Source organism: Mycolicibacterium celeriflavum (assembly GCF_010731795.1).
Taxonomy (GTDB): Bacteria; Actinomycetota; Actinomycetes; order Mycobacteriales; family Mycobacteriaceae; genus Mycobacterium; species Mycobacterium celeriflavum.
On record NZ_AP022591.1, the window covers coordinates 4,964,086 to 5,020,676 of the forward strand.

Annotated in this window: 55 protein-coding genes and 6 pseudogenes (2 of these 61 only partly in view); 31 read left to right on the top strand and 30 right to left on the bottom strand. The window is 65.8% G+C overall.

The annotated features are described in order from the left end of the window. The 4 genes from G6N18_RS23895 to G6N18_RS23910 all read left to right on the top strand — a co-directional run. Nucleotides 1–730 carry the 3' portion of a thiolase family protein gene (locus tag G6N18_RS23895; RefSeq protein WP_083006551.1) on the top strand. 416 nt of this gene lie to the left of the window's left edge, so 730 of the gene's 1,146 nt are visible here — the last part of the coding sequence; its start codon lies beyond the left edge, outside the window; its stop codon occupies nt 728–730. Nucleotides 731–739: 9 nt separating this feature from the next. Beyond that, entirely contained in the window at nt 740–1,888 is a 1,149-nt protein-coding gene (locus tag G6N18_RS23900) for an acyl-CoA dehydrogenase family protein (protein ID WP_067225232.1), read from the top strand. A gap of 166 nt (nt 1,889–2,054) precedes the next feature. Beyond that, nucleotides 2,055–2,672, top strand: coding sequence for a TetR/AcrR family transcriptional regulator (locus G6N18_RS23905; RefSeq protein ID WP_083006553.1), 618 nt, complete (start codon nt 2,055–2,057; stop codon nt 2,670–2,672). Further along, nucleotides 2,669–3,172: a hypothetical protein gene (locus G6N18_RS23910; protein WP_067218958.1), complete on the top strand. Its 504-nt coding sequence runs from the start codon at nt 2,669–2,671 to the stop codon at nt 3,170–3,172. Before G6N18_RS23905 ends, G6N18_RS23910 begins: the two co-directional genes overlap by 4 nt. 5 nt (nt 3,173–3,177) lie before the next feature. Here G6N18_RS23910 and G6N18_RS23915 read toward each other — a convergent pair whose 3' ends face one another. From G6N18_RS23915 to G6N18_RS23930, 4 genes are read right to left on the bottom strand one after another with little or no spacing between them, the layout of a single operon-like run. Beyond that, the gene (locus G6N18_RS23915) at nt 3,178–4,143 is read right to left on the bottom strand and encodes an NADPH:quinone oxidoreductase family protein (RefSeq protein ID WP_083006555.1); all 966 of its coding nucleotides are present in this window, start codon (nt 4,141–4,143) and stop codon (nt 3,178–3,180) included. After that, nucleotides 4,140–5,159 (bottom strand): phosphotransferase family protein, encoded by a 1,020-nt coding sequence (locus G6N18_RS23920; protein ID WP_083006557.1) that lies wholly within the window; start codon nt 5,157–5,159, stop codon nt 4,140–4,142. The genes G6N18_RS23915 and G6N18_RS23920 overlap by 4 nt, the downstream gene beginning before the upstream one ends. A gap of 32 nt (nt 5,160–5,191) precedes the next feature. Next, entirely contained in the window at nt 5,192–6,493 is a 1,302-nt protein-coding gene (locus G6N18_RS23925; RefSeq protein ID WP_083006559.1) for an acyl-CoA dehydrogenase family protein, read from the bottom strand. A 34-nt stretch (nt 6,494–6,527) separates the two neighbouring features. Next, on the bottom strand, nt 6,528–7,187 hold the full coding sequence (locus G6N18_RS23930) for a TetR/AcrR family transcriptional regulator (RefSeq protein WP_179962341.1): 660 nt from the start codon (nt 7,185–7,187) through the stop codon (nt 6,528–6,530). Nucleotides 7,188–7,292: 105 nt separating this feature from the next. Here G6N18_RS23930 and G6N18_RS23935 point away from each other — a divergent pair, with 105 nt between their 5' ends. Next, entirely contained in the window at nt 7,293–7,742 is a 450-nt protein-coding gene (locus G6N18_RS23935; protein WP_083006563.1) for a VOC family protein, read from the top strand. Here the strand turns inward: G6N18_RS23935 and G6N18_RS23940 are convergent. From G6N18_RS23940 to G6N18_RS23950, 3 genes are read right to left on the bottom strand one after another with little or no spacing between them, the layout of a single operon-like run. Continuing rightward, nucleotides 7,694–8,662, bottom strand: a complete 969-nt coding sequence (locus G6N18_RS23940; protein WP_083006565.1) for a TIGR03564 family F420-dependent LLM class oxidoreductase — start codon at nt 8,660–8,662, stop codon at nt 7,694–7,696. The two genes, G6N18_RS23935 and G6N18_RS23940, sit on opposite strands and share 49 nt — an antisense overlap. A gap of 12 nt (nt 8,663–8,674) precedes the next feature. After that, entirely contained in the window at nt 8,675–9,418 is a 744-nt protein-coding gene (locus G6N18_RS23945) for a hypothetical protein (protein ID WP_083006568.1), read from the bottom strand. Between the two features lie 12 nt (nt 9,419–9,430). Beyond that, a complete protein-coding gene (locus G6N18_RS23950; RefSeq protein WP_407663538.1) occupies nt 9,431–10,351 on the bottom strand; it encodes an NAD-dependent epimerase/dehydratase family protein in 921 nt (306 codons plus the stop codon). A gap of 45 nt (nt 10,352–10,396) precedes the next feature. Here G6N18_RS23950 and G6N18_RS23955 point away from each other — a divergent pair, with 45 nt between their 5' ends. Next, nucleotides 10,397–11,575, top strand: a complete 1,179-nt coding sequence (locus tag G6N18_RS23955) for an acyl-CoA dehydrogenase family protein (protein ID WP_083006572.1) — start codon at nt 10,397–10,399, stop codon at nt 11,573–11,575. A 40-nt stretch (nt 11,576–11,615) separates the two neighbouring features. Next, nucleotides 11,616–12,362: an alpha/beta fold hydrolase gene (locus G6N18_RS23960; RefSeq protein ID WP_083006574.1), complete on the top strand. Its 747-nt coding sequence runs from the start codon at nt 11,616–11,618 to the stop codon at nt 12,360–12,362. Nucleotides 12,363–12,483: 121 nt separating this feature from the next. Here the strand turns inward: G6N18_RS23960 and G6N18_RS23965 are convergent, their stop codons facing one another. Genes G6N18_RS23965 through G6N18_RS23975 form a run of 3 tightly spaced genes read right to left on the bottom strand, consistent with a single transcriptional unit; the run spans nt 12,484 to nt 16,172 of the window. After that, a complete protein-coding gene (locus G6N18_RS23965) occupies nt 12,484–14,193 on the bottom strand; it encodes a nitric oxide reductase activation protein NorD (RefSeq protein ID WP_083006576.1) in 1,710 nt (569 codons plus the stop codon). Then, complete coding sequence (locus G6N18_RS23970) at nt 14,190–15,008, bottom strand: CbbQ/NirQ/NorQ/GpvN family protein (RefSeq protein ID WP_067218925.1); 819 nt, start codon at nt 15,006–15,008, stop codon at nt 14,190–14,192. Before G6N18_RS23970 ends, G6N18_RS23965 begins: the two co-directional genes overlap by 4 nt. After that, the gene (locus tag G6N18_RS23975) at nt 15,009–16,172 is read right to left on the bottom strand and encodes a spirocyclase AveC family protein (RefSeq protein ID WP_067218922.1); all 1,164 of its coding nucleotides are present in this window, start codon (nt 16,170–16,172) and stop codon (nt 15,009–15,011) included. 130 nt (nt 16,173–16,302) lie between these two features. On the opposite strand from G6N18_RS23975, the gene G6N18_RS23980 reads away from it, so the two are divergent. Further along, nucleotides 16,303–16,905, top strand: coding sequence for a TetR/AcrR family transcriptional regulator (locus tag G6N18_RS23980; RefSeq protein ID WP_083006579.1), 603 nt, complete (start codon nt 16,303–16,305; stop codon nt 16,903–16,905). Between the two features lies 1 nt (nt 16,906). On the opposite strand, the gene G6N18_RS23985 is transcribed toward G6N18_RS23980, so the two are convergent. Beyond that, on the bottom strand, nt 16,907–18,073 hold the full coding sequence (locus G6N18_RS23985) for a spirocyclase AveC family protein (protein WP_083006581.1): 1,167 nt from the start codon (nt 18,071–18,073) through the stop codon (nt 16,907–16,909). A gap of 92 nt (nt 18,074–18,165) precedes the next feature. Between G6N18_RS23985 and G6N18_RS23990 the strand changes: the two genes are divergently transcribed. Beyond that, nucleotides 18,166–18,768, top strand: a complete 603-nt coding sequence (locus tag G6N18_RS23990; protein WP_083006583.1) for a TetR/AcrR family transcriptional regulator — start codon at nt 18,166–18,168, stop codon at nt 18,766–18,768. Here the strand turns inward: G6N18_RS23990 and G6N18_RS23995 are convergent. Further along, a complete protein-coding gene (locus G6N18_RS23995) occupies nt 18,755–19,525 on the bottom strand; it encodes an emopamil-binding protein (protein ID WP_083006585.1) in 771 nt (256 codons plus the stop codon). The genes G6N18_RS23990 and G6N18_RS23995 overlap by 14 nt on opposite strands. A 2-nt stretch (nt 19,526–19,527) precedes the next feature. Further along, the gene (locus G6N18_RS24000; protein ID WP_083006605.1) at nt 19,528–21,009 is read right to left on the bottom strand and encodes an aldehyde dehydrogenase; all 1,482 of its coding nucleotides are present in this window, start codon (nt 21,007–21,009) and stop codon (nt 19,528–19,530) included. A 126-nt stretch (nt 21,010–21,135) separates the two neighbouring features. Between G6N18_RS24000 and G6N18_RS24005 the strand changes: the two genes are divergently transcribed. The 12 genes from G6N18_RS24005 to G6N18_RS24060 all read left to right on the top strand — a co-directional run bounded on the left by G6N18_RS24005 (nt 21,136) and on the right by G6N18_RS24060 (nt 30,732). Continuing rightward, nucleotides 21,136–22,401, top strand: a complete 1,266-nt coding sequence (locus tag G6N18_RS24005; protein WP_067218905.1) for an aromatic ring-hydroxylating oxygenase subunit alpha — start codon at nt 21,136–21,138, stop codon at nt 22,399–22,401. Nucleotide 22,402: 1 nt separating this feature from the next. After that, the gene (locus G6N18_RS24010) at nt 22,403–22,744 is read left to right on the top strand and encodes a hypothetical protein (RefSeq protein WP_067218902.1); all 342 of its coding nucleotides are present in this window, start codon (nt 22,403–22,405) and stop codon (nt 22,742–22,744) included. Next, a complete protein-coding gene (locus G6N18_RS24015) occupies nt 22,741–24,003 on the top strand; it encodes a metal-dependent hydrolase family protein (RefSeq protein WP_083006587.1) in 1,263 nt (420 codons plus the stop codon). Before G6N18_RS24010 ends, G6N18_RS24015 begins: the two co-directional genes overlap by 4 nt. A gap of 22 nt (nt 24,004–24,025) precedes the next feature. Further along, a complete protein-coding gene (locus tag G6N18_RS24020; protein ID WP_059101959.1) occupies nt 24,026–24,478 on the top strand; it encodes a MarR family winged helix-turn-helix transcriptional regulator in 453 nt (150 codons plus the stop codon). A 66-nt stretch (nt 24,479–24,544) separates the two neighbouring features. After that, complete coding sequence (locus G6N18_RS24025; protein ID WP_083006589.1) at nt 24,545–25,564, top strand: ferredoxin--NADP reductase; 1,020 nt, start codon at nt 24,545–24,547, stop codon at nt 25,562–25,564. Between the two features lie 25 nt (nt 25,565–25,589). Then, a complete protein-coding gene (locus tag G6N18_RS24030; protein WP_083006591.1) occupies nt 25,590–26,333 on the top strand; it encodes an SDR family NAD(P)-dependent oxidoreductase in 744 nt (247 codons plus the stop codon). Nucleotides 26,334–26,363: 30 nt separating this feature from the next. Further along, a complete protein-coding gene (locus G6N18_RS24035) occupies nt 26,364–27,623 on the top strand; it encodes an aromatic ring-hydroxylating oxygenase subunit alpha (RefSeq protein ID WP_083006593.1) in 1,260 nt (419 codons plus the stop codon). A 2-nt stretch (nt 27,624–27,625) separates the two neighbouring features. After that, nucleotides 27,626–27,961 carry a hypothetical protein gene (locus tag G6N18_RS24040; protein ID WP_083006596.1) on the top strand — a complete coding sequence of 112 codons (336 nt, stop codon included), beginning with the start codon at nt 27,626–27,628 and terminating at the stop codon, nt 27,959–27,961. A 19-nt stretch (nt 27,962–27,980) separates the two neighbouring features. Next, nucleotides 27,981–28,826 (top strand): TauD/TfdA dioxygenase family protein, encoded by an 846-nt coding sequence (locus G6N18_RS24045; protein ID WP_083006598.1) that lies wholly within the window; start codon nt 27,981–27,983, stop codon nt 28,824–28,826. A gap of 115 nt (nt 28,827–28,941) precedes the next feature. Then, a complete protein-coding gene (locus G6N18_RS24050) occupies nt 28,942–30,240 on the top strand; it encodes a cytochrome P450 (protein WP_083006601.1) in 1,299 nt (432 codons plus the stop codon). Continuing rightward, nucleotides 30,237–30,428, top strand: a complete 192-nt coding sequence (locus tag G6N18_RS24055; protein WP_059101953.1) for a ferredoxin — start codon at nt 30,237–30,239, stop codon at nt 30,426–30,428. Before G6N18_RS24050 ends, G6N18_RS24055 begins: the two co-directional genes overlap by 4 nt. A gap of 16 nt (nt 30,429–30,444) precedes the next feature. Continuing rightward, a complete protein-coding gene (locus G6N18_RS24060) occupies nt 30,445–30,732 on the top strand; it encodes a DUF1330 domain-containing protein (RefSeq protein WP_059101952.1) in 288 nt (95 codons plus the stop codon). A gap of 87 nt (nt 30,733–30,819) precedes the next feature. On the opposite strand, the pseudogene G6N18_RS24065 reads toward G6N18_RS24060, so the two are convergent. From G6N18_RS24065 to G6N18_RS24115, 11 genes and pseudogenes are all read right to left on the bottom strand, one after another. Beyond that, nucleotides 30,820–31,808 (bottom strand): annotated as a pseudogene (locus G6N18_RS24065) (IS481 family transposase). 108 nt (nt 31,809–31,916) lie between these two features. After that, a complete protein-coding gene (locus G6N18_RS24070; protein ID WP_083007445.1) occupies nt 31,917–32,675 on the bottom strand; it encodes an alpha/beta fold hydrolase in 759 nt (252 codons plus the stop codon). Next, a complete protein-coding gene (locus tag G6N18_RS24075) occupies nt 32,675–33,883 on the bottom strand; it encodes a cytochrome P450 (protein ID WP_163689984.1) in 1,209 nt (402 codons plus the stop codon). The genes G6N18_RS24070 and G6N18_RS24075 overlap by 1 nt, the downstream gene beginning before the upstream one ends. Continuing rightward, nucleotides 33,880–34,080 (bottom strand): ferredoxin, encoded by a 201-nt coding sequence (locus tag G6N18_RS24080; RefSeq protein ID WP_067218878.1) that lies wholly within the window; start codon nt 34,078–34,080, stop codon nt 33,880–33,882. Before G6N18_RS24080 ends, G6N18_RS24075 begins: the two co-directional genes overlap by 4 nt. Nucleotides 34,081–34,105: 25 nt before the next feature. After that, nucleotides 34,106–35,308 carry a cytochrome P450 gene (locus tag G6N18_RS24085; protein ID WP_067218874.1) on the bottom strand — a complete coding sequence of 401 codons (1,203 nt, stop codon included), beginning with the start codon at nt 35,306–35,308 and terminating at the stop codon, nt 34,106–34,108. Between the two features lie 113 nt (nt 35,309–35,421). Beyond that, nucleotides 35,422–36,213, bottom strand: a complete 792-nt coding sequence (locus tag G6N18_RS24090; RefSeq protein WP_083006838.1) for an NAD(P)-dependent oxidoreductase — start codon at nt 36,211–36,213, stop codon at nt 35,422–35,424. Further along, complete coding sequence (locus tag G6N18_RS24095; protein ID WP_067218870.1) at nt 36,210–37,028, bottom strand: NAD(P)-dependent oxidoreductase; 819 nt, start codon at nt 37,026–37,028, stop codon at nt 36,210–36,212. The genes G6N18_RS24090 and G6N18_RS24095 overlap by 4 nt, the downstream gene beginning before the upstream one ends. Beyond that, nucleotides 37,028–37,872: pseudogene (locus G6N18_RS24100) on the bottom strand (alpha/beta hydrolase). Before G6N18_RS24100 ends, G6N18_RS24095 begins: the two are co-directional and overlap by 1 nt. A gap of 164 nt (nt 37,873–38,036) precedes the next feature. Continuing rightward, nucleotides 38,037–39,680, bottom strand: a complete 1,644-nt coding sequence (locus G6N18_RS24105; RefSeq protein WP_083006842.1) for a thiolase C-terminal domain-containing protein — start codon at nt 39,678–39,680, stop codon at nt 38,037–38,039. Further along, complete coding sequence (locus G6N18_RS24110; protein ID WP_083006845.1) at nt 39,677–39,991, bottom strand: ferredoxin; 315 nt, start codon at nt 39,989–39,991, stop codon at nt 39,677–39,679. Before G6N18_RS24110 ends, G6N18_RS24105 begins: the two co-directional genes overlap by 4 nt. Further along, nucleotides 39,988–41,289: an NADH-ubiquinone oxidoreductase-F iron-sulfur binding region domain-containing protein gene (locus G6N18_RS24115; RefSeq protein ID WP_083006847.1), complete on the bottom strand. Its 1,302-nt coding sequence runs from the start codon at nt 41,287–41,289 to the stop codon at nt 39,988–39,990. Before G6N18_RS24115 ends, G6N18_RS24110 begins: the two co-directional genes overlap by 4 nt. Nucleotides 41,290–41,325: 36 nt before the next feature. On the opposite strand from G6N18_RS24115, the gene G6N18_RS24120 reads away from it, so the two are divergent. Continuing rightward, nucleotides 41,326–41,808, top strand: a complete 483-nt coding sequence (locus G6N18_RS24120; protein ID WP_083006850.1) for a hypothetical protein — start codon at nt 41,326–41,328, stop codon at nt 41,806–41,808. Nucleotides 41,809–41,855: 47 nt separating this feature from the next. On the opposite strand, the gene G6N18_RS24125 is transcribed toward G6N18_RS24120, so the two are convergent. From G6N18_RS24125 to G6N18_RS24140, 4 genes are all read right to left on the bottom strand, one after another. Next, complete coding sequence (locus G6N18_RS24125) at nt 41,856–42,764, bottom strand: alpha/beta fold hydrolase (RefSeq protein WP_083006852.1); 909 nt, start codon at nt 42,762–42,764, stop codon at nt 41,856–41,858. 91 nt (nt 42,765–42,855) lie between these two features. Then, the gene (locus G6N18_RS24130; RefSeq protein ID WP_083006855.1) at nt 42,856–43,248 is read right to left on the bottom strand and encodes a Rieske (2Fe-2S) protein; all 393 of its coding nucleotides are present in this window, start codon (nt 43,246–43,248) and stop codon (nt 42,856–42,858) included. A 1-nt stretch (nt 43,249) separates the two neighbouring features. Beyond that, nucleotides 43,250–44,392: an amidohydrolase family protein gene (locus tag G6N18_RS24135; protein WP_067218846.1), complete on the bottom strand. Its 1,143-nt coding sequence runs from the start codon at nt 44,390–44,392 to the stop codon at nt 43,250–43,252. A 37-nt stretch (nt 44,393–44,429) separates the two neighbouring features. Further along, nucleotides 44,430–45,524: an amidohydrolase family protein gene (locus tag G6N18_RS24140; protein WP_179962464.1), complete on the bottom strand. Its 1,095-nt coding sequence runs from the start codon at nt 45,522–45,524 to the stop codon at nt 44,430–44,432. Nucleotides 45,525–45,805: 281 nt separating this feature from the next. Between G6N18_RS24140 and G6N18_RS24145 the strand changes: the two genes are divergently transcribed. The 9 genes and pseudogenes from G6N18_RS24145 to G6N18_RS24185 all read left to right on the top strand — a co-directional run bounded on the left by G6N18_RS24145 (nt 45,806) and on the right by G6N18_RS24185 (nt 55,129). Further along, nucleotides 45,806–46,813 carry an acyl-CoA dehydrogenase family protein gene (locus G6N18_RS24145; protein ID WP_083006860.1) on the top strand — a complete coding sequence of 336 codons (1,008 nt, stop codon included), beginning with the start codon at nt 45,806–45,808 and terminating at the stop codon, nt 46,811–46,813. Continuing rightward, the gene (locus tag G6N18_RS24150; RefSeq protein ID WP_083006863.1) at nt 46,797–47,972 is read left to right on the top strand and encodes an acyl-CoA dehydrogenase family protein; all 1,176 of its coding nucleotides are present in this window, start codon (nt 46,797–46,799) and stop codon (nt 47,970–47,972) included. Before G6N18_RS24145 ends, G6N18_RS24150 begins: the two co-directional genes overlap by 17 nt. A 5-nt stretch (nt 47,973–47,977) precedes the next feature. After that, nucleotides 47,978–48,752 (top strand): annotated as a pseudogene (locus G6N18_RS24155) (enoyl-CoA hydratase/isomerase family protein). A gap of 18 nt (nt 48,753–48,770) precedes the next feature. Continuing rightward, nucleotides 48,771–50,067 (top strand): annotated as a pseudogene (locus G6N18_RS24160) (acyl-CoA dehydrogenase family protein). A gap of 15 nt (nt 50,068–50,082) precedes the next feature. Next, nucleotides 50,083–50,859 (top strand): SDR family NAD(P)-dependent oxidoreductase, encoded by a 777-nt coding sequence (locus G6N18_RS24165; protein ID WP_109749587.1) that lies wholly within the window; start codon nt 50,083–50,085, stop codon nt 50,857–50,859. Further along, nucleotides 50,856–51,983 (top strand): LLM class flavin-dependent oxidoreductase, encoded by a 1,128-nt coding sequence (locus G6N18_RS24170; RefSeq protein ID WP_163689986.1) that lies wholly within the window; start codon nt 50,856–50,858, stop codon nt 51,981–51,983. The genes G6N18_RS24165 and G6N18_RS24170 overlap by 4 nt, the downstream gene beginning before the upstream one ends. Beyond that, nucleotides 51,980–53,145: pseudogene (locus tag G6N18_RS24175) on the top strand (sulfotransferase family protein). The gene G6N18_RS24170 and the pseudogene G6N18_RS24175 overlap by 4 nt, the downstream one beginning before the upstream one ends. Nucleotides 53,146–53,185: 40 nt before the next feature. Continuing rightward, nucleotides 53,186–53,911: a sugar phosphate isomerase/epimerase family protein gene (locus G6N18_RS24180; protein WP_083006896.1), complete on the top strand. Its 726-nt coding sequence runs from the start codon at nt 53,186–53,188 to the stop codon at nt 53,909–53,911. Between the two features lie 9 nt (nt 53,912–53,920). Next, entirely contained in the window at nt 53,921–55,129 is a 1,209-nt protein-coding gene (locus G6N18_RS24185; RefSeq protein WP_083006880.1) for a DUF1214 domain-containing protein, read from the top strand. An 11-nt stretch (nt 55,130–55,140) separates the two neighbouring features. On the opposite strand, the gene G6N18_RS24190 is transcribed toward G6N18_RS24185, so the two are convergent. Next, nucleotides 55,141–55,581, bottom strand: coding sequence for a hypothetical protein (locus G6N18_RS24190; protein WP_083006882.1), 441 nt, complete (start codon nt 55,579–55,581; stop codon nt 55,141–55,143). A 124-nt stretch (nt 55,582–55,705) separates the two neighbouring features. Further along, a pseudogene (locus G6N18_RS24195) lies at nt 55,706–56,591 on the bottom strand (cytochrome P450); it runs 472 nt beyond the window's last position.

Sequence of the window (56,591 nt, forward strand, 5' to 3'; positions counted from 1 at the left end):
TGACCGGTACAAGGGTTTCGCGTTCAACCAGGGCATCTCGGCCGAACTCATCGCTGAGAAGTGGGGCTTCTCGCGAACCCGGCTTGACGAGTATTCCGTGCGCTCGCACGAGTTGGCCGCAGCCGCGCAGGACAGCGGCGCGTTCGAGAAGCAGCTCATGCCCGTGTTCACCGACGCCGAGCCCGTGGTCGCCGACGAAGGGGTGCGGCGGGGAAGCACCGTCGAGAAGCTCGCGGGACTCAAGCCCGCGTTCAAGGACGACGGCGTCATCCATGCGGGGAACTCGTCACAGATCTCCGACGGTGCCGCGGCGCTACTGGTGATGGCGGCCGACAACGCAGTGGCGCTGGGGCTGAGCCCGATCGCGCGTTACCGCGCCGGCGCGGTAACCGGCGCTGACCCGGTGCTGATGCTGACCGGCCCGATCCCCGCGACAGAGAAGGTTCTGCACAAGTCCGGCGTGACCCTCGACGAGGTGGGCGTATTCGAGGTCAACGAGGCGTTCGCGCCGGTGCCGCTGGCGTGGCTCGCCGAAACGGGCGCCGATGAAAGCAAACTCAACCCGCTGGGCGGCGCGATCGCCCTCGGGCATCCGCTCGGCGCGTCCGGCGCGGTGCTGATGACTCGGATGCTGAACCACATGCGCGACAACGGCATTCGGTTCGGCCTCCAGACAATGTGCGAGGGCGGCGGAACCGCCAACGCCACTCTGGTGGAACTCATCGCCTGAGAGGAATCCGTGCAAAGAAACCTGTTCACCGAAGACCACGAGGCCTTCCGCGAACTCGCCCGCGACTTCGTCGAAAAGGAGGTGGTTCCGCACTATCCCGAGTGGGAGAAGGGCGGACGCATGCCTCGCGAGGTCTTCAAGCAGATGGGATCGCTGGGCATGCTCGGCATGGCCATCCCCGAGGAGTACGGCGGAGCCGGCGCCGATGACTATCGCTACAACGTCGTGCTGCAGGAGGAGGCGGCCCGCGCGTTGGTCACCCTGTCGACGGTGCGCACGCAGCTCGAGGTGATCCTGCCCTATTTCCTGCACTACGCGAACGACGAGCAGCGCAAACGCTGGTTCCCCGGCTTGGCGTCGGGTGAGTTGTTGACCGCCGTCGCGATGACCGAACCGGGCACCGGGTCCGATTTGGCCGGGATGCGGACCACCGCGGTGCGCGACGGTGAGGACTGGATCCTCAACGGCGCCAAGACGTTCATCACCGGCGGCATGCAGGCCGATCTGGTGATCGTGGTGGCACGCACCTCGACCGATCCGGACAACCGGCGCAAAGGGCTCACCCTGTTCGTCGTCGAGGACGGCATGGCGGGCTTCACGCGGGGCCGCGAACTGGAGAAGATGGGCTGCAAGGTCCAAGACACCGCGGAACTGTCCTTCGTCGACGTGCGGGTGCCCGCGGCCAACGTGCTGGGGGAGGAAGGCGAGGCGTTCGGCTACCTCGGTCACAACCTGCCCCAGGAGCGGCTCACCGTCGCGGTGGGATCCGTCGCGCAGGCTCGCTCGGCGATCGCCGCGGCGATCGACTACACCAAGAACCGCAAAGCATTCGGCACGCCGGTGGCGTCGTTCCAGAACACGAAATTCGAACTGGCGGCCTGTTCGACCGAGGTGGAGGCCGCGCAGGCCATGCTGGACCGCGCGGTGAGCCTGCACGTCGACGGCGAGTTGTCGGCGCCCGACGCGGCGCGGGTGAAGCTGTTCTGCACCGAGATGCAGCAGCGCGTGGTGGATCGTTGCCTGCAGTTGTTCGGCGGCTACGGCTACATGATGGAGTATCCGATCGCCCGGCTGTACACCGACGCGCGGGTGGCCCGCATCTACGCAGGCACCAGCGAGGTGATGAAGGTGATCATCGCCAAATCGCTCGGGTTATAGGCGGGTTTCGGTGCGCTGCTGATCGCCGGCCGATTGTTTCCGCGCCGGAATCCACCGCTGACCTGCGATGTGACGCCGACCTGAACATAATTTCGCTGAGATGCTTGTCACAGCCGGGAAACCTACCTACTGTGTGTTCACTAGGTTGGTTGAACGAAGGGGTCAGGTGTCCGCCACGGAGTCGGTGAGGCCATATGCCACGCTCCTCGCCAAGGGCGAGGACCGCAGGCAGCGCATCCTTTCGGTGGCCGAACGTCTGCTCGCGCGCAACGGATGGCGCAACACGTCGCTGGCGCAGATCGCCAAGGAGGCCGGCGTGACGCCGGCCGGCCTGCTGCACCACTTCGAGTCCAAGGAACAACTGCTCAACGCGGTGCTCGACGCCCGCGACGCCGACGACGCGATCCATGCCGACTACCGCTCCGGCGACCTGGTCACCGAACTGGGCCGGGTGCCCGAACGGTTCGATCGCGCACCCGAGTTGGTCGGCACGTTCACCGTGCTGCTGGTGGAGAACATCGCGCCCGATGCACCGCTGCACGACCGGCTGGTCAAGCGCTACAGCGATGCCGTGGACATCATCGTCGCGATCATCCAGCGCGGCCAGGAAAGCGGGAAGTACCGCACAGACGTCGACGCGGCAGCCAAGGCCGTGGAAATACTCGCGTTCATCTATGGAATGGAGACCCTATGGTTGCTCGACCCCTCAATTCAGTTGGCGGAGGTGTTCAAGGGGTACGCCGAGTCGCTGGGGCGCGAGTTGGCGCCACGGAACTCGACATGAGGTACCGCCTGGATGTCGTCGCACAAACCGTCTCGGACGCGGTGAGGTACGCGGGCGGCTGGATCTACGACCGGGTGATGGCCGGGTGGGATGTCACGGTTCTGGTCGGCGGCGACGAGGACGCGCGCCCGCTGACGATCCTGGGCGCCAGGACGCTGGATCTGGAATCGGTGCTGCAAGACTGGCAGGACCGGCCGCATCCCCAGACGATCGCGGTGGCCGCCGAGATGTTCGAGCGTGATCCGCGCGTGCTCGCCCACGTGCGCACCGCGCTGGACCAGGGCGCCACCGAGGTGACGCTGTGGGGCGAGCGGTTGCCCGCCGAACTCGACAGCAGCGTTGACTCCGTCGAGCATCACCTGAGCGCGGCGGCACGGGCTTTCAAGGTCAAAGCGCTTGCTGCGGCACAGGATTCGGCGGCTGGCGGTGTCGGCTCCTGTGAGACGTTCCGCTGCGGGATGATGGCCTCGGTCGCCGCGGATCTGGTGCCCGCCAGCTAGCCGGCTCAGGCGAGGTCGATGACCACCTTGCCGACGGCGCGTCCGTCGGCGATGTGTCGCAGCGCCTCGACCGTCTGCTCGAGCGGATAGACCGCGCCGATATGCGGGCGGACGCGGCCGCTGACCAGATGTTCGCGTAACTCCGATTCATTGCGGGCGAACTCGTCGGGCGGTACGTCGTGGAACTGAAACCCCAATACCTGCACGCCCTTCATCAACACCAGGTTCAGCGGGATGCGGGGAATGACGCCGGAAGCGAACCCCACCGTGACGAATCGTCCGCCACGGCGCAGCGACCGCAGTGCGGGCTCGGAAAGCTCACCGCCCACCGGGTCGACGACGGCGTGCGCGCCGTCGGGCAGGGCGGCGCGTAGCGCGTCTCGTAAGTTGGCGGTGCGGTGGTTGACAACGTGGCGGGCACCGTAACGTGCAGCGGCTGCCAACTTTTCGTCCGTGGATGCGACGGCGGTGACCGAGGCGCCGAGCGCGACGCCGAGTTGCACGGCGGCCAACCCGACGCCGCCGCCCGCACCGAGCAGGATCAACTCGTCGCCGCGCTGGATCCGCGCCATCGAGCGCAGCGTGTGGTACGCGGTGCGATGCGCCACCCCGAACGCGGCCGCGGTCCGGTCGTCGACGCTGTCGGGAATGCGCGCGAGGCCCGCGGCCGGTACGGCGACCTCCTCGGCGAACGCGCCGCACAGGACGGTGCCGCTGACCCGGTCGCCGACGGCGAATTGATCGGCGTTGTCACCCAGTTCGACGATCTCACCGGCGAACTCGCTGCCCGGGACGAACGGGAGCGGCACGCTGATCTGGTACTCGTCGCCGATCAGCAGCACGTCGGGGAAGTTCACCGCGGCGGCACGCACGCGCACCCGTGCCCGTCCTGTGCCGACCGCCGGTGACGGCTCATCCTGGATCTTCACGACGTCCGGCGGCCCGTACCGCGGGCAGACCGCGGCCCTCACCGGTAGTCGCTGGATTCGGCGAGATCGGCCGCCGAGCGCATCAACTCGACGATGATCGGCCCGTAGGCCAGCAGCTTTTCGTTGTCGCCGGCACGCTGAAAACCCTGCTCCAGCACGATCGCGAGCTTCCACTTGGCCAGCACCAGGTAGTAGTCGAGGTCGTCGACCTGGCGACCGGACACCTTCGCGTAGTGGTCGACAACCTCTGCGCGCGACGGCATTCCGTGCATGTCGACGTAACTCATCTCCGACTTCGTCGGGGCGGCGGTGTCCTCACCCGTTTGTGCTCCTCGCGTGCGCGAAGGCCAGCTCTGCACCATCCATCCGAGGTCGAGCTTGGGGTCGCCGACGGTGCCCATCTCCCAGTCGACGATCGCGGCGAGTTGTGCCGGCGCGCCGTGCCGGTACATCACGTTCGCGAACTGGTAGTCGCCGTGCATCAGCCCGGGGACGAAGTCCAGCGGCCGACGCGCGCGCAACCATTCCGTCGCAACATCGAGGCCGTCGATCTCGCGGCCCTTGATGCGCTCGAAAAACGTGGTCCACCGGTCCACTTGGCGTTCGTGAAAGCCGTCCGGACGGCCGAGATCGTGCAAGCTCCTGGCTTTCCAGTCGACTTGGGAGAGCAGCGCGATGCCCTCGGCGAGTTGGTAGGACAGCCCGGCACGCGCCTCGAGGTCGGAGTCGAACGGCTCCGGCCACCGCCGATCCTCGAGCTCCATCGGCGACCAGCCGTCGACGAAACCCATCAGGTAGAACGGTCGGCCCAGCACACCGGCGTCCGGACACACCGCGACGGCCTGGGTGTGCGGGACGTCGGTGCCGTCGAGTGCTTCGATGATGCGCCATTCGCGGAGGATGCCCTTGTCCCGATCCGGGGGCGCTTCTGGCGGAGGCATTCTCAACACGCAGCGGTGCTCGCCACGGCGCAGCTCGTAGATGACGTTCTGCGTGCCGCCCGACAGGAACCGCGTCTGAAGGGGTTCTCCCTTTCCGGGCAGAGCGGCTTCGTCCATCCAATCGGCAAGGCGGACAACGTCGATATCGCTCACAGGTTACCCACCTCGTTCTCCAGGTACTCGGCGAACTTGGCCCGGGCCCGCTCACGCTTGGCGGGTATCCACTCCGTCGGCCACGTGTCTGGGTTCGGTTGATAGTCGCGCAGCACCTGCTTGGCCACCGTCGCCTTGTGCACCTCGGTCGGGCCGTCGGCCAGCCCCATCACGGCGGCGCCGGTGACCATCCCGAGGAACGGCATCTCGTTGCTGACGCCGAGCGCACCGTGCACCTGCATTGCGCGCCAGGCGATGTCGTGCAGCACGGTCGGCATCACGACCTTGACGGCGGCGATATCCTTACGGACCTTCTTGTAGTCGTTGTACTTGTCGATCTCCCACGCTGTGTAGAGCACCATCAGCCGGAACTGCAGCAATTGCGCATACGAGTCGGCGATGTAGCCCTGGACGAACTGTTTCTCCGACAGTCGGCTGCCCTGAGTCTGGCGGCTCAGTGCGCGCTCGCACATCATGTCCAAGGCCTTGCGCGACAGCCCGATCGTGCGCATCGCGTGGTGGATCCGGCCGCCGCCGAGGCGAGTCTGAGCGATGACGAACGCCTGCCCCTCACCGCCGAGCAGTGCCTCGGCGGGCACTCGCACATTGTCATAGTGAATCAACGCATGCGAGCCTTCGTCTTCTCGCTCGCCGTGCAGTCCGACGTTGCGGACGATGTTGACGCCCGGCGTGTCCGTCGGTACCAGGAACATCGACATGCCCTGATAGGCACTTACCTCGGGGTTGGTCACCACCATGACGATCAGAAACGACGCGGTCCTGGCATTGGAGGAGAAGAACTTCCAGCCGTTGATCACCCAGTCGTCACCGTCGCGCACCGCGCGGGTGGTGAACAGCGTGGGGTCGGCGCCGGCATGCGGTTCGGTCATCGAGTAGCAGGAGAAGATCTTGCCCTCGAGCAGCGGGCGTAGGTAGCGCTCCTTCTGCGCCTCGGTGCCGTAGTGGGCAAGGATCTCGGCGTTGCCGGTGTCCGGTGCCTGACAGCCGAACACGATCGGCGCCCACTGCGAGCGACCGAGAATTTCGTTGAGCAGCGCGAGCTTGAGTTGGCCGTAGCCCTGTCCGCCGAGTTCCGGGCCCAGGTGGGTGGCCCACAGTCCGCGTTTGCGCACCTCATCCTTGAGCGGGTCGATCACCTTGCGGCGGTTGGTATCCAGCGGCATGAACTGCTGATCCGGGAAGGCCAGGTCGAGCGGTTCGACCTCCTCACGGACGAACTCGTCGGCCCAGTCGAGCACATTCTGATACTCGGGGTCGGTTTCGAAATCCCAGGCCATGGCGTCTCCCTTCGCTTCAGGTGAACGATCTGCGTCAGCGTGTCGCTCTCGCGTTGAATCCGGCGACCAGGGCGGCGATGTCCTCGGTGACGACTTCGGTGAACGATCTGTCGCCGAAACTTCCTCCGGCCCAGTGCCGCACGCCCTCGCTGACGTGCATACCGGCCAGGCGGGAGAGGTGGCCGACATCGACGTGGGCGCTCAGCTTGCCGTCCTGCTGTGAGCGGGTGAACAGGTCGCCGAACATGTCGGCGTCGGCGGTGTCGTCGCCTGCCTCGCCGGCCAGGATCCGGTGCTCGTGCCGGTAGCCCTCGAGGATGGTCTCGATGATCAGTTCGCGCGGATTGCGCGCCATCGACCGTTCGAGGCTGCGCAGCGCCTCCCGAATGACGACTTCGACGTCGTAGTCGCCACGCAGCAGTGACCGGACCTTCTGTTGTGCCGCGCGCGTGGACAGCAACCCGACCTCGAAGAGGATGTCCTCTTTGGCCGGGAAGTAGAAGTAGAACAGCGCCCGCGATACCCCCGCGGCCCGGCAGATGTCGGCGACCGTCGTCTTGGCGTACCCGTTGGTGCGCCACAGCGCCATGGCGGCCTGCACGAGCGCGCGTTTGGTCTCATGCGACCTGGCGCGTTGGTAAGACGCTCGGCGTTGACCACCGTTAACGGCCTCGGCTGCGCTGATCCCCGCCATGACGGCACAGTAGCAGGCATATTGGGGCTTGCAAATAGTTGACGCGTGCCTAACTATTTATCACGGGCCTCATCCGGCGCCGGGTGAACAGCGGAAGGACTTCAGATGCCGAATTCACTGCACCACGTCGTCATGCGAAGCCATTCTGCGCAGACCCTCACCGCATTCCTGACCGACGTTGTCGGAATGACGGTCCAGTTCCAGATGCACGTACCGGGTGAGGTGCTCGAGAAGACGCTCGGATGGCCGCCGTCCGACGGCGCCGGCGTGACAATGCTGGGCGGTGGTGACGCTGGCTTACTCGAAGTCCTCGACGTGCCTGAGCACCTACGTGCGCTGGTGCCCGAAGGGCTTGCGGCCCTTTCCTTCATGACCGACGACTTCGATCGCACCCGCGAGAAGGCCAGCGCTTTCACCAGCGACGTGACGATGCTCGACACCGGCGTGCCGGGCGTCGACCTGTTCTTCTGCACCATGGGCGGCGTGCCCATGGAGTTCATGGGCGCTTATGCGCCAGAGGCGAATTCGGCGCACAACGACGCGACGAACTCCTGAGTGCGCTGGCGAGACGCTTTTCGCTCCTCAGGCGTCGCGCCCAGCGGAACGATCCGGGCCGCAAGGTCGGTGACGCCGGCGTCGCGATAGCGGCGCAACCGGGCCGCGATCGTCGCTTCGTCGCCAGCGGCCATGGTGTCGCCGACATCCTCGGCGTCGCCGTGTTCAAGCAGGCGGACGTAGTTGGGGGAGAAGTCGGCGTGTCCGAGCACCTCGCTGGCATACGCGCGCGCGTCCTGGAGCTGGCTCGCTGAGCACAGCGCAACAGGAACGCCTGCCACGACGCGTATTCCGGTACGGCCGGCTTCTGCAGCCGCCTTGGTGATGGTTGGCACGACGTAGTCTCCGATCGCACGCTCGTCGGCCATCCACAGAATCGTGCCGCCGGTGCGCTTTCCGGCGATGCGCAGCATGGTGGGACCGAGCGCAGCCACCAGCACCGGCATCTCGAACGCATCGCTGACATCGATCGGGCTGTGCACGCGGTACGAGTCGCTGTCGATGGCCACCGCGCCGGGTCCGGCGAAGGCGGCGGCGAGCACGTCGAGGTAGTCGCGCACGAGTCGCGCGGGACGGTCGTAGGGCAGGCCGAGTTGGTCGGTGATGATCCAATGGTGCGACGGGCCGACGCCCAGCGTGAAGCGACCGTCGCACGCGATCTGGGTGGTCAGCGCCTGCTGGGCCATGATGAGCGGATGGCGGGTCTGGATGGGCACCACCGCGGTACCGATCTCGATGCGGTCGGTGACCTGGCCGAGCAGCGCCACCGCCGTCATCGCGTCGAGGTAGCCGGGCACCTGCGGCATCCAGAACGACGCGAAACCCTGGCTCTCGGCCGCTTTTCCGTCGTCGAGCAAACCGGTCAGCCGCTCCCTGCGCGTGCGTTCCTTGTCGGACCCGACCATCAACCCGATGCGCATTCAAACCTCCGGTCACGGCACATATCGGTCCCATTCGTGTGGCACAACGGGATGGAACGGCGCGGCGAACAGTGGTTCGACACCGTCGTCGTTCCACCGCTTGTCGAGCACCGGTCGCAGCCTCTCGGCAGCCACGACGGGGTCGTCGTCGAGAAAACAGTACGAGATCATCTGGCCTGCAGGCGCACTGGCCAACCGCGCGTCGACGGACAGCGAGGTCGCCGACCACACCCCGGCGACACCGTCGACGTCGACGAGATTCGTCGGTGCCGAAGCGGCCGATTCCAACAGCAGGTACGCGCCGCGCACCGGCCACCATGGCAGGACGTCGGCGCCGACCTTGATGCGCGGCGCCGCGGCCTTGCGCCCGACGTCGTAGACGCCGCGTTCGACCGGTGGCAGCAGCGGCAGCTTGCGGCCCGCGTCACCGAGTGCCTTCGACAGGGCCAGAAACGGTTTCATGCTTCCGGGATCGGTGAAGAAGTACGTCATTACGTGGTCGATCTCGTCGTAAGGGCCGTGGCTGTACGCCCGCGCCGAGCGGCACTCCGGCGTGGACACCAGCCGCAGAGACGCCCGCACCTGTGCGAGCCTGTGCTGCTCCGGTCGGTGGTCGAGGGTGTGCCAGCGCAGGTAATCGGCGTCGGCACCGTCGGGATGGCGCCTCGCCATCGACACGAACAACGTGGTGACGTCCCCGCGGCCTTCGGCGAGGACATCGGGCACCTCGTCGGACGGTGTGCCGGGTAACTGCATCGGCTGTTCCCTTCAGCTGGTGGCCGGAGGTAGGAGTTCCGGACGTCGCGCCTCGATCATCCGCCGGAAGCCTTCGCGCCAAGGCACTTTGGTCGATCCCAGCACTTCGTGCATGTAGGTGACGTCGGGCCACAGCGGGGTGTGCGCCTCGGGGGTGTAGTCGAACCTCGGCTCGACGCCTACCAGTTCGCCCATATATGCGCAGTACTCCTCGACGCTGACGGTCTCGCTGCCGGCCCAGTTGACCACGATCGGCGGGGTATCGGCGACCTCCATGGCCCGGACGCCCAGCTCGATGTAATCGTCCTCGTAGATCGGGTTGTAGTTGTTCGGCTTGTCGGGGTACAGCCGAATCGGCTTGCCCGCCAACATCATTTCCAGCCGGTCGGCCGGGGCGCCGCCCTCGGGTCCGTAGGTGGAGCAGATGCGGATGATGGTCAGCGGTATGCCGTACTGTTTGGCGATCCACGTGCACACCGCTTCTGCGGCGATCTTGGAGAAGCTGTAGTTCGCGCGCAGCGGTACGCCCGGAGGGTCCGATTCCCGTAGCGGACGCTGCCCCTGATAGCCGTAGACGGAACCGGTCGAACAGAAGACGAAGCCCTTCGCGGCGCGACAGTGATACAGCAGATCCCCGGACTTCTGCGCGTTTGTGTCGACGCATCGTCCCCAGTCGCCCTGGCCCGTGTCGACCGCGGCGTGAAAGACGTAGGTGAAGTCATCGGGCAGTGCGGAGAAGTCTCCGGTGCTCATATCGAGTGCGACCGGGGTGATGCCGGCCGCGGTCAGCTTCTCGCGGTCGACCGGATTCCGCAGCCGGGCCGCGCCCCACACCTCGTTGCGCGGCGCGAGAGCGCGCGCGATGGGAAATGCGATCTTGCCGGTCGCGCCGGTGATGAGGATCTTCTCTGCGTCGAGCATCCCCTCAGTCATAGCGCACCGGACCGCAAATGTTAAGTACTTGATATCCTCGGTTGCGTGCAGCTCACGTTCGACGCCGACGTCGAAGCCTTCCGCGCAGAGTTCATCGCGTTCCTCGACGAGCACCTGCCCGCCGAGTCAGAGGCGGCCGCCGAACGGTCGCGGTCGACGTCGCACGTCCCGGCGTGGGCCCGCCAGTGGCAGCAGGTGCAGTTCGACCACGGCTGGCTGCTGCCGGGGAACCCACCGGAGTTCGGCGGTCGTAACGCGGACATCCTGCAGCAGTTCGTCCATCGCGAGGAACTGTCGCGGCGGCGGATCTATCACGCGTTCAACCCGCAGGGCGTCGGGATCATCGCCGCGTCGCTGCTGTCGTTCGGCACCGACGAACAGAAGCGGCGGTGGGCGGTGCCGATCTTGCGCGCGGAGATGACCGCGTCACTGGGCATGAGCGAACCGGGAGCGGGCTCCGACCTGGCAGGTTTGAGCACCCGCGCGACGGTCGACGACGACGGCTTTGTCGTCAACGGTCAGAAGGTGTGGACGTCGGGCGCCCACGACGCCGACGTCATCCTCGCGTTCGTGCGCACCGATCCTGATGCGCCGAAGCACAAGGGAATCAGCGCCCTGCTCATTCCCACCGACACCCCAGGCGTGACGTGTCGACCGTTCGCGTCGGTGCACGACCGCGACGGTCTCGACTTCAACGAGGTGTTCTTCACCGACGTGCGGGTGCCGGCCGAGAACCTGGTCGGCCCGCTGCACGAGGGGTGGCGCGTCGCCAACGGGTCACTTGGGCATGAGCGCACGATGATGTGGATGTCGTTCGCCAACCGGCTGAGTCAGCTCCTCGAGGACTTCAGGCCCGTCGGCGCGGTGAACCGCGACCGGTACGCCACCATCGCGATGGACTATCAGGCGCTGCGGTTGCTCGGGTCCAAGGCGCTGGGGCAGGCCGCGCGCGGCGAGCGCGACATCCCCGCCGTCTCGGTGCTCAAGGTGCTCGGTTCGGAGGCTGAGCAGAACGCGATGAGGCACGCTCTCGAGGCGGCGGGCGCAGACGGGTTGACCGATCCGGCGCTGACCGCACCGTATAACCCTTACGCGCCCGATCTTTTCACCGCCAGTTGGTTCGCGCGATACGTCAGCACGTACGCGGGCACGATCGCCGGCGGTACGTCGGAGATCCAGCGCAACATCATCGCCCAACGGGTCCTCGGTCTGCCGACGCGCTGACGTCTGTCTTGCGCGGGTCCATCGTGAAAGGATGTCGACTGTGACTGTGGTTCTGGTGCATGGCAATCCGGAGACCGACGGGGTGTGGGGGCCGCTTGTCGACGCCCTTGGCCGCGCGGATGTGGTGCGATTGTCGCCACCGGGATTCGGTGCCCCGCTGCCCAGCGGCTTCTCGGCGACCTTTGTCGCCTACCGCGACTGGTTGGTCGACGAGCTGCAAAGAATCGAGGGACCGGTCGACCTCGTCGGACACGACTGGGGCGGCTGTCATGTGGTGAACGCCGTGATGCATCAACCCGATCTCGTCCGTAGCTGGGCCAGCGACACCGTCGGCTTGTTCGACCCGGAATACGTATGGCATGACATGGCTCAGGTGTTCCAGACTCCGGAGGCCGGCGAGCAGGTGGTCGAGGCGATGATTGGGTCTTCGGTGCAGGACCGGGCACAACAACTGACCGATTTCGGCATACCCGCCGACGTCGCGAATTCGTTTGCCGCAGCGCAAGGTCCGGAGATGGCCGAGGCGATCCTGGCGTTATACCGCTCGGCACGTCAACCGGCGCTGGCAGATGCGGGACGGTCACTCGAGAACGCTGCCGCCCGTCCAGGACTGTCGATAGTGGCCACCGAGGACCCCTACGTCGGATCCGAGGAGATGCGGCGCCGGGCGGCCGATCGAGCCGGCGCCCGGACCGAGGTGCTCGACGGGCTGGGACATTGGTGGATGGTGGAGGACCCGGCGCGCGGCGCCGACGCGCTCAGTCGGTTCTGGGACTCGGTGGACTAGCGGCCTTGCCGCGCACCGCGAGTCACAGCCATCCACGGTTTGCAGACGCGTTCTCGGACTTTCCCTGCAAAACGTTGATCGGTGTGACGTGTGGGTGTGCCGGCGGCCCGAGAGCTTCGATCTATACCCGCGCGGGTTTCGGCGCGGCGAGTTCGGCGAGCGCGGACATGAACAACTCGTCCATCTGCGGGCTCAGCTCGGCCAGAGTCGAGGCGCTGGCGAAGCTGGCGGAACCGAATACGCGCTCGAGCACATCGGTTTCGGTGGAGGTGCCGAGGGACAGGCACAGGCAGGCAACACCGTCGGTGCGGAGCTCTTCGAGGGCCTTGTGGGCGTCGGCTTCCGCGTAGCGACCTTCGTAACCGTCATCGTAGGGAAAGCCGTCCGAGAGCACGAGCAGCAACCGGTTCGGTGTGCCGGCTTCGTTCTTGAGAACCTCGCCCGCACCGCGGATTCCAGCGCCGAGGCGGGTGTAGCTCGCAGGTTCGAGCTGGTTGAGACGGGCTCGACCGACGGCGTTGAAATTCTGGTCGAACGTCTTGATGGCGGGCAGATGCACGGCGTGTCGACCCTGCGAACGGAATGCATAGACGGCGACGCGGTCACCGAGTTCTTCGAGGGTGACGGCCAGGGTGGCGGCCGCTCGTCGCTGATGGTCGTGCACCGCGAGGCCGTCCGGATCGGCGTCGACGGCGGACCCGGAGGCGTCGATCAGTATGAGCACGCCGAGGTTGCGAGCGAGTTTGCGGCGCTCCAGGTAGACGTGCTCGGGTGCGGAGAAGCCGGATTGCAGGTCGACGAAAAGGTCGATGAGCGCTTCGATGTCGAGGTCGTCTCCATCGGCGCGGCCGCGCAGGACCTTCGGGCCGAGTCCGACGCGGGCCAGGCGGCGCCGCAGCACGTCGTCGTGCGCGACCCCGGCATCGGAGACGTCGGCGGCGGCGGTCAGTGGAAAGTCGATGACGCGGCACCAGTCAGGCTTGTAGCGGTCGTTGAAGACGTCCCACTCCGGATACAGCGCGCCGCCCACTCCTAACGCAGCACCGGGCTTGCCGTCGTCGGTGAATTGGATCTGGGTGGGCAGCGGTCGGGCATTCGGCCCGATGTTCTGCACCCGCCGGACGGAGCGAACCGTCATCTCGGCGCCCGCGGCACCCTCGCCTTCGGAACGCTTACCGCCGAACACCTTGCGGAAGTAGTCCGACACCGACTGATTGTTGAACAGCGGACTCTGAAACAGTTTGAGGATCTTGCTTTCTGTGGACTTTCCGCCGTCATCGTCATCGTCTTCCTCCTCGTCTTCCGATTCGGGCATGTCGATGGGGTCGAACTGCAATTTGAGGTCTTTGTTGGTGGCCTCCCCGCCCGGTCCAGCGCCCGACGCCAGCAGCCGCGACGGTTTGATGACACCGAACCACTCCGGTGGGTCGGCAACTTCGGCGCGGCTCTTGGCCACTTCGAGTGACTCGTCGGCGGTCGCGGTGCCGGGCTCGCCGTCCAGGAGGAGCGCAGCATCGATCGGAATCTGTCGGGCGAGGTCGGCGAGCACCCGGTGACCTTCGAGTGCCAGGTAGCGGCGTGCCATCGTGGCCCGCGCCCGCAATCCCTTCACCAGTCGCGGATCGAGGCTGCCCGCGCCGAGAAGTGCTGCCTGAACCAGCATCTCGCGGCGCTGCTGTTCGAGCGAAGCGCCGGCCGAGACGAAGACGAACTGACCGTTGGTGTGTGCGGGCTGACCCGGTGGTGCCTCGGTGACGTCAACCGACCGGCCGGCGATATAGGTGGCGAGGAATCGGAACCGGTCAGGGTGGGAATCGGCAGCGTCGGTCACTTCTGAGGCAGAACAGTATTGACGAGTTCATCGAGGGCACGGATGACGTCGTGATCGTCGGACAGCACCTCGACGACGGCCGCGTGGACGGCGCTGCGTAGGTTGAGCCCCTCGGCCGCGAGTCCGCCGGCGAGGATCAGCATGCGGGTGGAGGACACTTCGCGCAGCGGTGAGCCATCCAGATTTCGGATGGCGTAGGCGAGCTTCACCAACGCCCGCGCGGTCTCGGTGTCGATTCCCGCTTCGAACGCCACCACCTCCGTCTCCACCTCGGGGGATGGGTAGCCGAGCTCGATGGCGATGAACCGCTGGCGTGTCGACTCCTTGAGGTTCTTCAACACGCTCTGGTATCCGGGGTTATAGGAAATCACCAGCTGGAATCCGGGCGCCGCCTGCAGCGTCGTGCCGAGCCGGTCGACGGGCAGCTCACGGCGGTGATCGGCGAGCGGATGGATGACCACCGTGGTGTCCTGGCGCGCCTCGACCACCTCGTCCAGATAGAAGATGGCGCCCTCGCGCACCGCGCGGGTCAGCGGCCCGTCCACCCAGACCGTTTCACCGCCCTTCAGCAGAAATCGGCCGACCAGGTCCGCCGACGTCATGTCCTCGTGGCCGGCAACGGTGATCAGATCGCGGCCCAGCGCATGCGCCATCGCTTCCACGAATCGTGTTTTCCCGCAACCGGTAGGACCCTTCAACAGCACCGGCAACCCTCGGCGGGCCGCCGCGCGGAAGACCTCCACCTCGTCGCCGATCGGACGGTAGAACGGCGCGTTCGAAACGGGGGTGACGACCGCAGAAGTACTGTTCAGCATTTATTCTCCTCGCTCGAGCGGAACGTTTTTCGGAAGCTCGACGCCCTCGGGCAGGACAAGCTCACCGTCGTGGTTGATGTAGCCCGAATTCGTCAGCGGCATCGGTAGCGCAGGATCGGGGCACGGTCGATCGGTGTCTTCACCACAGATGCCCATCAGGAAGTACGACCGCTTCAGGATGTCCTCCGGCCAGGGATCCTGATGCATGGCGAAGAACTGTGCCGGAATGTTGTAGAACACGAAGAAGAAGGCGCTGCACGCCGCGAAGATCGCGAGGAAACGGGTGAGCTGCTGTCTGACGAAACCGCCTCGCACACGGTCGAGTCCACGCTCGACGAAGGTCCGGCCACGGTCGTCGGTGAAGTAGCGCAAGCAGCAGAGGCCCGCCTGGACGCCGCCCCACATGAGGCCTTCATAGAGCGGCCACTGGTAGTAGGTGCCGGCATTGACCGACAACGCCTGAATGGCGCCGGGGTAGGTGAACAGCCCCATCGGCATGAGGAACAGGCCCTCGATGACGAAATCGAACAAGAAGGTCCAGGCGATCACCACGCCGATCAGCCCGAAGGTGTTGATGTTGGGAAACCGCTTCTTGGCCAGGCGCATGACCGCGCAGCCGAGCATGGTGCACAGCAGGACGAAGAAGTAACCCGGCGCGTTCATCAGGATGGGTTCGGCCATCATGGCGCCCGGTTCCCCGTAGGACACCCAACCCGGAATGTCCTGGACCCAGGAACCCATGTTCCACATCCAGGTGTTGTAGGTGCTCCAGGTGTTGAAGTAGTTCAGCAGCGGATCCTGGAACCACAGCAGGCCGCAGGACACGAACAGCATGCCGTCAAGGGTGATTCGCCGCTCCCGACGCCACGGCCGAATGAGGAACCACCAGATGGCAATTGGCAGGCCGATGACGATCACGGCGGTCCAGGTGAACAGGATCGCCTTCATGAACGTCGGTGGATCGGTCGGTCCGGCGGGAACTCGCTCGAAGTTGGGACCGGTGATCCACTTGCCCCACACGAACAGCTGGAAGGCGAGAATCACACCACCGACGGCGGCCCAGATTTTCACCGCGGGGATCTTGGACTGGGGCTGCGCACCGAGCGACGCCTCGCTCAGCGATTCGGTGAGAACGGGTTTGCTTCTACTTGAAAGATCGCTCACCGCACCGTCTCCTCTGCTTCTGTCGATCGCATGGACCTCAGAGCTCCCTCCGCAAGTGGCCGATGCGCCGAAAATATACCAGCCGGTATCTGAATGACCAAGCAGTCAAAACCTGTGGCAAGATGGCCGCATGGTTGAGCCCTGGACCCGGGAGCGGCGCCTAGAGCGCACGCGCTCGTTGCTGCTGGACGCCGCAGAGCAGGTGTTCGCCGAAAAGGGTTTCGTTCCAGCGACGCTCGATGACATCGCCAAGGCGGCCGGATACTCCAAAGGCGCCATCTACAAGTACTTCGCCACCAAGGAAGACCTCTTCCTGGCCGCCAGCGACCGGTACTGGCGTCGATACTTCGACAATTTCGCCGAGATCATGTCGTCGTCGGAGCAGATCGGGGCGCACGAACTCGAGGAGATCGCCGCGCGCTGGCGCCAACTGAGTCGTGATCGCGGCGCCGAGCATGCGGCACTGGGTCTCGAGTTCAACCTCTACCTGCTGCGCAACCCGGAGGCGCGAGAACGCGTGGCGGCCAAGCGATCAGAGGTTGTCGAGCAACTCACCCGCTACATCGTCGAGGGCATCGACAGTCTCGGCGCGACCCTGTTGATCCCTGCGACGACGTTCGCACACATCATCATCGCCACGACGGACGCCATCGAGTTGGGCAGTCACCTCGATGACATCGATCTCTACCAGCACATGGTCGAGATGTACGTGTCCGCCGTGAAGATGCCCTGACTCATTCCCCTCGTTCGAAGGGGACGGTCGGCGGAATCTGCTTGCCCTCGGGGAGAACGAGTTCGCCGTCGGTGTTGATAAAGCCGGACTCTCGTGTCGGGAACGGCAGCATCGGATTGGGACATGGCACATCGGAGCCCTCGCCGCAGAGGCCGTTCATGAAGTAGGAACGCTTTTGGGTGTCCTCGGGCCAGGGGTCAGGGTGCAAGGCGAAGAATTGGATCGGAAGGTTGAAGAAGAAGAAAAAGCATGCGCTGATCGCGGCGAAAATCGCGAGAAAGCGGGTCAGTTGTTGCGCGACGAATCCGCCTCGCACATTGTCCAATCCGCGCTCGACAATGGTGCGGCCACGGTCGTCGGTGAAGAAGCGCAGGCAGCACATGGCCGTCTGGACGCCAGCCCACATCATTCCCTCATAAACAGGCCACTGGTAGTAGGTGCCGGCGTTGAATGACAGCGACTGGATTGCACCGGGATAGGAGTACAGCCCGGTCGGTAGCAGGATCAGGCCCTCCATGACGAAGTCGAGGACGAAGGCCGCCGCGTAGGTGACGAGGATCAGCCGCAGATTGCTGATGTTCGGCCAGCGGTTTTTGATCTTGCGCATGACCCAGCATCCGAGGATGGTCAGCATGAGAACACCAGCGGCGTAACCCGGTGAGTTCGTGAAAATAGGTTCCGGCACCATCCGGCCCGGCTCGTCGGGTGAGACCCATCCGGGCACGTACGGTGTCCACGCGCCGAAGTTCGGCAGCCAACTGTTGTAGGTGCACCAGGTGTTGATGTAGTTCAGGAACGGATCCTGGAAGAACATGAGTCCCATGGAAACCAGGAGGATGCCGTCGAGGGTGATTCTGCGTTCGCGCACCCAAGGCCGGATGATGAACCACCACACCGCGATCGGGAAACCCACGCAGACGACGACCATATTCAAGATGAGCGGGATCTTCATGTACAGCGGCGGGTCGGAGGGGCCGCCGGGAACCCGTTCGAAATATGGCCCGGTGATCCACCTGGTCCACACGTACAACTGCAGGAGCAGGATCGCGCCGCCGAATACCGCCCAGATCTTGACGGCATTGCTCCGCGGTTGGGTTGAGGTTCCGATGTCGGCGACCTTTGCGGCCGACTCGGTGACCGCGGGCTTCTTGTCCGACAGATCGCTCATGACGCCTCCTTGGGGTCTGCGCTCGTCGAGAAGATACCAGCCAGTATCTCAGTAGCCAATAAGATTCTCAGATCCTGTGGCACACTTTTTTCATGGTGGAGCGCTGGACGCGGGAACGACGCCTTGAGTACACGCGTTCGCTGCTGCTGGACGCCGCCGAGCAGGTGTTCGCCGAAAAGGGTTTCATGCCTGCGACTCTTGACGACATCGCGCACGCCGCGGGCTACACCAAAGGCGCCATCTACAAACACTTCGCCACGAAGGAGGATCTCTTCCTGGCCGTGAGCGACCGGTACTGGCGCCGCTATTTCGACAATTTCGCCGACGTGATGGCGTCGGCGCAGCAGATCGGGTCACGCGAGCTCGACGAGATCGCCGCCCGCTGGCGCCAACTCAGCCGCGATCGCGGTGCCGAGCACGCCGCGCTGGGGCACGAGTTTTCGCTCTACCTCCTGCGCAACCCCGACGTCCGCGAGCGGGTGGCTGAGAAGAGATCGGAGGTCGTCGAGGCGCTCGCGACGTTCATCGTCGAGGGCATCGACAGGCTCGGTGGAACATTGCTGATTCCGCCGTTGACTTTTGCGCAGGTGCTCGTGGCGACCAGTGACTCGGTGGTGCTTGGCAGCGAACTCGACGACGTCGATCTCTACCGGCCGGTCGTCGAGATGTACGTGTCGGCGATCAAGTTGCCGTGAGCCTGCCCGCCCGTCGCGTCAGGTAGTCGATCTGCAGGTAGATCGAATAGAGGACCAGTGGAGGCAACACGATGAACGGGATGTTCTCGGCGATGAACTTGAAGCCCAGACCGTAAGCGCCCTGGCCGATGTTGTCGAAGCCGGCGCCCACTTCGGCCAGGAAGTACACCGCCGTGCTGCTCATCAACACGGCGCAGCCGGTGAAAGCACCCCAGAGGCAACGGATTCGCGACTCCGGGGGCAGGTCGGTCTTGAGCAGCCGGGTCCACATGACGAACACGAAGACACCGGTGGTCACGCCGACCACCTCGAGCGCGAAGATCCACGGGTTGCCGCTGACGTAGCGGGTGTCGGCCAGCGCATACTGCCACCAGAGCCACTTCCAGCCGGGGTCCGTCGTGGGCGTCCACCAGCCGAGCGGGTGGCCGATTAGAAACATCAGCTCGTAGCCGATCTGGCTGCACGCGGTGTAGGGCAGATAGAACAGCGTGAGCTCTGCTGCCTTGTCGAGCCGACTGCGGTTCTCGCCGGGCGCATCCCACAGGATGACGATGGGCACCAGAATCACCGGTATCCCGAAGAGCAGGTTGGCGACGACGTCGGAGGTGAAGTCGGGAGTGACGAGTCCGAACTGGACCCCGAACGTCATTCCCAGGAACACGACGCCTGTGAGCAGTCCGACCCCGAGGTAAATCCTCCCGCGGTGCGCTGCCACCGGTCGGGCGAAGTTCGGTTCTCGGGTCTGGGTCAGCGTCATGCTCACGCTCCTTTGGCCACCGAGGCTGCAGCCGTATCCGGTTTCGCCGCAACGGAGATCGACTTGGTGTCGGTGTAGCCGTCGATGCCCTCACGGCCGAGTTCGCGGCCGTATCCGCTGCCCTTGACGCCGCCGAAGGGCGCGAACGGGTCCATCGTGTAACCCTGGTTGACGCCGAAGCTGCCGGTGTGGATGCGCGCGGCGACGTCAAGGCCGCGTTCGGTGTCCTCGGTGAACACCGACCCCGCCAGCCCGTAGTCGGAGTCGTTGGCGATCGCGACCGCCTCGTCCTCGTCGGAGTACGGAATGACCGTCAGCACTGGGCCGAAGATCTCCTCGCGGGCGATGCGCATCGAATTCGTCGCGTCGGCGAACAAGGTGGGGCGCACGTACCAGCCTTTGTCGATGCCGTCGGGCATCGCGGTGCCACCGGTCACCAGGCGCGCGCCCTCGGCCTGCCCGGCATCGATGTAGCCGCGCACCCGTTCCTGCTGACGTTGGGCCACCAGGGGACCCACCTGCGTGGCGGGTTCGGTCGGATCGCCGACCACCAGCGACGCCATCTCGGCGGCCAGCGCGTCGGTGAATTCGTCGGCCCGACCGGTAGGCACCAGGACGCGGGTGAGCGCATTGCAGATCTGGCCGCTGTTGCTCAGGCTGGCCGACCGCACACCGGTGGCGACGGTGGCGGGGTCGGCATCGTCGAGCACGATCGCGGCCGACTTGCCGCCGAGTTCGAGGCTGACACGCTTCAGGTCGGCTGCGCATGCCGCGGCGACCGCGCGGCCCGCGGCGGTAGAGCCGGTGAACGAAACCTTGTCCACGCCAGGATGCTTCACCAGGTACTCACCGACCGAACCGTCGCCCGGCAGCACGCTCACCACGCCGGGTGGCAGATCCGACTCGGCGATCATCTCGGCCAACAGCAACGCATTGAGCGGTGACTCCGGCGCCGGCTTGAGCACCACGCTGCAGCCGGCGAGCAGCGCGGGGATCAGCTTCGTGACGATCAGGAACTGCGGCATGTTCCACGGCACGACCGCGGCGACGACGCCGACCGGTTCACGGCGGATGTGGATGTCCGCGCCGTACATTCCCGCGCGTACCTCACGCCACGGATACGCTCCGGCCAGATCGCAGAACGCGGTCATCATCATCGCGGGTAACCCGACCTGTGCCCGCTGCGCGAAGCTGATCGGCGCACCGATCTCCGAGGTGATCAGCTCGGCCATCTCGGCGCGACGCTCGCCGTAGAGAGCGGCCAGTCCCCGCACGGCGGCGATGCGCTCGGCGGGCTGCAGTCGCGGCCACGGACCGGAGTCGAGTGCCGACCGCGCGGCCGCCACCGCGTTGTCGACATCGTCTTGACCCGCGGCAGCCACCTTCGCGAGAGGTTCCTCGGTGTGCGGGGCGACGACTTCGATGCGCTGTCCGGTGCTGGCCTGCAACCACCTGCCACCGATGAACAGCTCATTCGAATGCACCTGTCCGACTCCCTTCGGCAACGACTCACGGAGCAATATCAACTACTTGTGATTGCCCGCTTCAGCATATATCGTCGATTTATCAGGCTCCCGCCGAATGCCGAAAAGCAATGACAGGAGAAGCCGATGGCTCGCTTTCCCAAACCCCCGGAAGGCAGTTGGACAGAGCACTACCCGCAGCTGGGAACCGAGCCGGTCTCCTACGAGGACTCGATCAGCCCCGAGTTCTACGAGATCGAGCGCCAAGCCGTCTTCAAGCGAGCCTGGCTCAATGTCGGTCGCGCCGAGCAGGTTCCACGCAAAGGCAGCTACTTCACCAAAGAGCTCAAGGTGGTGAACACATCGATCATCGTGGTGCGCACGACCTCGGGCGAGATCAAGGCGTATCACAACGTCTGCCGTCATCGCGGCAACAAGCTGGTGTGGAATGACATGCCGCTGGAGGAGACCAGCGGTGTGTGCCGGCAGTTCACCTGCAAGTACCACGCATGGCGCTACGACCTCGACGGCAACCTGACTTTCGTTCAGCAGGAGGGGGAGTTCTTCGACCTCGACAAGAGCCGCTACGGTCTGGTGCCGGTCCACTGCGACGTGTGGGAAGGCTTCATCTTCGTCAACTTCGCCAAGGAGCCCGAGCAGTCGCTGCGGGAGTTCCTCGGTCCGATGATCACCGACCTCGAAGGCTATCCGTTCGACAAGATGACCTCGCGGTTCTACTACCGGTCGGAAGTGAAAGCCAACTGGAAGCTCTACATGGATGCGTTCCAGGAGTTCTATCACGCGCCGGTACTGCATGCGAACCAGTCACCCACCGCATACTCGAAGGCCGCCGCCGAAGCGGGATTCGAGGCGCCGCACTACCGCATCGAGGGGCCGCATCGGTTGGTCAGCACCTCGGGTGTCCGGGCCTGGGAGTTGGCCGACGAGATGCGCAAGCCGATCGAGGACATCTGCCAGAGCGGCCTGTTCGGACCCTGGGACAAACCGGATCTGGGCGAGATGCCCGTCGGACTCAACCCGGCCAAGTGCGATCCGTGGGGGCTGGACTCCTTCCAGCTGTTCCCCAATTTCGTGATCCTGTTCTGGGGCCAGGGCTGGTATCTGACGTATCACTACTGGCCCACGTCGCACAACACGCATATCTTCGAGGGCACGGTGTACTTCCCTGCGCCGAGGACGCCTCGCGAGCGCATCGCCCAGGAACTCGCTGCGGTGTCGTTCAAGGAATACGGCCTCCAGGACGCGAATACCCTCGAGGCGACACAGACCATGGTCGAGTCGCGGGTCATCGATGAGTTCCTGCTGTGCGATCAGGAGGTGCTGATTCGCCACCTGCACAAGGAAACCGCGGCGTGGGTCGAGGACTTCCAGCGCAAGACGGCGGGGGTGTGACATGACCACGGCGACCACGACGAAACTTCCGCCCGAATTCGCTGACCTGGAACGCTTTTCCGACTGGTGTCTGCCGACCGAGGCGGAGCGCTACGCCAAGCGGTTGGCCAGCACCATGCAGGAGTTGCAGGCTTTCTATGACGCCGTCACCGCGCGAGCTGAGGAGGCCATCGCCTACTGCGACAAGTTCTCGCTTGACGACCTGCCCGAGGACGTGCTCAACCTGATGCATCTCCTGTATTCCATGATCCAAGCGTCGTTCCCGGTCGAGTGCTGGAAGCAACCGAAGGTGCCCGATTCGGGCGCCACGACGCTGGACTGCGTGTCCGAACCCGTTCCGTGACGAGCCCGACCGTCCTGCGCGCCGCGCGCTGGGCCGACGTCGAGACCGGCGAGGTGCGTTCGCCGGCCGTGGTGGTCGTCGAGGGCAACCGCATCTCCGCGGTGAATCCACCCGAACTGCCATCGAATTCGGCGATCGTCGAGCTGGGCGATGTCACGCTGCTGCCCGGCTTGATGGACATGGAGCTCAATCTGCTCATCGGTGGGCCCGGCGGTCCCGAGGGATTGCCGAGCCCGATGCACGGCGTACAAGACGATCCGGCGTATCGCACCCTTCGCGGCGCGGTGAACGCCCGCACCACCCTCGAGGCCGGTTTCACCACGGTGCGCAACCTCGGCCTGATGGTCAAGACCGGCGGCTATCTGCTCGACGTCGCTCTGATGCGTGCCATCGACCAGGGGTGGCACGTCGGCCCGCGGATCTATCCGGCCGGTCACGCCGTGACGCCCTACGGCGGGCACCTCGATCCAACCGTGTTCCAGCGACTGGCGCCGGGAATCATGCCGCTGTCGGTGGCCGAGGGCATCGCCAACGGCGTGGACGACGTCCGGGCCTGCGTGCGCTATCAGGTACGGCACGGCGCCAAGCTGATCAAAGTGTCGGCCTCCGGCGGCGTGATGTCGCACAGCACGGCCCCCGGCGCCCAGCAATACTCCGACGACGAGTTCGCCGCGATTGCCGACGAGGCTCACCGCGCCGGGGTGCGGGTCGCGGCGCATGCGGTGGGGGACAGCGCAGTTCGCGCCTGCATCAGGGCGGGCATCGACTGCATCGAACACGGCTTTCTCGCCAGCGACGAAACCATCCAGCTGATGGCCGACACCCAGACATTCCTGGTCTCGACCACCTACCTGACGCAGGCCATGGCGATCGACCGCATCGCGCCGGAGCTGCGTAAGAAGGCCGAAGTGGTGTTCCCCCGGGCGCAGGCCATGCTGCCCAAGGCGATTGCTGCGGGCGTGCGCATCGCCTGTGGCACTGATGCGCCGGCGATACCTCACGGGGAGAACGCCAAGGAACTCTGCGCGCTGGTCGAGCGGGGTATGACGCCGATGCAGGCGATCCGGGCGGCGACGGTGACCAGCGCCGAGTTGATCGAGGCCGACGACGAATTAGGACTTCTCGCACCGGGTTACCTCGCCGACATCATCGCCGTGCCCGGCGATCCGTCCGACGACATCGCGACCACGCTCGATGTTCGGTTCGTGATGAAAGACGGCCAGATCTACAAGCATGACGGGGCTGAGGGCCGTGGCTAGGGAGACAAATCCGGAACTTGGTATGGAGCTCGGCGACAACATCCTGTGGCATCTCAAGCAGGCGTGGTACTTCTCGCTCACCGCGGTCAACGACGCGGTCAGCCAGCACGGGGTCAGCACCGCGCAGATCGGTGTGCTGCGCCAGCTGACCAACGAGCCGGGCCTCTCGGGTGCTGAGCTCGCGCGTCGGCTGCTGATCACGCCGCAAGGTGTGCAACTCGCGATGAAGGCGCTCGAGCAGCGCGGGTTCGTCGAGCGTAAACCCGATCCACAGCACGCGCGGATCTTGAAGGCCTACCTGACCGAGGAGGGGCGCAAGGTCGCCACCGCGGTCGTCAGCGACGCGATCGCCGCGCACGAGGCGGTGTTCGGCGTGCTCACCCCTGAAGAGCAGCAGACGTTGCGCGACCTGTTGGCGCGCGTTGTCGAGAAAGGCACCGGGCACACGCTGGTCGACGACCACATCGGTGACTAGCGGCTGCGCTGTTGGTATCAAGCTGCTGCTTGATACCAATCACAAGTACTTGATACTCTGTGGGTGATGTCGGAACAAGCCGTCGAATTCGCGCCACTGCGCATCAAGCGGGTGGTGCACGAAACCAGTGACGCGGTGTCGCTGGTGCTCGACGTGCCCGCCGATTGCTCGCAGCGGTTCCGGTACAAGGCCGGCCAGTTCCTGACCCTGCGGGTGAAGGTCGCCGGGGACGACCACCGGCGCTGCTACTCGATGTCGTCGTCGCCCCACAATGGCGAAGACCTGCAGATCACCGTCAAGCGAGACCCCGGGGGGTTGGTCTCCAACTATCTGAACGACACCGCATCCGCCGGCGACGAGATTCACGCCGCGCCACCGGAAGGCCGCTTCGTCCTGGGCGAGGCCGAACGCGACATCGTGGCCTTCGCGGGCGGCAGCGGTATCACCCCCATCTTCTCGCTGATCGGTTTCGCGCTGGTGAGAACCGACCGGCGCGTCAAGCTGTTCTACGCCAACCGAAGCCGGGACTCGGTGATCTTCGGCGAGTCGTTGAGCGCCCTCGCCGATGCCAACTCCGAGCGATTGGCGGTGACCCATCACTTCGACGAGGAGAGCGGGGTGGTCCAGCGCGCCGCGGTCGAGGCGTTCGTCGATTCCGGTCGCGAGATCGACTACTACATCTGCGGTCCCGGACCGTTCATGGACACCGTGGAAGCGACGCTTCTCGAGGCGGGGGTTCCGCGTGACCGGTTGCACCTCGAGCGGTTTGAGGTCGCGCCGGCGCCCGTAGACGTCGTCGAAGCCACCGAACAGACCGAGGAAGTGATCATCGAACTCGACCGCAAGACCATCACCGCTCCCTACCGGGCGGGTAACACGTTGCTGCAGACGGCCCGCATCGCGGGGTTGCGGGCGCCGTCGTCGTGCGAAACCGGTTCATGCGGAACGTGTATGGCGCGGATCGAATCGGGCAGCGCACGGATGCTGAACAACGATGCGCTCGATGACGACGAAGTCGCAGAGGGCTGGGTGCTGACGTGCCAGTCCCTGCCGACCAGCCGAACAGTCCACGTGATCTACGAGTAGGGGTGCAGAAGATGAGGCGAAGTCGATGACCCGGGTCGCGGTGGTGACGGGCGGCGCGTCGGGCATGGGGGAGGCGACCTGCCACGAGCTCGGCAGGCGGGGGCACAAGGTCGCGGTGCTCGATCTCAACGGCGATGCGGCGCAACGGGTCGCCGAAGATCTGCGCGCCCAAGGCGTCCCAGCGCTCGGCGTTGCGGCCGATGTCTGCGACCGCCAGGCGGTGGAGGAGGCCTTCGCCAAGGTACGAACCGAGTTGGGGCCGGTGCACATCCTGGTCACCAGCGCAGGTGCGGTGGACTTCGCGCCGTTCACCGAGATCACCGTGCAGGCTTGGCAACGGCTGGTCGATGTGAACCTCACCGGAACGTTTCACTGCTGCCAGGTGGCGGTGCCCGACATGCTCGAAGCGGGCTGGGGCCGCATCGTGATGATCTCGTCGTCGAGCGCCCAGCGCGGTTCACCCGGAATGGCCCATTACGCCGCGTCCAAGGGTGCGTTGCTGTCCCTGACCAGATCGCTTGCCCGCGAATACGGTCCGGCGGGCATCACGGTCAACAACATTCCACCGTCGGCCATCGAGACGCCGATGCAACACCAGTCTCAGGCCGCCGGCCACCTTCCGCCCAACGAGCAGATGGCGGCAAGCGTTCCGCTGGGACATCTCGGCACCGGTGAGGACATCGCCGCGGCCGTCGGGTTCCTGTGCTCAGAGGAGGCCGGCTTCATCACCGGTCAGACTCTGGGCGTCAACGGCGGATCGGTGATGTGATGAGAGTTCAACCACGACAGGGAGGTTCGCATGGCGAAGTGGCCTAAGCCGGCGGAGGGCAGCTGGACTGAGCACTATCCGGACCTGGGTACCGGGCCGATCTCGTTCCGCGATTCCATCTCCCCCGAGTTCTACGAACTCGAATGTGAAGCGGTTTTCAAGCGGGCCTGGCTCAATGTGGGCCGGGTGGAGGATGTGCCGCGGGTCGGCAGCTACTTCACCAAAGAGATCGACGCCGCGCGGACGTCGGTGATCGTCGTCAAGGGCAAGGACCAGCAGATCCGTGCTTTCTACAACGTCTGTCGGCACCGCGGGAACAAGCTGGTGTGGAACGACTTTCCCAACGAGGAGGTCAAGGGCACCTGTCGCCAGTTCACCTGCAAGTACCACGGGTGGCGCTACGACCTCAAGGGCGATCTCACCTTCGTCCAGCAGGAAGGGGAGTTCTTCGGCCTGGACACCTCGCAGTACGGGTTGAAGCCGGTGCACTGCGACGTGTGGAACGGCTTCATCTTCATCAACTTCGACCCCGAACCGCGACAGAGCCTTCGCGAGTTCCTCGGTCCGATGATCACCGCGCTCGACGACTACCCGTTCGACCTGATGACCGAACGCTACGAATTCGAAGCGCACAACAACAGCAACTGGAAGATTTTCGCCGACGCGTTCCAGGAGTACTACCACGTGCCGTCGCTGCACTCGCAACAGGTGCCCAGTGCGGTGCGGCAACCGAATGCGACGTTCGAGTGCGGGCATTTTCAGATCGACGGCCCGCATCGCCTGGTGTCCACGGCCGGCACCCGACGGTGGCTGCTCGATCCCGAGTACATGTACCCGGTCGAAAGGGTCACGCGCAGTGGGCTCGTCGGCCCATGGCGGACCCCGGAGACCCACCAGTCTGCCGGTCTGAACCCGGGCGGAATCGAACCGTGGGGCATCTCCAACTTCCAGATCTTTCCGAATCTGGAGATCCTCATCTACCACGGCTGGTACCTGCTGTACCGGTACTGGCCGACGTCGCACAACACGCACAAGTTCGAGGCGTACAACGCTTTTCACCCAGCGCGCAATGTGCGCGAGCGCATCGAACATGAGGTCGCCTCGGTGGTGCTCAAGGAGTTCGCGCTGCAGGACGCCGGGATGCTCGGCGGAACGCAGGCGGCGTTGGAGTACGACGTGGTCGACGACTATCCGCTGTCCGATCAGGAGATCCTGGTGCGTCATCTACACCACGAAGCGGTCAAATGGGTCGAGGAGTACAAGGCCGAGCGCGCTCCGGTGGGGGTGTGACCATGGCCGAGGCCAAACTGCCCAGCGCGTTCGCCGAGTTCGAGCAGTTCGCCGAGAAGTGGTGTCTGGCAACCGAACCCGAACGGTGGGAAGCGCGTATGTCGACGCCGATGCCGGAGATCCGGGAGTTCTACGACGCGTTCTCGCCCCGCTTCGAGGAGGCGATCGACTACTGCGACAAGTTCCCGCTCGACGATGTTCCCGACGACGCGCTGAATCTGTTGCACCTCATCTACTCGATGATCATGGTCTCGATGGCCGTCGAGATCTTCGGTACCCAGAAACCCGCCGACTCCGCTGACGCCGTGATGAACCGCGTCAGCGCGCCGGTGCCGTGACGGACAGGACGAAACGACCATGACTGTGCTGATGATCAACAAGCTCACGGCATCCGTCGGCGCCGAGGTGCTCGGGCTGGATTCCGACGCCCTGGCAGGAGACGACGCGCTCGGCGCCGCCATCCTTGACGCGCTGGAAGACAACGGCGTGCTCGTGTTTCCGGGTCTCGGCCTGACACCCGAGGCGCAGGTGGCGTTCTGCCGGCGACTCGGCGAGATCGACCATTCGTCCGACGGTCACCATCCGGTTGCGGGCATCTATCCGGTGACGCTCGACAAATCGAAGAACTCGTCCGCGGCTTACCTGCGGGCCACCTTCGACTGGCACATCGACGGTTGCACGCCGACCAACGGCGAGTGCCCGCAGAAGGCGACTGTGCTTTCCGCCAAGCAGGTGGCCGAGAGCGGCGGTGAGACGGAGTTCGCCAACTCCTATGCGGCCTACGAGGCGTTCAGCGACGAGGAGAAGGAACGCTTCGGAGCGCTGCGGGTGGTTCATTCGCTCGAGGCGTCGCAGCGTCGCGTCACGCCGGATCCATCGCCGGAGCTGGTGGCCAGGTGGCGTTCGCGACCCACCCACGAGCATCCGCTGGTGTGGACGCACCGCAGCGGTCGCAAATCGCTGGTGCTGGGTGCTTCGGCGGACTACGTCGTCGGCATGGATCTCGACGATGGTAGGGCGCTGCTTGCCGACCTGCTCGACCGTGCCACCCGGCCGGACCTGGTGTACAGCCACCGGTGGTCTGTCGGCGACACGGTCATCTGGGACAACAACGGTGTACTGCACCGCGCGGCGCCGTACGACCCTGATTCGCCGCGCGAGATGCTGCGCACGACGGTGCTCGGCGACGAGCCGATCCAATAACTGCTGAGCGGCTGCACAGCACCGGTCGTTGACGCTGGCAGTGCCGTATGGAAATCTGATACCCCGATATGAGAATCACGTTCTCTGCTGCTGAGATCGTTGAAACGGAGGGCCCATGACGGAGGACCTGACCTCGGTCGACTTCTTCCGGGACGGCCGTCTGACCGACGACCCGTACCCGTTCTACGCGGCACTTCGCGACAAGTGCCCGGTCAGCCGTGAGGACCACTACGGCGTGACGATGGTGACGGGTTGGCAGGAGGCCGTCGACGTCTACAACGACGCCGAGACGTTCTCGTCGTGCATCTCGGTGACGGGCCCGTTCCCCGGCTTTCCGGTCCCGCTCGACGGCTTGCGGGACGGTGACATCACCGAGTTGATCATCGAGCACCGCGACGAGATCCCGTTCAGCGACCAGTTGCCGACGCTGGACCCGCCGACGCACACCAATCACCGCGCCCTGCTGATGCGGCTGATCACGCCCAAGCGCCTCAAGGAGAACGAGGACGCGATGTGGGCGCTGGCCGACGACATCCTCGATGAGTTCCTGGCTCCGGGTGAGGGCGAGTTCATCAAAGGCTTCGCCGGGCCGTTCACGTTGCGCGTCATCGCCGATCTGCTCGGCGTCCCCGACGAGGACCGCCCCGAGCTGCTCGAGCGGCTCGCCCGCGGCACCCACGGCGGCGGGCTCGGCAACGCCGAGAAGACGCTCACCAAGACGCCACTGGAATACCTCTACGAGGTGTTCGCCGAGTACGTCGAGGATCGTCGTCGTGAGCCACGTGAGGACGTGCTGACCGGGCTGGCGACGGCCACGTTCCCCGACGGGACGATGCCCGAGGTGGCCGACGTCGTGCGCGTGGCGACCAACGTGTTCTCCGCCGGGCAGGAGACCACGGTGCGGCTGTTGTCGACGGCGCTGAAGGTGATGGGCGACAACCCCGATATCCAACGCAAGTTGCGCGAGGACCGCAGCCTGCTGCCGAATTTCATCGAGGAGTGCCTGCGCATCGAAAGCCCGGTCAAGGGGGACTTCCGGCTGTCGCGGGTCCCGACGAACATCGGCGAGCAGGCGCTCGGCGCGGGCTGCACGGTGATGGTGATCAACGGGGCCGCCAACCGCGACCCGCGCCGCTTCGAAGATCCCGACACGTTCGATCCCGAGCGCAAGAACGCCCGTCAGCATCTGGCGTTCGGCCGCGGCATCCACAGCTGTCCCGGTGCGCCGCTGGCCCGCGCCGAAACGCGTGTCGGGCTGGAGCGACTGCTGGACCGCACGACCGACATCCGGATCAGCGAAAAGCATCACGGCCCTGCCGGTTCGCGTCGTTACTCCTACATTCCGACGTACATCTTGCGTGGTCTGACCGAGCTGCATCTGGAGTTCGATCTCGTCGACGGTGATGGCCGATGAAGGTCACCGTCGACGAAGACCGCTGCGCGGGGCACGGCATGTGCCTGACGTTGTGTCCCGAGGTGTTCGAGATGACCGACGACGGCTGGGCGGTCGCCGATCCCGGCGACGTGCCTGTCGGCCTGGAGGATGCCGCGCGCGACGCCATCCAGAACTGTCCCGAGCAAGCGATCCGCGAAATCGACTGACCACGAAGGAGTTTCAGTGCCCAAGGCGTACATCCTCATCACCGAGGACGTGAAGGACCCAGCTGGCATGGCCGAGTACGCCAAGCTGGCGGGCAAGGCGATGGCCGGCTCCACGCTGCTGTCGTTCGACCAGAAGCCCGAGTTGCTCGAGGGCGAGTGGCACGGCACGCAGACCGTGTTGCTGGAGTTCGAGTCGGAAGAGGCGGCCCGCGAGTGGTACAACTCCGACACCTATCAGGAGGCCGCCAAGTTACGGCAGGCCGCCGCCGACTGCAACGGCGTCATCCTGCACGGCCTCGGCTGATACCTTTCCCCAAACCGACGTATTGGCGGAAAAGTACGAGCAAAAACCGCCAAAACGTCGGTCTCGGCGCAGCGGTGATCCGCTGCGCTAGTTGTACTGACCTGAGAGGTTAGGTATGCGGGTGGCGGGTGGTTGGCCGCCGAGTGCGGTGTGGCCGCGGTGATGATTGTAGGTGTGTAGCCATCTGGGGAACTCTTCGCAGCGTTCGGCGTCGCTGCGGTAGAGGCGGGCGTAGGCCCATTCATCGGCCAGGGTGCGGTGGAAGCGCTCGACCTTTCCGTTGGTCTGCGGCCGGTAGGGGCGGGTGCGGCGATGTTCGATCTCGCCGAGGGCATCCCGGAAGGTGTGCGACCGGTAGCATGATCCGTTGTCTGTTAACACTTTTCGTACTGTGAAGCCGCACTGGTTGAACCAGGCGTTCGCGCGTTGCCAGAACGCCGCGGCGGTTTCCTTGCGCTCATCTGTGAGTAGCTCGCTGTAGGCCAGGCGAGAGTGCGCATCGATGGCGGTGTGCAGGAAGTGATAGCCGCGCAGCGGATGGCGATACTTGCTGAGTTGCCCCGAGGTCTTGTCAGCCTGCGAGTGGCGATTGCCCACAGTCCGCCCGAGCATGCGCCAGCCGCCACCGGCGGGGATCTTGCCCAGCTTCTTGACATCGATGTGCACCAGATCGCCAGGGCGAGCCGACTCCATCCGGCGGATCACCCGTCCGGTCGGCCGGTCGAGCCACCGCAACTTGGCCGGTCGTAGCGAGTCAGCACCCGATGCACGGTGGAGGGATGGATACCCAGCAGGTAACCGATGCGCGCTGGTCCCCAGCGGCGCAGCACCCGGACCTTGATGATGCGCCGCTCGGTACGTGTCGGTGTCTGGTTGGGGCTGCGATGCGGGCGCGAACTGCGATCAACCATGCCAGCCGGCCCCTGCTCGCGGTACCGACGAACCCAACGCTGCACGGTAGTCACCGCGACCTGGAATCGCTCAGCGGCGCGTCGATACGACCAGCCGTCGTCGACCACGCAACGGGCCAGGCGCAGACGACCGGTTTCTGATAAAGGGGCATTACTGTGGGACACGAAGACCTCCGAGATGAGTTGGTGCGTTTCTTAGCAGCTCGCACTTCACTCGGAGGTCTTCGTCATGTCACCTCGCCACGCCGTACCTAACGTCCGTGGTCAGTACAGCTAGTGGGGCACCAGGGGGCCGGTCGGTTTTGTCGTGGTCGCGTGCACCAGTAGCTCGGCCAGCTCACGCGGCTTGCTGAGGAACGGCGAGTGTGACGCTTCGATGGCCAACTGCTCGACGCCGAGGCGGCGCGTCACGGTATTGGCCAGCCAGCGCGGCATCGACCGGTCCTGCAGGCAGCGGATGAAGCTGCGGGGCAGATCCGCGGCCCAGAATGAGGGCACCGACACCGGCGTCACCGTGGTGTCGCCGAACCGCTCCGGACCGAGGCGCTCGAACGCCCAGCGCGCGGTGGCCTCGTCGCAGTCGTGGTAGAAGTACTGCCACGCGCCGTCGAAATCCGCGAACCACATGGCACCGTCGTCGTCGAACTTCAGATAGCTCAACATCTCTCCGACGTCGGCATCGAACTCGCCGTCCTCTGAGTCCCGCATCGCCATCGCCTCGGGATAGGTGCGGCCCTCGCGGGGCAGCGCCGCCGCCAAATAGACGATGTGGCCGACCAGATCGGGGCGGGCGTCGGCGGCCAGGGTGGCATCGAACCCGCCGCCGGAGTGTCCGACGAGCACGTCACCGGGTTGCATCACCGACACGATCGCGTCGCGGCGATTCGCCAGTGTCGACTCCTGTTCGATGCGCTCTCCGTGGCCCGGCAGGTCGACGGCCACCGCCTCGTGGCCCAGGTCCTGCAACTCGGCGATCGTGCGTTCCCAGCACCAGGCGGCGTGAAAACCGCCGTGCACGAGGACGAATCGCATCAGTGCAGCACTCGCACCGGGACGTGTGACCAGCCCGCGACATTCGTCATCGCCACCCGCTTGCATTCATCCCATACCACCTCGTAGCGGGGCATGAAGTCCAGCAGTCGGTCCAACGCGATCGCGCTCTCCATCCGGGCCAGTGCCGCGCCCAGACAGCTGTGCACTCCATAGCCGAAGCCAAGATTCTGCGCCTCGCTGCGGTCACGGTCGATGTCGAACGTGTCGGCGTCGGTGAAGGCCTCCTGATCACGATTGGCTGAACCACCAAGCAGGAACACCGGTTTGCCCTTGGGAATGGTGACGCCGTGCAGGTGCACCTCTCGCATTGAGCGACGCACGTTGTACTGGTTCGGCGCCTCATAACGCAGCAGCTCTTCCACCGCCGCTGGGATCTTGCTGCGGTCATCGAGCAGCTTCTCCCACTGGTCGGGGAACCGCGCGAACATCACCGCCGCGTTGCCGACCAGCTTGGTGACGGTCTCCGCTCCCGCTCCACCCAAAAGGGTCGCGAATCCGGCGATCTCGACATCATCCAGCTGCCTCTTCTCGCCGTTCTCGAACTGAACTTCCGCGGCGATCAGCCGGCTGAACATGTCGTCTCGGGGCTCGGCCCTCCGTTCTTGAATGATGTTGTAGTAGAGCCCCATCAATTCCGCAACGGCTTGCTTGCCCTCCTCGGACATTTCGACTTGGCCGGGTTCACGACGCAGCGAAATGTCGCCCCATTCCCGAACCTTCTGCCGGTATTCCTCCGGCACACCGAGCATCTGGCTGATCACTTCGACCGGAAACAAGGCGGCGAAATCTTGCACCACGTCGAAGCGATCCGGGCTTGCCTTGGAGATGAAGCGGTCGATCGTCTCGGTCACCATCGGCCGCATCGCCTCGATTGCCCGTGGCGTGAAGACCTTGTTGACCAGGCTGCGCATCTGCCGGTGTTCGGGCGGATCCATGATGATGATCATCTCCACGGGAACCGGCTCATCGGACTTCACCATCGCCAGGTCGAGGCCATACGCCGAGGAGTAGGTCTCGAAGTCCTTGAATGCCGCCGCCACGTCCTCGTGCCGGGATAGCGCGTAGAAGTCGTATTCCTCGCTGTAGTACACCGGCGCTTCCTCGCGCATGCGCCGGTAGATCTCATACGGACCGTTGAAGAACTCTTCGGAGAACGGGTCGAAAATCACCTTGCTGGAGGTGGTCATGCGTCTTCGATCGAGATCGCCTGCCGAGGGCACTGGCGCACGGCTTCCCGTACCTGCTGCTCGTTCTCCGGCGTCACTTCTTCCTGTAGTACATGAAGGTAGTCCTGGTCATCGAGGTCGAACACCTCGGGGATGATGCCCATGCACACCCCGTTGCTTTCGCAGAGCCCGAAGTCGACGACGATCTTCTGAGTCACAGAAGCGCCCTCCTCACCCAAGCGATCACTTCAACACTTTCACCGGGACGTGGTGGTATCCGGCGACGTTCTGCATGTGCACGCGTTGCAGGCCGTCGAAATCGACCTCGAAGCGCGGCATGAAATCGAGCAGGTGCTCGAGCGCGATGCTGGTCTCCAACCGGGCCAGCGCTGCGCCGAGGCAACTGTGGATGCCGTAGCCCAGGCCCAGGTTCTGCGCTTGCGTGCGGTCGCGGGTGATGTCGAACGTCTCGCCGTCGTCGAAGGCGCGGGGGTCACGGTTGGCCGCCGCTTTCATCAGGAACACCGGCTTGTTGGCGGGAATCGTGCCGCCCGGCACTTCGGCTTCCTTCAACGTGTAGCGCACGTTGTACTGCACCGGACCCACATAGCGCAGCAACTCCTCGACGGCGGCGGGTAGCAGGCTGCGGTCGTCGAGCAACATCTGCCACTGCTCGGGATGCCGCGCGAACTCGACCACGGCACTGCCGACCAACTTGGTGACGGTCTCGGCGCCCGCGCCGCCCAGTAGCGCGACGAAGCCGGTGATCTCGATGTCGTCGAGCTTGCGCATTTCGCCGTTCTCGCCCGGGATCTCGGCGGCGATCAGGCGGCTGATCATGTCGTCCTGGGGGTCGTGCCGGCGCTCCTGCACCAGGCCGAAGTAGTAGACCCCCGCGTCCATGTTGGCCTGCATGTTCTCTTCAGAAAGGTCGACCTGTCCGGGTTTGACCTCCAGGCCCTTGTCGATCCAGTGCCGCACCTGCTGGCGGAACTCCTCGGGCACCCCTGCCATCCGGGTGATCACCTCGACGGGAAACGGGCCGGAGAAATCCTGCACCACATCGAAGTTGTCCGGATCCACCTTGGACAGGTAGTGCTCGACGAGTTCGACGACCGTGTCGCGTTGCGACTGGATCGCCCGAGGGGTGAACGCCTTGTTGAGCAGGCTGCGCATGAAGCGGTGTTCGGGCGGATCCATGAAGATGATGGATTTCTGGAACCCCTTGCCGGACTTGATCATGTTCAGGTGGCACCCGCGGGTGGAAGAGAACGACTCGTGGTCCTTGAGTGCCGCCGCCACGTCCGCATGCCGGGTCAGCGCGTAGAAGTCCTGCTCCTCGTCGTAGTAGATCGGCGTCTCGTCGCGCATCCGCCGGTAGATCTCATACGGGTCGTCGAAGTACTCCTGCGAATACGGGTCGAACACCAGTTTCGGCTTGGTCATGATCTCCTCTTTCGCGGCGGGCTAGTGACCGCTTTCCGTTACGCGAGGGCGCAATTGTGTAACGTCAATAGTATGCCCCACGGGAAGGGTTTGAGTAGAGCGAATCGCTGTGTTCATAGTCGAATTCCGGCATTGATGACGTCATCGAGCAGGCCCAGCTCGCTGCCCAGCTCAGCCGCCGTTTTGCGGACGACGTCGACGTCCTTGCCGATGAACTCGCCGACATCGGCGACGAACCCGGCGACCGATCCGCGAGCGGAGATGAACTCCCCGACGCGGCTTGCCCCGCTGCCATGGGACACCGATGCCAGCAGCTTGGCCTCGTCCACGCCGAGGGAGGCGCCCAGCGACACCGCTTCGGTGAGCAAACCGATCTGTGCGGCGAACAAGGCGTTGTTGATCAGCTTGACCGCCTGGCCTGCGCCGAGCGGGCCGACATGCAGGATCGGGTCGCCGTAGGCGCTCACCACGGGTTGCACCCGCGCGACCGCCTCGTCGGAGCCGCCGACGAACAGGGTCACCTCGCCGGCGGCGATGTTGTGCGGCCCGCCGCTGACCGGCGCGTCGACGACCTCGACATCTCCGAACTGCTCGGCGATGGTCCGTGCGGTGGCGGGGTTTCCGGTCGTGTGGATGACGAGCGAGGCCCGCGGTTTCATCGCCGCCACCAACCCGTCGCGCAGGCAGATCTGCTGCACCTGCTCGTCGGTGAAGACGCACACGATCACCACGTCGGCGTCCGCGGCATCGGTCACGGTGCCGACCGGACGCGCGCCGAGATCGCGCACCGCAGCGCGCTTGTCGTCGGTCCTGCCGACGGCTACGACCTCATGACCGGATGCGACGAGGCGGCGCACCATCGGGGCGCCCATCCGACCCGCCCCGACGAACCCGACGCGTGTCATCGCGGGTGATCCATCGACTCCAGGGCGGTGTCGGCCACGGTGAACACCGAACCCTCCGGCGCCGAGGCGCTCGCGGCGATGTTGGCCGCGTGCCGAACGTCCTTCTGCAGCAGCGCTCCTGCGATCGGGGCGAGACCCTCCACGGTGCCGCCGAACATGGAGATGCTGCCGAGCGCTTTGCTGGTGGCCGATCCGCCATTGAGGACCTCGGCGAGGCGCATCCGCGGGATGCCCAGCGACTCACCCAGATCCAAAGTGCTCAATGCGGCACCGAGGTTCGCCGTGAACAACAGGTTGTTGAGGATCTTGGTGACCTGTCCGCTGCCCAGCGGACCGAGGTGGACGATCGGGTCGGCATAGGTGGCGAACACCGGACGGCAGCGTTCGACGACCTCATCCTCCCCACCGACCATGACCAGCAGCTTGCCCTCCTCTACGGCGGGCGCGCCGCCACTGACCGGCGCATCGATGACCGAAACCCCCTGTTCGGCAGCGGCCTTCGAGATCTCCCGGCAGGTGTCGGGATGTACGGTGCTGTGAATGGCGACGATGCCGCCGGGGGCCAGACCGGCGAGCACACCGGACTCGCCGTTGAGGACCTCGCGGACGTCGTCGTCCCCGACCACGCACAGGCAGACCAGATCGCTGGCGGCGCCGAGTTCGGCGGGTGAACTCGCCGTCTTCGCGGGGGTGTCTTTGTAGGGTTCCAAGCTGGCCTCTCGGCGGGCCCACAGTGTCGTCTCGAAACCGCCTTCGGCGATTCGGCGTGCCATGGGACCGCCCTGACTGCCCAGCCCGATGAATCCGACGCGCATCAACCCGCCTCCAACTTCGTTTCTGCGCTCAAGTGCGCGACTACACATTCCTCGACGAACGACAAGACCTTCAGGTGATATGCCGCAGCGCTGACCGACAGCGACGTGTTGTGTCCGGCGTTGCGTTGTTCGTCGAGAACGAACGCCGGTGCGGCCGTGAAGATCGCGGCGATGTCGGCCAGCGCGTCGGGATCGGTGCGCCACACCCGTTCGTGCTCGGCGACGATGAACTGCACCGGGACTTCCACCTGCGCCGCGAGCGCGGGAAGTCGTGTCGCGGCCAGGTTTTTGTCATCTCCGCTTCGTACTGCGCGCCACCGGAGGAGTTGGTCATGCCGGAGAGCACCTCGGGCGGATAGAATTGCGCGGGCTGCCACAGCAGTTCCCGTAACCCGACCGGTCGCCGGGTGGCCGTCGCGGTCTTCATCATCTCGGCGGCCTGATCGCCGTACCGCAGGCCGGTGCCGGCCAGGCTGAGCCCGAGAATGCCTGCGTCGACGGCGTTTTCATCTGCGGCCATCCGGACCGCCAGCTCGCAGCCGGCCGAGTGGCCGAGCAGGAACAGCCCGGCGCCGCGCGAACCGTCGGCGAGGACTTTCTCGACGGCGCCGTACGCCAGCGCGACGCGTTGGTCCGGTTCTTGCATCGCGTCCGGATACGGCGCCGAACTGCCGTAGCCCGGTCGGTCCAGCGCGACCACGGTGAATCCGAGTGCGGCGCCGACGCGTAGCAGCGACAGCCGCGGATGGCCAGGGCAGTCGAAATACGCTGCGGTGCTGGCCCCGCCGTGGAAGGCGACGATGACGGCCCTCGGTTCGTCGACGGCGGCGACAAGCCCCGACATCGGTACACCGTCGACGAGGACGACGCGAGGCCGGGGAGCCGCACCGGCGGCGACATCAGGCCGGGGAGCCGCACCGACGGCGACATCAGGCCGGGGAGCCGCACCGGCGGCGACATCAGGCCGGGGAGCCGCACCGGCGGCGACATCAGGCCGCGGACTCACACTCACGAGTCGGTCCGCATCAGGATCGCCCCGCTGGGTGTCAGTCCGCCGCTGCTGACCACGGCGACGCGCGCATCCTCGACCTGTCGGTCGCCGGCGTCGCCGCGCAACTGTGTGACCGCCTCGTGGATCAGGCCCATGCCGTGGGTGCGGCCGTGGGACAGCTGACCGCCGTGGGTGTTCAACGGGATCACGCCGTCGCGGGCGATCGCCTGACCACCGTCGAGGAAGTCCTTGGCCTCGCCGATGCCGCAGAAGCCGAGTGCTTCCAACCAGGACAGGCAGTTGAATGAGAAGCCATCGTACAGCTCGGCGACGTCGACGTCGCTGGGCCGCAGGGAGGTTCGCGTCCACAGGTGCGCCGCCTGGCCGAGCACCTGGGGCTCGTGGGTGAGCGTGCTCTGGTCCCAGTCCGTGCGCTCGACGATCTGCGTGCCGACGGCTTCGAAGAGCACGGGTTCACGCGGCATGTCCTTGGCGGCATCGACGGCCGAAACGATCACCGCGACCGCGCCGTCGCATGGCACGTCGCAGTCGTAGAGCCCGAACGGCGTGGTGATCATCCGAGCGCCCAGGTAGTCATCCATGCCCATCGGATCGCGGTAGATGGCAGTCGGGTTCAGCGCTGCATTCGCGCGCTGGTTCAACGCGATCCAGCCGAGAGTCTCCCGCGTGGTGCCGTACCGGTCGAAGTGCCGCTGCGCGTTCAGGGCGAGCGTGTGCGCCGCCGACATCGCGCCGAACGGCATCTGCCAGCTCGACGTGCGGGCACCACCGGGTGGTGCGGCCTTGCCTTCTTTCATCAGCTGCTGGAAAGTGGCTTCCCACAACGTCCGAAAGCACAGCACGTGACGGGCCATGCCGGTGGCGATCGCCATCATCGCGGCGATCACCGACCCGCCCGGACCGAACGTGTCCATGCCACCGTTGATCCACGCCGGACGGATTCCCAGCGCGCCCTCGAGCGCGGAGACGCCGCCCTCGCCCATGCCCGCGATGTCCAGGCCCGGATAGGTGGAGAGTCCGTCGATGTCGTCGAAGGACAGCCCCGCGTCCGCGACGGCCGCCTCGCACGCCTCGATCGTCAGCGACAACGGCGGCACCATCAGTCGGCGGCCGATCCGGGAGGCGCCGATGCCGGTGACCGCGGAGTGTTCCTCGAACCGGTGCGTGGTCAGCGGGGTGCTGACGTGCTTGGCGAAATCCTGCGGTGCGATCTCGTCCTCGGGAAGCGGGCCGGTCTGCTTGTCCGCGCTCGGCCGAAACACCGGCAGGAAGACATCTTCGAGCTTCTCGAACTGAACCTCGACGAGTTGGCCGAGTTCGAGATCGTCGGGATCGCAGTCGACGATGTTGGTGGTCAACCGAACTCGCGGATCCTCGATGACGGCGACCTGAGCCACCACATACGGCGGCGGGAGGTCGGGGAAGCCGAACCGGTGGTTGACCGTGAAGGCCGACAGGGTGGCCTTGCCGGACACGTCGCGCACACCCATGTTGTGACTGCGGCAGTACCGGCACACCGGCTGCGGCGGGTGGATCAGCGCCGCACAGTCGCGGCACTCCTGGATGCGCAGCACGTTGTCAGCACCTGCGGTCCAGAAGAACTCGTTGAGAACCGTGAGTTCCGGTAGCGGTCGAGTCACCGAACGAATCCCGAGATCGCTTCGTTGCTGTCGCCGGCCGTCGGATCGGGCTCGGAGGACTCGCGCGGTTCTTCGCGCACTTTGTTGTCGTCTGACGGCCGGTGTTCACCCATGTAGATGATCGCGTGGACGGGACAGTCGAACAGGGCCCGCATCACCGCGTCGCGGTCATTCTCCGGCACCGTTCCGTCGCCGATCAGCGACGCGTAACCCCAGTCGTCGAGCGAGAAGTACTCCGGCGCGTGCTTGGCGCAGATCCCGAAGCCGTCGCACAGCGTCCGGTCGAGCCGAATCCGCAAGCCATCACTCATGATTGGGCCACCGCCTCCACTTCGTAGGGTCGGACTGCTTCGAAGGCGCCGGCGCGGCAGGTCTGGCAGTCGTTGGCCAGATGGCGGGCGATTGCCTGCGGGAACTGGTGCAGCAGGCTGGCGGCGATGTTGGTGGCGCCGTCGAGAGTGCCGCAGGCGCCGCGACCGCGCAACACCACCGACCACCGTTGAAGGCGCGCGACGTCGTCGTCGGTCGCCACCCCGTCGCGTAGTGCGGAGGCGACCGCGCTCATGGCGGCGGTGCCGTTGAAGCAGCTTCCGCACTGGCCGGCGTTCTCGCGGTCGAAGTAGGCCATCACCGACGCGGCGACGGCCACCGGGCAGTCGTCGGTCAGGATGGAAATGGCCCCGCATCCGAGGCCACTGCCCAGGCGGCGCATCGCTTCGTGGTCGAGCGTCGCGTCGAGGATGTCGGTGTTGAGCAGGCCGGCGAAGTAGCCGCCCATCAACGCGCCGGTGACGACCTCTTTGTCGAGTCCGTGCAGCTGCAGCAGCTCGGAAAATGCTGCGCCGTGCGGGATCTCGTAGAGCGTGGCCGGTCGAGCACCACCGGTGATGGTGGCGAGGAACGTTCCGGGCGACATCGGCGTGCCCACCGACCGGAACGCCTGCGCGCCGTGCTCGTGGATGAACGGCAGGTTGGCCAACGTCTCGACGTTGCTGACCATCGTCGGCAGCCCGGACACCCCCTCCTCGAAGGGCCGCGGCGGCTTGTCGGTGGGCTTGGCCTGCCCGCCGTTGATGCGCCGCACCGCCGCGGTCTCCTCACCGGCGACATATCCCGGTTCGACCGTCACGACGTTGACTTCGGTGCCGCCGAACGTGTCCGGTGGAAGTTGGCTCAGCGCGGTGCTCACCGCGCCGGCCGCGGGGGCGTCGGAGACGTACACGTAGGCGCGCCCGGCTCCGGCGACGGCCGCGGCCAGGCGTAGCCCGTCGAGAACCAGGTACGGGCGGTGGCGCAGCAGCCAGCGGTCTTTGATCGACGCCGGCTCGCCCTCTTCGCCGTTCGCGACGACGACCGTGTCCGAGCCGCGTTGGTGTGCGTCGCGCACGGAGCGCAGTTTGGTGCCGATGGGAAAAGCCGCGCCGCCGCGACCCAGCAGTCCGGACAGGTCCACTTGCTCGGCCAGCGCCTCGGCGTCGGACAGCGGCTGGTAGCCACCGGCCTGCGCGTAGTCGGCGTAGTCCTCGGGGCCCGAGCCCGCTGGGCGCAGCAGACGCGGCGTGCAGTCCGGCCACGCGGTGACGGTGAGTTCGGTGGCGGTGGAGGTCATGAAGCGTCCTTGTGATCCGCGGATAGGCTGACGGCCATGAGGACTGCGGTGGTGCGCGTCGGCGTCGACCGTGCCGGCGAACTCGATTCTGCGCAGCTCGACGAGGGTGCGGCCCGCCTGCGTGAGCTGGCCGGTGCGGCAGGCATCGAACTGGTCGAGAACAAGCTGTCCGGTCTGCCCGCCCAACGCCGCGAGGTCGAACTGCTGATCGAAGGCGACGATCCCGACACGCTCACGCGTACCGCGCTCGACCTGTGCGCTCGAGCCTTTGGCGCGTTCGGCACCACACCGGTACCCGGCGTGGTGACGTTCATCAGTCGCGGCACCGACGCCGATGCGCAAGGCGTGCTCGCCGGATTGGGACTGGCCGGTGACATCGAACGGGTGCCGGGCGACGACGGCTGGGACGTCGTACACGTGACGCTGCGCAAGGCCGACCTCGAGCGCGTGCCCGAGAGCCGCGTCCACACCGCGCTCGAGGCGTCACTGAATTGCGAGGTTCGCATCCGCACGGTCTGAACCGGCGTGTGGGCCCACGCCAGCGGGGGGAACGTTCGCCCGCTCATCTAGCTGTCCAGGAACTTCAGGATCGCGGGCGCTGCCTGCACCCACGTGTCGAACATGTTGAATCGCTTGACCTTTCCGGAGGCGCGAGCCTCACCTGCGCGCTCCCAAGCGTCCTCGGGCCACGGCGGGTCAATGAGCTCGGAGCCCTTGATCAGGCAGCTCACCTCGAGCGAGGTCCGCTTCGGATGGTCGAGGTCGTTCTCACCGCCGCGGATGATCAGCGTGGGAACCTTGATGTTGTCGAACATTTCGTCCTCGACGCCGGGGATCGTCTGGCCGGGTTTGGGTACGAACGCGTTGAGCCACCGCAGCATCAGCTTGAGGAACTCGTCGGGATCCTGTGCGAGGATACGGTCCCGGTTGGCCGGATTCTCGGCGATGCGTTGTTTCCATTCGTCAACGGCGGCAACCGCCTTCATGCCGGCGCCACGCACCGCGAGGATGCTCGGCACGATGTAGTACGAACCCAGCACGAATGAGCCGTACACGCCGCCGACGATGTTCCACACCACGAGCTTCCGGACGATCTCGGGATGCAGCATCGCGGTCAGCATCGAGTCGCGGGCGCCGCCCGACCCGCCGGCGATGACGCACGGGCCGATGTCGAGGCGGGTGATCAACGCGTGCAGCGTGTCGGCGCGCATGTGCGATTCGCTCTGCCCGTAGAACTGAACGTCGGACTTGCCGCAGTTGGGCCGGTCCCACAGCAGCACGCGGTAGCCGCCCTTGACCAGCTCTTGCGCCAACGGCCGCAGCCCCTCGATGTCCTTGCTGAATCGACCGCCCGGGGTAAGCGCGATGAAATCGCCTTCCTTGCCGAGGATCTCGTAGACGACGTTGCCGCCGTTGATCTCGATCGTCTTCTCGCCGCGTTTGAGCTTGGGGCCGGCGGACTCGGTCGTGGTCATGATCCGCCTCCGCGACGGTGCGCAAACTGACGATTTTTGGCGGCGTGTCGTGTGCAAACACGCACGGTCGCGCTGATGATGGGGCGCCTGCTCATGCCTGCACCAGCACCTCGTTGCCGACCACCCGGACCGGGTAGGTGCGGACGCTCCACTCGGGCTTGACCGCGGTGGTGCCGGTGGCCAGTTCGAAACCCCATTGGTGCCACGGGCAGTAGATGTACTCCAGGTCGCGGACCATCACCGCGTCGCCGGGCACGCTGTCGTCGACGACGGTGCGCCCCCGGGCGCGGCCAGAACACAGCGGACCGCCTTCGTGCGGGCAGTAGTTCGCGATCGCGTAGAACGTGCCGTTGACGTTGTACACACCGACGCCGTGGCGTCCGATCGGCACCAATTTGTGCTTGCCTGGCGGGATTTCGTCGACGGTGGCGACGACGTGCTCACGCCCCTGGGCCAGCCGGGGCGTCTTCTGCTGCTCGTCCAACTCAGAACACCCGAACCTGGCCCTCGAGGGCCGGAACCGTCTCGGGAAGGTGATACGTGGCGATGCCGTTGCGGAACATCACGGCCTCGCGGGCGTGCTCGGGCAGGTGCTTGACCAGCCAGCGGGGATCGTCGAACGTCCAATGCGGATAGTCGCTGCTGTAGAGCAGGATCTTCTCGCACTCCATCCACTCGAACGCACGCGACAACTCGGTCTTGTCCTCGGGGTAGTCCAGCGGTTGGGTGGTGAACTTGATGTGGTCCTTGACGTACTCCGAGGGCTTGCGCTTGATGTCCAGCCACGATTTGCGGGCCTCGTAAATCGCGTCCATCCGCCACATCAGCGGCAGAATCCACGAGAAGGCGTGCTCCACCAACACGATTCGCAGTGTCGGGAACCGGTCGAACAGACCGTCGAACACCATGCTCATCACCTGGTTCGCGGCCAGCAGCGAGTAGGTGACCATGAAATCGTGGTTGTAGCTGGGGAATCCGACCGGCGGGATCGGCAGCTCTTCGTGATGGCTGCGCGACAGGTGACAGCTCACCGTGATGTCGTGCTTGGTGGCGGCCTCCCAGATCGGGTTGTACTTCGGATCACCCCATGCCGGGCGGGGTTCGGCTTTGATCAGCACCTGGCCCATGTACGGATGCCCGGCCCAGCGCTCGATCTCGCGTGCCGAGTCCTCGGGCGCCTCGATCGCCACACAGACCGATCCCCGCCAGCGCTCATGCCAGTTGTTGTGGCTGTCCAGCCAGTGGTTGGCCTGCCAGTCGTTGAGCGCGACGCTCATCGCGTGGTTGACCTCCGGGAACCGCGCCGGATAGGCGGCGGGTTCGAGGATCGCGATGTCGGCCCCGGCCTCCATGATCAGCTGCTTGAACGCAAGGGCCGGGTCGCTGCCGGCGAAGTTGCCGTCCGACGGGAACGTGTCGACGCGCATCGCATAGGCATGCGCGTAATCCGGCGCGTCGTAGTAGATCTGATCGCCGACCTTGCGCGTCAGGAAGTACTTGCTGCGCCATGGCTCCGGGATGTACGGCGTCAACTCGCCCGCTCTCGGCGTCGGGTGCACATCGGAATCGACGCAGCGCACCGCGACGCGCTCGGCCGCCGGCTTCCGCTCTGTCACTGTCACGGTCATCGTGGCTCCCTGCCTTCCAACTGCTTCCCAAGCCCTATCACTGTGCGCTCATCGACGCGCCGACGTCTATGCCGTACAGCTCCGCGGCGTTGCGCCAGCAGAGCTTCTCGCGCTGTTCGTCGGAGTACGCGGCGGGCACCTTCAGGTCGTTGAGCTGCCAGTGGGGATAGCTCGACCCGTACATCACCATGTCGTCCTTGCCGGTGAAACTCAGCCATTCCCCGGCATAGTCCACGTCGCCGGGGCCGTCCATCGCACCCTGCACGAAATACGTGTGGCCCGGCAGATAATCGCTTGGCATCCGCGGCGCCCACGGCGTCTGCTCGAGGTGCGGTCGGCCGAAGCAGTCCATCCGCCACATGAACGGCGTCATCATGTCGGCCGCCCCGTCGGCCCAGACGAACTTCAATGTCGGCATCCTTTCGAATACCCCTTCGACGATGAGATTCATCAGGTGGTACAGGTAATTCAGCGCCATGAAGCTGACGTAGTTCTCGTAGGTCCTCGGCACTCCGGACGGTGTCGGTGCGTACTGGACGCCGGCCCCCACCTCGATGTGCACCGCAACGGGCAGGTTCGCTTCCACTGCGGCCTCCCACAGCGGCCAGTACTGCGGCTTGCCGTACAGCTCGCGGGACTGCAGCGGGACAGCGATCTGCACCACCCGCGGATGATCGGCGTACTTGGCGATCTCCCGCAGGGCGCCGGTGATGTCGTCGGGGTTGACGCGGATGGTGCCGCGGAACCGGTCGGCGTACGGATTGTCGTCGAGCCAACGCGTGACCATCAGCTCGTTGTGTGCCGCCGCGATCGCGGTGCCGAGATGGCGATCCGGCATGACGCCGCGCGTCATCGGGTGCAGGACAGCGACATCGACGCCACGTTCGGAGAACAGCTGCCGACCGACGAAGTCCGGGTCCGACCCCGGATACATGCGGTCGCGCTCGGTTTCGGGTGCGTACTCGCCACCGGGCGCGCCGTACCAGTCCATCTCGTAGTCGGGGAAGCCGCGGCTCTTGAACGGCTCGCGCATGAAGCTGCGCAGGTCTTTGTTCGACTTGCTGAAGATGTGCACGCTGGCGTCGATGAGCGGCGTGTCGACGGGCGTCGAACTCCCGTCCGGGTGTTGCATCACCAAGGCTGTCCTCCGATGTCATCCGGCGGTCGGCGGCGCCGGAGGGCGCCGCGCGAAACACCGAACACCTCCAGTGTAAAGCGTTGTTCTTCAATCGCAAGAATCCAGTTCTCAACGAATCGCTTACTTTTGCGCAGGTCAGGGTGCGCGCTGGTCAAGTGCACGACACACTACCTCCGAAACGGGGTAGTCAAATCGGGAGAACGATTACGACGTCACAGGAGAATGTTATTCTCGCCGGGACGCGCTGCACATCTCTGAGGTCCCCGGGAGGCTTGGTGTTACTGGAGTTCGACGCCGATCAGCGACTCTGGCAGGAGACCGTGCGCGACGCGGTCACCAAGCAGTGCCCGGCCTCGCTGGTGCGCGGTATCGCCGAGAACGGGGTCGACCCGACACCGCTCTGGAAGACCTACGTCGACGCCGGCTGGACCGAGTTGGCCGATCCGGAGAACGCGGTCGAACTGGCGATCGTGCTCGAGGAGCTGGGCCGGGCCACCGACCCGACACCGTTCCTGGCGACCCTGACGCAGTTCGCGCCGCTGGCCGGTGACCGTTTTGATCCCCAACAGGCAGGCACGGCGGTGTACGACGGCGTGGCCGCGCACCGGGTCGAAGACGGCTGGGTGCTCAACGGCACGGCCCGGCACGTCCTCGACGGCGACCGCGCCGAGCGGTTCGCCGTCGTGACCGAGGCCGGCGTGTTCGTCGTCGACGCCGACAAGGCCACCTCACGCCGCAGCCCCGTCTTCGATCCGGTGTTGCACATCGCCGAGGCGTCGTTCGTCGACGCCCGGGTGCCCGACACGGACCGGGTGCGGGTGGACGCCGAACGGGCCCGCCACGTCGCGCTGACCGGGATGGCCATCACCACGGTCGGCGCGTGCCAACGCATCCTTGACCTGGTGCTCGAACACGCCAAGCAGCGCCAGCAATTCGGCGTCGCGATCGGTTCGTTTCAGGCGGTCCAACACAAGGCGGTCGACATGCACGTCGCGACCGAACGTGCGCGGGCACTGTCGTACTTCGCGGCGCTGACGATCGCGGCCGACGATCCGCGTCGCCGGCTGGCGGCGGCGATGGCCAAGGCGTCGGCGGGGGAGGCGCAGGCGCTGGTGTTCCGGCACGGCCTTCAGCTGTTCGGCGCCATGGGTTTCACGTGGGAGAACGACCTTCAGTTCGCGCTGAAGCGAGCCAAGGCCGGCGAGCTGTTGCTCGGCGGCGCCGCGGAGCATCGCGCGGTGATCGCGGAGGAGTACAGGAGTAACGGTGCAGCTGACCTTTGATTCCGACGTCGAGGAGTTCCGCGCCGAGTTCGCGGCCTTTCTCGACGAGCACCTGCCGTCCGAGGCGCAGACGTTGGAGCGGCCGCGGTCGGTTTCGCACATGCCGCAGTGGGCACGCGACTGGCAGCGCCTGCTGTTCGACAACGGCTGGCTGCTGCCCGCGCAGCCCCCGGAGTTCGGCGGGCGCAACGCGACCGTCGTGCAGCAGTTCGTCCATCTCGACGAACTGTGCCGTCGGCGCATCTATCACAGCTTCAACCCGCAAGGCGTCAACATCATTGCGGCATCGTTGATTTCGTTCGGTTCGGAGGAGCAGAAGCACCGTTGGGCGGTGCCGGTGCTCAAGGCCGAGATCACCGCGTCGCTGGGGATGAGCGAACCGAGCGCAGGCTCCGACCTGGCCTCGTTACGCACCCGAGCGGTCCTGGATGGTGACCACTTCGTCGTCAACGGCCAGAAGGTGTGGACCTCGGGCGCGCACGACGCCGACTTCCTGTTGACCTTCGTGCGCACCGACCCCGATGCGCCCAAACACAAAGGCATCAGCGCGCTCATCATCGGTACGGACACACCGGGTGTGGTGTGCCGTCCGTTCGCCGACATGACGGGACAGGACAACCTCGACTTCAACGAGGTGTTCTTCACCGACGCCCGCGTCCCCGCCGAGAATCTGGTCGGACCGCTCAACGGCGGTTGGGGTGTCGCCAACGGTTCGCTCGGCCACGAACGCACGATGATGTGGCTCGGGTTCGCCGACCGGATCGACAACATGATCGCCGACTTCCGGCCGCGCACCGAACTGCAGCGCGACCAATACGCCACCACGATCATGGACTATCAGGCGTTGCGGGCGATGGGCTCGGCGGCGCTGGCGCGCGCCGCGCGCGGCGAGATGGACACCGCCTCGGTGTCGGTGCTGAAACTGTTCGGCTCCGAAGCCGAACGTCAGGCCATGGAGAACGCATTGGCGGCCGCGGGCGCCGACGGGCTGGTGCACCCGTCGACCTCCGGGCCCTACGAGCACATGAACCTCGACCACTACTTCGCGAGCTGGTTCGAGCGCTACGCCCGCAGTTTCGGCGGCACCATCGCCGGCGGTACGTCGGAGATCCAGCGCAACATCATCGCCACCCAGGTGCTCGGGTTGCCACGGCGCTGACGACGGTGACCGAGACGCTCGATATCGACCGGTCGAAACCCGGCGTCGTTGTCGTGCAACTGAATCGGCCCAACCAGCTCAACGCGATCAACGAGGCCATGCGCGACGAGCTCGTGTGGACGCTCGACCAGATCGCCGCGGACACGTCAGTGCATTCGGTGGTGCTGACCGGTGCCGGGCGCGGGTTCTGCTCCGGTATCGACGTGCGGAGTTTCGGCCCCACGGCGCCGGATGCGTCGGCGCCCGCGATCGAGCGGATGCGCTTTCAGGAGGCCATGGCCGCGCTGCCGCAGGCGATCCGGGCGCTGCCGCAGCCGGTCGTCGCGGCGGTGAACGGCCCGTGTGTCGGCGCGGGGCTGGCGTTGTGCCTGGCCGCCGATATCCGCATCTGTTCGACCGCAGCGACATTCGGCAACGCCGCGATCCTGCTCGGCCTGTCCGGCGCCGAAATGGGCATGAGTTATCACCTGCCCAGGATCGTCGGGACCAGCGTCGCGGCCGACTGGATGTTGACCGGCCGCACCGTGTCCGCCGAGGAAGCCGACCGCCGCGGCCTGGTCAGCGCGCTCGTCGAACCGGACCGGCTGATCGAGCGGGCGGTCGAGTTGGCCACGACGATTGCGGGCCTCGGCGCTGGGCGTGCAGTTGACCAAGCGGGCCCTGCAGGCCAACACCGACGCACCGCTGGACGCCGCGCTCGAACTGGAGAACCGCAACCAGGTGCTCAGCCATGCGACCGACGAGGCGGCGCAGCGGCGGCGCAAGTGGTCGGACACCTGAGGCACGAAAGGACGACCTGTGGCGTGGGACTTCTCGACGGACCCGGAGTGGGCGGAGCAACTGGCGTGGGTCGAGCAGTTCGTGCGCGAGGAGTGCGAACCGATCGACTACATCGTCAAGGAGTCGCATGACCTCAATGACCCGGTGCGCCAGGCGCTGATCCCGCCGCTGCAGGAGATCGTCAAAGAGCGGGGCTGTGGGCCACCACCTGGGCCCGCACCTCGGCGGGCCCGGTTTCGGTCAGGTCAAACTGGCGCTGCTCAACGAAATCCTCGGCCGATCCGAGTGCGCGCCGATCGTGTTCGGCTCTCAGGCACCGGATTCGGGCAACAGCGAGATCCTTGCCCACTACGGAACACCGGAACTCAAGCAACGGTATCTCGAACCGCTGCTCGACAACCGGATCGTGTCGTGCTTCTCGATGACCGAACCCCACGGCGGCGCCGACCCGAAGGTGTTCACCACCACGGCCACCCGCGACGGTGACCAGTGGGTCATCAACGGCGAGAAGTGGTATTCGTCGTTCGCCTCGATGGCGTCGTTCATCATCGTCATGGCCATGACGGACCCCGATGCCCCGCCTTATCAACGGTATTCGATGTTCGTGGTGCCGGGCGGCACTGCCGGCGTCAACGTGCTGCGCGATGTCGGGCTCGGCTATCAGCCAATCGGCGGTGGCGGGCGAGAAGGGTATGTCCGCTACGAGAACGTCCGCGTACCCGACGATCACATGCTGGGACCGCGCGGCGGCGCCTTCGTCGTCGCGCAGACCAGGCTCGGCGGCGGACGCATCCACCACGCCATGCGAACCGTCGGTCTGGTTCGGCGGATCTTCGACATGCTTACTGAGCGGGCGGTGTCGCGCTACACCCAAGGTTCGGTGCTGGCCGACAAGCAGATGGTGCAGGAGATGATCGCCGACTCGTGGATGGAGATCGAGGCGTTTCGGCTGCTGACCCTGCAGACCGCGTGGAAGATCGACAAATACAACGACTACAAGGCCGTGCGCGGGGACATCTCCGCCGTCAAGGCCATGATGCAGAAGGTGTTACACGACGTGTCGGCACGGGCCCTGCAGCTGCACGGCTCGCTGGGCACCTCGCACGAGATGCCGTTCGTGCAGTACCTGACGGAGTCGTTCGTGTTGGGTCTTGCCGACGGGCCGACCGAGGTCCACAAGGTGACGCTGGCCCGGCTGCTGCTCAAAGACGTCACGCCGGCGCCAGACGCGTTTCCGTCCGAACACCTGCTTCGACTGCGGGCAGCCGCCGAAGCCAAGTTCGCCGACAAGCTCGCGGGTATCCCGCGGAACTGACTGGGAGGGCGCTCGATGTCCTGTGACGGAAAGGTCGCACTGGTGACCGGCACCAGCCGAGGGCTGGGCAGGGCCATCGCGAAGCGGCTCGCCGCCGAGGGCGCGACCGTCGCGTTGACCGCCCGCACACTCGAGCCGGACCCGAAATACCAGGGCTCTCTGCACGAGACACTCGCGGAGATCGAGAGCCAGGGCGGGACAGCGGTCGCGGTGGCCGCCGACCTGTCCCAGAGCGACGAGCGTGAGCGGCTGTTCGCCGAGGTGGACGAAAAGGTCGGAGCCCCCGACATTCTCGTCAACAACGCGGCGGTCACCTTCTTGCGACCGCTGGATGAGTTCCCCGAGCGGCGGGTCCGCCTGATGATCGAGATGCACCTGATGGCTCCGCTGCACCTCACGCAGTTGGCCGTTCCCGCCATGCGTGCCCGCGGCCGCGGCTGGGTGCTCAACGTGACGTCGGTCGGCGGCGACCTGCCCACCGGTCCGCCGTTCTCCGAGTTCGACCGCACCGCCGGTTTCGGCGTCTATGGGACGGTCAAGGCGGCACTGAACCGGCTGACGAAAAGCCTTGCCGCCGAGCTGTATGACGACGGCATCGCGGTCAACGCCGCCGCGCCGACCAATCCGGTCGCCACCGAGGGCGCGGGCTCCCTCGACCTGGCCAAGAGCGATACCGAAGACATCTTGCTGATCACCGAAACCGCGTTCCGGTTGTGCACGGGCGACCCGAAGACGCTGACCGGCAGCATCGCCCACACCCAGGCATTCCTGAAGGAGATCGGCCGGCTATGAGGGTTCAGCCTGCGGCGTACCTGCGCACCACACTGCCGCTGGATCTTTCGGTGCTGGAGACCCTGGACAGCGGCCGCTACCACTCGATCTGGCTACCCGACCATATGGTCAGCTTCTGGCCGGACTCCATCTGGACACCCGAATTCACCGACCTGGCAACGGTTTCACCGTCGCCGCACCGACACCTCGACGGGATGGCGGTCGCGGCAGCCGCCGCGGTGTTGACCCGTAACGTCCCTTTGGCGACCAGCGTCGTCGACACCGTCCGGCGCCACCCGTCGCTGCTTGCGCAGAGCGCGCTGACCATCGACCACCTCGCCAAGGGGCGCTTCATCCTGGGTCTGGGTAGCGGGGAGACCGAGAACACGGTGCCGTACGGCTTCGACTTCGCCCAACCGGTCGGCAGGTTTGAGGAGGCGCTGCACGTCATCCGGCTGCTGTGGGAGAGCGAGGGTCCCGTCGACTTCGACGGACGGTTCTACCGACTGCGGCACGCGCGTCTGGACAGCGAACCGTTCGACGGTCGGCTGCCGCGGATCTGGATCGGCGGCAGCGGGCCTCGCACGCTCGACATCGTCGGGCGCTACGCGGACGGATGGTGGCCCACGGGGGCATGGACGCCGGAGGACTACGCGGAAAAGCTTGCCGCGGTGCGGCTGTCCGCCGAGAGGGCGAGCCGCGACCCGGCGGCGATCACGCCTTGCTTCATTCAGGTAAGCCGGGTGGGTTGTTACGACGCCGCAATCGCCGAGATCCTCGACGCACCGCTGGTGAAGTCCTTCCTGCTGCAGGTGTCCGCCGAGGTGCTGCGCAAGGCAGGGTTCGAGCATCCGATGGGCGAGGATTGGCGCGGATACCAGGACATCGACCCCGCGGTGCTCACCCGCGAGCGCATCGTCGACTTCCTCGACCGGGTCCAACCGGAGATGGTCCTCGCGATGGTGCCGCACGGCACACCGAAACAGCTCGCACGCGTCATCAAGGAGTACGTCGACGCGGGCTTGCGGGTGCCGAAGATCATGGATTACGGCGCCGTGGCGGGCCTGCGGTACACCGCCCAGTCGGCGCAGAATGTGCGCGAGGTGGAGGACGAGCTGATGAACCTGTGCGAAGACGTGCAATGACTCACCTCGACGCGGGAGAGATGCTCGCGCGCGCCGAGGCGGCAACCGGGTTGCACGACTACGGCGATCCGAGACTGCCCGAGCGCTTTTCGTTGGTCGTGGAGCACCTGAATTCGGTCGGCATGGACGCCGGCGGTGCGCGGCGGGCCGCCGAGGTGTGCCACTGGCTGCTGACCTCACGGCTGGAATTCTTCGCCGACCGTCGCCGCTATCCGCTCACCGAGGAGGTCATCGAGCGGCCGATGTTCGTCACCGGCGAACCGCGCTCGGGCACCACGCTGATGCACGCGCTGATGTCGGTGGATCCGGAGTCCCGCGCGCTTCGGTTCTGGGAGGTCATGTACCCGTCACCGCCGCCGGGCACTGTCGAGGCCGCCGATCCGCGGCGCGCACGCGCGGACGCCGACTGGCGCGAGATCAACGCCAAACTGCCGAAGTGGCTGCACAGCCACCCCTACAACGACATGCTGGGCGACGGTCGCCCGAGGACGAACGGACCTGGGCGTTCGACTTCCGGGTGCTCACACCCACCGCGTGGTGGCGGGTGCCGATGCAGACCGTCGTCGGCGGGCTGCCCGCCGACCCGACGGCGCAGTACCGGATCCACAAGGCGATGCTGCAGAACTTCCAGTTTCACCGGCCGCGTAAGCGATGGGTACTCAAGGGATTCCACGGATTCCGGCTCGCCGAGTTCTTCGACGCTTACCCCGACGCGACGCTGCTCTGGTTGCATCGGGACCCGGTACAGGTCGCGGCGTCGCGCACGATGATGATGGCCGACATCCTCGAAGGCATCGTCGGCCCCGTCGATCTGCAGGCCGCCGCGAAGATGCACCTACAGTTGACCCGCGAGAGCATCGCCAACACGATGACCAATCCACTGGTCGACGATCCGCGGATTCTGCACGTGCGCTACACCGACTTCGTCGCCGATCAGGTCGGCACGGTACGTCGCTACTACGCATTCGCGGACCGGGGGCTGAGCGCGGATGCCGGGGCCGCGATGCGCGCCTACCTGGCAGCCAATCCCGGCGATCGGCACGGCAAGTTTCGGTACTCCACTTCGCTGCTGACCGACATCGGCGAAGATCTCGACGCGTTGCACGACGAGTTCCGGCCCTTCCGGGAGCGTTTCGGCGTCGAAATCGAGAAGCGGGGCTGAGGTGACCGACGAACGGCTGTCGGTGCACAGCGTGACGTTCATGGGCGCATCGCTGCGCGAGATGGAGTCGCACTGGCGGGCGCTCGGCGTCCGGCGGCTCAGCCTGATCGACTCGCAGTTGGCCGAGCCGGATCTGGCAACGATGGTCGCGAGCGGGTATTCGGTCGAAACGGTGTGTCACCTGTTCGCAACGCGGGATTCGCTGCTGCGGGTCATCGAGGGGGCGGCCGACGTCGGCGCGAGGGCGGTCTACATGCTGACCGGCGGGCGTGGCAGGCTTGATTGGGCGGACGCCGCCGAGCGTTTCCGCGATGCCGTCACGCCCTGCGTGGCGGCCGCCGAGCAGGCGGGGGTGGCATTGGCGATCGAGAACGCGTCCAGTCTCTACGCCGACATCCACATCGCCCACAGCCTGCGCGACACGATCACACTGGCAGAGATGACCGGGCTGGGAATCTGCATCGACCTGTTTCACTGCTGGGCCGAGGCGGAACTGCCGGCGCTGCTCGAGCGGGCGTTACCGCGAACGCAGGCGATCCAGTTGAGCGACTACGTACTCGGCGACCGCGCCCTGCCTGCGCGCGCCGTGCCCGGCGACGGCACCATTCCCATCGAGCGCTTCGTCGCCACGGTGCTCGGGGCGGGATATCCACATCACTTCGACCTCGAACTGATCGGGCCGCGCATCGAGCGGGAGGGCCGCCTGGAGGCCTCCCGGCGCGCCTGCGCGGTGGTATCGGCGATGCTGGAAGAACGCGACGGCTAGGAGACGGCGATGGCGTTCGGAGACGGCCCGGATGATGCGGCGCTTAAGTCGGCGTGGGAATCCTTCTGCGACCGGTTGAAAGCGGCGGGGGATCGGGTCTTCAAGGACCACAACCCGGCGTCCGGCGTCCATCGTGTCGACGGATTCCGTTTCCTGACACAGAATCTGGGTCAGGCCTTCGACCTCGCACTGGAGACCCGGGACACGCGATACCCGATGATCCACACGTTCTGCCATGCCGGACGCAAACTCGGCGGCGACTGTGCGGACTTCCTCTACCAGCAGGCATGGATCGACGGGAGGTCGACCTACCGCATCACCGGCGAACGCGGCACGGCCAGCTTTCTCAACATCACCGTGCAGGGGCCACGCCGCGAGGGGCCCGGGGTATTGCACGAACCGTTCGGCGATGTGCCCGAGGCAAATCTGACCGGCGCGCAATTGCACACGTCACCCGGCGGAGATTTCGAGATCTACATCGGCGGGCCGCAGCGCGACGGGAACTGGCTGCCCACCACGCTGGGGACGCGAAAGCTGTTCATCCGCCAGGGTTTCGACCGCTGGGATGAGCGACCGGCCCAGATGCACATCGAGCGCGTCGACATGGATTCGTCCCGACCGCTGCCGAATCCTGCAGACATGGTGGCGGCGATCGACTGGGCGGGCGACTTCCTGACCGGAATGATGGCCGACTGGCCCGAATACCCTTTCGTCTATGGGGGAGTCGACGCCGACCGGCCCAACGCGTTCCCCGAGATCGCGTCGACGGGCGCGGACGCGAAGCGAGGCCGCGCCGCGGTGAACATGCACTGGCGCCTCAAGCCCGACGAGGCGGTGATCATCGAGTTCGACGCGCACGACGGGCTGTGGATGCTGACCAACATGGGTGCCTTTTTCACCAGCATGGACTACCTGTACCGCCCGGTGAGCTACACGCCCAGTCGCACCGCAGTCGACGACGACGACCGGGTGCGAATCATCCTCTGTCACGACGACCCGGGCTATCACAACTGGTTGGACACACAGGGATTCGAGCGGGGGAACCTGACCTACCGGCACATGCTTGATGGCGAGCCCGCAACATTGACCACGCGGCTGGTCAAGCGCGCGAATCTCGCCGACGCGCTTCCACCGGACACCGCGACGGTGACGCAGGCGCAGCGCACCGCTCAGATGTGGGAACGCTTCCGCAGTGTTCGGCAGCGCTACGGGTGGTAGCGAGACCTCGCTTACAGCCGTTGCAGCTTGAACGTCCAGAACTGCATGCCGGGGGGACCGTTGAAACAGCCGACGTTGTAATGGGACTCGATGGTTCCCACGAGAGAAACCTCGTCCCACGAGTAGGTCTCACGGGTGGGGAGCACCTGGCCGGGGCAGCGCAAGCCGTCGGGCACGTCGACGGTCATGGTGTAACGCCCGTCGACCAGCTTTGCGGCCCCTTCGTAGTACGCGTAGAACTTCAGCCGCGGACGCGCGCGGACATATACGCAGTCGAGTGGTTTGTCCGGGAGGCAGGTGGTGATATACCAGACCCACGATGCCCGGTCGTACCTGTTGGTGAGCAGATCGTAGTTGCCCAGCGTCATCATGGCCTGCGCCGGCGGAGGCGCGACGAGGCCGGTGGCCATGAGGAGCGCGGCCGCCACGACAAGGATTTTGAAGCGCTTCAACGTCGGTCCTCCCAGTACCCCGCCCCGCTGCTCATCAAATCATCTCTCCGCGAATACCACGTGCCGATCTGTTGTTTGATCGACCGACTCCTCATCGCCTCGTCCCTCGGCGCATCGTCGCCGATCAGGCGATGACGGCGCCTTCCTTGCGTTCGGTGATCGGCCGCGCCAGTTCCTGTTCGTCGCAGACGCTGCAGCTTCTCCAACGTTTCGTCGAGACCCGGGCCGAGCGGCTTGCCCGGCGTGAAGGTCGCGGGCAGATTGCGCATGCCTTGGATCACCCCGATCGTGTCGTAGTGCACGGTGCCCGCGGGGTCGCACGTAGTCGGGCATCCGGTCCAACACAGCCGTCAGCATCGACTTGAAGACCGTGCGCGCCACGTTGGAGCCGACGCACCGGTGCACGCCGATGCCGAAGCTGAAGTGCCGGTTGCCCTTCCGATCGAGAATGACCTCGTTCGGTTTCTCGAACACAGACGGATCGCGGTTGGCCATGGCCCACGACAGCCAGAGCCGCTCGTACTGCTTGAACTGCTGGCCCTCGACCTCGACGTCTTCGGAGAAGGTCCGGCCGTCGCCGGGCGCCGGGGTGAAGAAGCGCAGGAACTCCTCGGTGGCCGGGTGCAGCAGCCTGTCCCGCTCGCGGCTGAGCCGTTCCCGTTGATCGGGGTGCTCGCCGAGCCATTCCAACGCGTGCGCGGTCAGTGCGGTCGTGGTGTCGAAACCTCCGCCGATGATGAGTCCGAGGTTGCCGAGGATCTCCATGTCGGGTGGGGGTTCGCCGTCGATGCGCAACTGCATCAGCGCGTTCACCAGCCCGGGCCGCGGATTCTCGCGGACCTCCATCATGTTGTTGATGAGGTCGATCCCCATCTCGCGGTGCTGCTCGTTGATCTTCTCGCGCTCAACGGAGTGTTCGGGTGTGTACACCGAGGCGTGGGTCGGCTCGCTGTAGACGTTCCACTTCTTGAGGTCGATACCCATCATCGCCAACGTGAAGACCGCGGGTA

Bases quoted from the DNA above. Each gene is read 5' to 3' on its own strand.
- G6N18_RS23910 (WP_067218958.1), top strand. From the start codon at position 2,669: ATGAGGTACCGCCTGGATGTCGTCGCACAAACCGTCTCGGACGCGGTG.
- G6N18_RS23920 (WP_083006557.1), bottom strand. From the start codon at position 5,159: ATGGACGAAGCCGCTCTGCCCGGAAAGGGAGAACCCCTTCAGACGCGG.
- G6N18_RS23925 (WP_083006559.1), bottom strand. From the start codon at position 6,493: ATGGCCTGGGATTTCGAAACCGACCCCGAGTATCAGAATGTGCTCGAC.
- G6N18_RS23930 (WP_179962341.1), bottom strand. From the start codon at position 7,187: ATGGCGGGGATCAGCGCAGCCGAGGCCGTTAACGGTGGTCAACGCCGA.
- G6N18_RS23935 (WP_083006563.1), top strand. From the start codon at position 7,293: ATGCCGAATTCACTGCACCACGTCGTCATGCGAAGCCATTCTGCGCAG.
- G6N18_RS23940 (WP_083006565.1), bottom strand. From the start codon at position 8,662: ATGCGCATCGGGTTGATGGTCGGGTCCGACAAGGAACGCACGCGCAGG.
- G6N18_RS23945 (WP_083006568.1), bottom strand. From the start codon at position 9,418: ATGCAGTTACCCGGCACACCGTCCGACGAGGTGCCCGATGTCCTCGCC.
- G6N18_RS23950 (WP_407663538.1), bottom strand. From the start codon at position 10,351: ATGACTGAGGGGATGCTCGACGCAGAGAAGATCCTCATCACCGGCGCG.
- G6N18_RS23970 (WP_067218925.1), bottom strand. From the start codon at position 15,008: ATGCTGAACAGTACTTCTGCGGTCGTCACCCCCGTTTCGAACGCGCCG.
- G6N18_RS23980 (WP_083006579.1), top strand. From the start codon at position 16,303: ATGGTTGAGCCCTGGACCCGGGAGCGGCGCCTAGAGCGCACGCGCTCG.
- G6N18_RS23985 (WP_083006581.1), bottom strand. From the start codon at position 18,073: ATGAGCGATCTGTCGGACAAGAAGCCCGCGGTCACCGAGTCGGCCGCA.
- G6N18_RS23990 (WP_083006583.1), top strand. From the start codon at position 18,166: ATGGTGGAGCGCTGGACGCGGGAACGACGCCTTGAGTACACGCGTTCG.
- G6N18_RS23995 (WP_083006585.1), bottom strand. From the start codon at position 19,525: ATGACGCTGACCCAGACCCGAGAACCGAACTTCGCCCGACCGGTGGCA.
- G6N18_RS24005 (WP_067218905.1), top strand. From the start codon at position 21,136: ATGGCTCGCTTTCCCAAACCCCCGGAAGGCAGTTGGACAGAGCACTAC.
- G6N18_RS24010 (WP_067218902.1), top strand. From the start codon at position 22,403: ATGACCACGGCGACCACGACGAAACTTCCGCCCGAATTCGCTGACCTG.
- G6N18_RS24020 (WP_059101959.1), top strand. From the start codon at position 24,026: ATGGAGCTCGGCGACAACATCCTGTGGCATCTCAAGCAGGCGTGGTAC.
- G6N18_RS24025 (WP_083006589.1), top strand. From the start codon at position 24,545: ATGTCGGAACAAGCCGTCGAATTCGCGCCACTGCGCATCAAGCGGGTG.
- G6N18_RS24030 (WP_083006591.1), top strand. From the start codon at position 25,590: ATGACCCGGGTCGCGGTGGTGACGGGCGGCGCGTCGGGCATGGGGGAG.
- G6N18_RS24035 (WP_083006593.1), top strand. From the start codon at position 26,364: ATGGCGAAGTGGCCTAAGCCGGCGGAGGGCAGCTGGACTGAGCACTAT.
- G6N18_RS24040 (WP_083006596.1), top strand. From the start codon at position 27,626: ATGGCCGAGGCCAAACTGCCCAGCGCGTTCGCCGAGTTCGAGCAGTTC.
- G6N18_RS24045 (WP_083006598.1), top strand. From the start codon at position 27,981: ATGACTGTGCTGATGATCAACAAGCTCACGGCATCCGTCGGCGCCGAG.
- G6N18_RS24050 (WP_083006601.1), top strand. From the start codon at position 28,942: ATGACGGAGGACCTGACCTCGGTCGACTTCTTCCGGGACGGCCGTCTG.
- G6N18_RS24055 (WP_059101953.1), top strand. From the start codon at position 30,237: ATGAAGGTCACCGTCGACGAAGACCGCTGCGCGGGGCACGGCATGTGC.
- G6N18_RS24070 (WP_083007445.1), bottom strand. From the start codon at position 32,675: ATGCGATTCGTCCTCGTGCACGGCGGTTTTCACGCCGCCTGGTGCTGG.
- G6N18_RS24075 (WP_163689984.1), bottom strand. From the start codon at position 33,883: ATGACCACCTCCAGCAAGGTGATTTTCGACCCGTTCTCCGAAGAGTTC.
- G6N18_RS24085 (WP_067218874.1), bottom strand. From the start codon at position 35,308: ATGACCAAGCCGAAACTGGTGTTCGACCCGTATTCGCAGGAGTACTTC.
- G6N18_RS24090 (WP_083006838.1), bottom strand. From the start codon at position 36,213: ATGACACGCGTCGGGTTCGTCGGGGCGGGTCGGATGGGCGCCCCGATG.
- G6N18_RS24095 (WP_067218870.1), bottom strand. From the start codon at position 37,028: ATGCGCGTCGGATTCATCGGGCTGGGCAGTCAGGGCGGTCCCATGGCA.
- G6N18_RS24110 (WP_083006845.1), bottom strand. From the start codon at position 39,991: ATGAGTGATGGCTTGCGGATTCGGCTCGACCGGACGCTGTGCGACGGC.
- G6N18_RS24115 (WP_083006847.1), bottom strand. From the start codon at position 41,289: ATGACCTCCACCGCCACCGAACTCACCGTCACCGCGTGGCCGGACTGC.
- G6N18_RS24120 (WP_083006850.1), top strand. From the start codon at position 41,326: ATGAGGACTGCGGTGGTGCGCGTCGGCGTCGACCGTGCCGGCGAACTC.
- G6N18_RS24125 (WP_083006852.1), bottom strand. From the start codon at position 42,764: ATGACCACGACCGAGTCCGCCGGCCCCAAGCTCAAACGCGGCGAGAAG.
- G6N18_RS24135 (WP_067218846.1), bottom strand. From the start codon at position 44,392: ATGACCGTGACAGTGACAGAGCGGAAGCCGGCGGCCGAGCGCGTCGCG.
- G6N18_RS24140 (WP_179962464.1), bottom strand. From the start codon at position 45,524: ATGCAACACCCGGACGGGAGTTCGACGCCCGTCGACACGCCGCTCATC.
- G6N18_RS24165 (WP_109749587.1), top strand. From the start codon at position 50,083: ATGTCCTGTGACGGAAAGGTCGCACTGGTGACCGGCACCAGCCGAGGG.
- G6N18_RS24170 (WP_163689986.1), top strand. From the start codon at position 50,856: ATGAGGGTTCAGCCTGCGGCGTACCTGCGCACCACACTGCCGCTGGAT.
- G6N18_RS24180 (WP_083006896.1), top strand. From the start codon at position 53,186: ATGGGCGCATCGCTGCGCGAGATGGAGTCGCACTGGCGGGCGCTCGGC.
- G6N18_RS24185 (WP_083006880.1), top strand. From the start codon at position 53,921: ATGGCGTTCGGAGACGGCCCGGATGATGCGGCGCTTAAGTCGGCGTGG.